The organism is Lonepinella sp. BR2357, from assembly GCF_051851525.1.
Taxonomy (GTDB): Bacteria; Pseudomonadota; Gammaproteobacteria; order Enterobacterales; family Pasteurellaceae; genus Lonepinella.
Genome location: NZ_JBPDVG010000007.1, coordinates 1 through 57671, shown reverse-complemented (window position 1 = coordinate 57671; position 57671 = coordinate 1). Strand labels below are relative to the sequence as shown.

At 38.7% G+C, this 57671-nt stretch carries 52 protein-coding genes and 1 pseudogene (1 of these 53 running past the window's edge); 23 read left to right on the top strand and 30 right to left on the bottom strand.

Annotated features, from left to right (window positions below; genetic code table 11):
- From ftsB to ACTG7L_RS05855, 7 genes are all read left to right on the top strand, one after another.
- Window positions 1-53, top strand: the final stretch of a protein-coding gene (gene ftsB, locus ACTG7L_RS05885; RefSeq protein WP_439240364.1) for a cell division protein FtsB. It extends 226 nt beyond the left edge of the window; the window shows 53 of its 279 coding nt (coding positions 227-279); its start codon lies off the left edge, out of view; its stop codon occupies window positions 51-53.
- Window positions 53-790 (top strand): 2-C-methyl-D-erythritol 4-phosphate cytidylyltransferase, encoded by a 738-nt coding sequence (gene ispD / locus ACTG7L_RS05880; protein ID WP_439327807.1) that lies wholly within the window; start codon window positions 53-55, stop codon window positions 788-790. Before ftsB ends, ispD begins: the two co-directional genes overlap by 1 nt.
- A gap of 145 nt (window positions 791-935) precedes the next feature.
- Window positions 936-1382 (top strand): glycosyltransferase, encoded by a 447-nt coding sequence (locus tag ACTG7L_RS05875; RefSeq protein ID WP_439327806.1) that lies wholly within the window; start codon window positions 936-938, stop codon window positions 1380-1382.
- A complete protein-coding gene (locus ACTG7L_RS05870) occupies window positions 1366-1890 on the top strand; it encodes a glycosyltransferase (RefSeq protein WP_439327805.1) in 525 nt (174 codons plus the stop codon). The genes ACTG7L_RS05875 and ACTG7L_RS05870 overlap by 17 nt, the downstream gene beginning before the upstream one ends.
- A 120-nt stretch (window positions 1891-2010) precedes the next feature.
- Window positions 2011-3222: an ATP-binding protein gene (locus ACTG7L_RS05865; RefSeq protein ID WP_439327804.1), complete on the top strand. Its 1212-nt coding sequence runs from the start codon at window positions 2011-2013 to the stop codon at window positions 3220-3222.
- Between the two features lie 99 nt (window positions 3223-3321).
- The gene (locus ACTG7L_RS05860; protein WP_439327803.1) at window positions 3322-4236 is read left to right on the top strand and encodes a glycosyltransferase family 8 protein; all 915 of its coding nucleotides are present in this window, start codon (window positions 3322-3324) and stop codon (window positions 4234-4236) included.
- Window positions 4237-4337: 101 nt separating this feature from the next.
- Window positions 4338-5273: a glycosyltransferase family 8 protein gene (locus ACTG7L_RS05855; RefSeq protein ID WP_439327802.1), complete on the top strand. Its 936-nt coding sequence runs from the start codon at window positions 4338-4340 to the stop codon at window positions 5271-5273.
- Window positions 5274-5346: 73 nt separating this feature from the next.
- On the opposite strand, the gene ACTG7L_RS05850 is transcribed toward ACTG7L_RS05855, so the two are convergent.
- Both ACTG7L_RS05850 and ACTG7L_RS05845 read right to left on the bottom strand, forming a co-directional pair.
- Window positions 5347-6399 (bottom strand): NAD(P)-dependent alcohol dehydrogenase, encoded by a 1053-nt coding sequence (locus ACTG7L_RS05850; RefSeq protein WP_439327801.1) that lies wholly within the window; start codon window positions 6397-6399, stop codon window positions 5347-5349.
- A gap of 54 nt (window positions 6400-6453) precedes the next feature.
- Window positions 6454-7239, bottom strand: a complete 786-nt coding sequence (locus tag ACTG7L_RS05845) for an HpcH/HpaI aldolase family protein (RefSeq protein ID WP_439327800.1) — start codon at window positions 7237-7239, stop codon at window positions 6454-6456.
- A 519-nt stretch (window positions 7240-7758) separates the two neighbouring features.
- Here ACTG7L_RS05845 and ACTG7L_RS05840 point away from each other — a divergent pair.
- The 3 genes and pseudogenes from ACTG7L_RS05840 to ACTG7L_RS05830 all read left to right on the top strand — a co-directional run.
- A complete protein-coding gene (locus ACTG7L_RS05840; protein ID WP_439327799.1) occupies window positions 7759-9216 on the top strand; it encodes an ATP-dependent nuclease in 1458 nt (485 codons plus the stop codon).
- A 159-nt stretch (window positions 9217-9375) separates the two neighbouring features.
- On the top strand, window positions 9376-9753 hold the full coding sequence (locus ACTG7L_RS05835; protein ID WP_439327798.1) for a hypothetical protein: 378 nt from the start codon (window positions 9376-9378) through the stop codon (window positions 9751-9753).
- Between the two features lie 364 nt (window positions 9754-10117).
- A pseudogene (locus ACTG7L_RS05830) lies at window positions 10118-10282 on the top strand (type I-C CRISPR-associated endonuclease Cas1c); the annotation flags it as partial.
- A gap of 258 nt (window positions 10283-10540) precedes the next feature.
- Here ACTG7L_RS05830 and ACTG7L_RS05825 read toward each other — a convergent pair.
- The 5 genes from ACTG7L_RS05825 to ACTG7L_RS05805 all read right to left on the bottom strand — a co-directional run bounded on the left by ACTG7L_RS05825 (window position 10541) and on the right by ACTG7L_RS05805 (window position 13409).
- On the bottom strand, window positions 10541-10873 hold the full coding sequence (locus ACTG7L_RS05825) for a TetR/AcrR family transcriptional regulator (protein ID WP_439327860.1): 333 nt from the start codon (window positions 10871-10873) through the stop codon (window positions 10541-10543).
- Window positions 10870-11868, bottom strand: coding sequence for an LLM class flavin-dependent oxidoreductase (locus ACTG7L_RS05820; RefSeq protein ID WP_439327797.1), 999 nt, complete (start codon window positions 11866-11868; stop codon window positions 10870-10872). Before ACTG7L_RS05820 ends, ACTG7L_RS05825 begins: the two co-directional genes overlap by 4 nt.
- 32 nt (window positions 11869-11900) lie before the next feature.
- On the bottom strand, window positions 11901-12245 hold the full coding sequence (locus ACTG7L_RS05815) for a hypothetical protein (protein WP_439327796.1): 345 nt from the start codon (window positions 12243-12245) through the stop codon (window positions 11901-11903).
- Between the two features lie 183 nt (window positions 12246-12428).
- On the bottom strand, window positions 12429-12857 hold the full coding sequence (locus ACTG7L_RS05810; RefSeq protein ID WP_439327795.1) for an organic hydroperoxide resistance protein: 429 nt from the start codon (window positions 12855-12857) through the stop codon (window positions 12429-12431).
- A 186-nt stretch (window positions 12858-13043) separates the two neighbouring features.
- Window positions 13044-13409 (bottom strand): winged helix-turn-helix transcriptional regulator, encoded by a 366-nt coding sequence (locus ACTG7L_RS05805; protein WP_439327794.1) that lies wholly within the window; start codon window positions 13407-13409, stop codon window positions 13044-13046.
- A 111-nt stretch (window positions 13410-13520) separates the two neighbouring features.
- Between ACTG7L_RS05805 and ACTG7L_RS05800 the strand changes: the two genes are divergently transcribed.
- Window positions 13521-14072: an NAD(P)H-dependent oxidoreductase gene (locus tag ACTG7L_RS05800; protein ID WP_439327793.1), complete on the top strand. Its 552-nt coding sequence runs from the start codon at window positions 13521-13523 to the stop codon at window positions 14070-14072.
- Between the two features lie 161 nt (window positions 14073-14233).
- Window positions 14234-15109 carry an AraC family transcriptional regulator N-terminal domain-containing protein gene (locus ACTG7L_RS05795; protein WP_439327792.1) on the top strand — a complete coding sequence of 292 codons (876 nt, stop codon included), beginning with the start codon at window positions 14234-14236 and terminating at the stop codon, window positions 15107-15109.
- A gap of 13 nt (window positions 15110-15122) precedes the next feature.
- Here the strand turns inward: ACTG7L_RS05795 and ACTG7L_RS05790 are convergent, their stop codons facing one another.
- From ACTG7L_RS05790 to ispF, 10 genes are all read right to left on the bottom strand, one after another.
- Window positions 15123-15680 carry a glycosyltransferase gene (locus tag ACTG7L_RS05790; RefSeq protein WP_439327791.1) on the bottom strand — a complete coding sequence of 186 codons (558 nt, stop codon included), beginning with the start codon at window positions 15678-15680 and terminating at the stop codon, window positions 15123-15125.
- Window positions 15665-16108 (bottom strand): glycosyltransferase, encoded by a 444-nt coding sequence (locus ACTG7L_RS05785; RefSeq protein WP_439327790.1) that lies wholly within the window; start codon window positions 16106-16108, stop codon window positions 15665-15667. The genes ACTG7L_RS05790 and ACTG7L_RS05785 overlap by 16 nt, the downstream gene beginning before the upstream one ends.
- A 192-nt stretch (window positions 16109-16300) precedes the next feature.
- Window positions 16301-17203 (bottom strand): DMT family transporter, encoded by a 903-nt coding sequence (locus ACTG7L_RS05780; RefSeq protein ID WP_439327789.1) that lies wholly within the window; start codon window positions 17201-17203, stop codon window positions 16301-16303.
- Window positions 17204-17386: 183 nt separating this feature from the next.
- Window positions 17387-19756 (bottom strand): LPS assembly protein LptD, encoded by a 2370-nt coding sequence (gene lptD / locus ACTG7L_RS05775; RefSeq protein WP_439327788.1) that lies wholly within the window; start codon window positions 19754-19756, stop codon window positions 17387-17389.
- 35 nt (window positions 19757-19791) lie between these two features.
- Window positions 19792-21069, bottom strand: a complete 1278-nt coding sequence (nlpD, locus tag ACTG7L_RS05770; protein ID WP_439327787.1) for a murein hydrolase activator NlpD — start codon at window positions 21067-21069, stop codon at window positions 19792-19794.
- 15 nt (window positions 21070-21084) lie between these two features.
- Window positions 21085-21285, bottom strand: a complete 201-nt coding sequence (locus ACTG7L_RS05765) for a hypothetical protein (RefSeq protein WP_439327786.1) — start codon at window positions 21283-21285, stop codon at window positions 21085-21087.
- A 3-nt stretch (window positions 21286-21288) separates the two neighbouring features.
- Complete coding sequence (locus tag ACTG7L_RS05760; protein ID WP_439327785.1) at window positions 21289-21864, bottom strand: YqaA family protein; 576 nt, start codon at window positions 21862-21864, stop codon at window positions 21289-21291.
- Window positions 21865-21900: 36 nt separating this feature from the next.
- Window positions 21901-22641, bottom strand: coding sequence for a 5'/3'-nucleotidase SurE (surE, locus tag ACTG7L_RS05755; protein WP_439327784.1), 741 nt, complete (start codon window positions 22639-22641; stop codon window positions 21901-21903).
- Between the two features lie 15 nt (window positions 22642-22656).
- Window positions 22657-23661: a tRNA pseudouridine(13) synthase TruD gene (gene truD, locus ACTG7L_RS05750; protein ID WP_439327783.1), complete on the bottom strand. Its 1005-nt coding sequence runs from the start codon at window positions 23659-23661 to the stop codon at window positions 22657-22659.
- Complete coding sequence (gene ispF, locus ACTG7L_RS05745; RefSeq protein ID WP_439327782.1) at window positions 23655-24137, bottom strand: 2-C-methyl-D-erythritol 2,4-cyclodiphosphate synthase; 483 nt, start codon at window positions 24135-24137, stop codon at window positions 23655-23657. Before ispF ends, truD begins: the two co-directional genes overlap by 7 nt.
- A gap of 176 nt (window positions 24138-24313) precedes the next feature.
- Here ispF and hslV point away from each other — a divergent pair, with 176 nt between their 5' ends.
- The 5 genes from hslV to ACTG7L_RS05720 all read left to right on the top strand — a co-directional run bounded on the left by hslV (window position 24314) and on the right by ACTG7L_RS05720 (window position 31836).
- Window positions 24314-24835 (top strand): ATP-dependent protease subunit HslV, encoded by a 522-nt coding sequence (gene hslV, locus ACTG7L_RS05740; protein ID WP_439257468.1) that lies wholly within the window; start codon window positions 24314-24316, stop codon window positions 24833-24835.
- Between the two features lie 8 nt (window positions 24836-24843).
- The gene (gene hslU / locus ACTG7L_RS05735; RefSeq protein ID WP_439240644.1) at window positions 24844-26169 is read left to right on the top strand and encodes an HslU--HslV peptidase ATPase subunit; all 1326 of its coding nucleotides are present in this window, start codon (window positions 24844-24846) and stop codon (window positions 26167-26169) included.
- Window positions 26170-26379: 210 nt separating this feature from the next.
- The gene (locus tag ACTG7L_RS05730) at window positions 26380-28953 is read left to right on the top strand and encodes a hypothetical protein (protein ID WP_439327781.1); all 2574 of its coding nucleotides are present in this window, start codon (window positions 26380-26382) and stop codon (window positions 28951-28953) included.
- 74 nt (window positions 28954-29027) lie between these two features.
- A complete protein-coding gene (locus ACTG7L_RS05725) occupies window positions 29028-30455 on the top strand; it encodes a surface lipoprotein assembly modifier (protein WP_439327780.1) in 1428 nt (475 codons plus the stop codon).
- Between the two features lie 166 nt (window positions 30456-30621).
- The gene (locus ACTG7L_RS05720; protein ID WP_439327859.1) at window positions 30622-31836 is read left to right on the top strand and encodes an aromatic amino acid transporter; all 1215 of its coding nucleotides are present in this window, start codon (window positions 30622-30624) and stop codon (window positions 31834-31836) included.
- An 82-nt stretch (window positions 31837-31918) separates the two neighbouring features.
- On the opposite strand, the gene ACTG7L_RS05715 is transcribed toward ACTG7L_RS05720, so the two are convergent.
- The 13 genes from ACTG7L_RS05715 to ACTG7L_RS05655 form a co-directional block, all read right to left on the bottom strand.
- On the bottom strand, window positions 31919-32710 hold the full coding sequence (locus ACTG7L_RS05715; protein WP_439327779.1) for a Cof-type HAD-IIB family hydrolase: 792 nt from the start codon (window positions 32708-32710) through the stop codon (window positions 31919-31921).
- A gap of 92 nt (window positions 32711-32802) precedes the next feature.
- Window positions 32803-33231 carry a F0F1 ATP synthase subunit epsilon gene (locus ACTG7L_RS05710; RefSeq protein WP_439240431.1) on the bottom strand — a complete coding sequence of 143 codons (429 nt, stop codon included), beginning with the start codon at window positions 33229-33231 and terminating at the stop codon, window positions 32803-32805.
- A gap of 36 nt (window positions 33232-33267) precedes the next feature.
- Complete coding sequence (gene atpD, locus ACTG7L_RS05705; protein WP_439240433.1) at window positions 33268-34641, bottom strand: F0F1 ATP synthase subunit beta; 1374 nt, start codon at window positions 34639-34641, stop codon at window positions 33268-33270.
- Window positions 34642-34654: 13 nt separating this feature from the next.
- Window positions 34655-35524: a F0F1 ATP synthase subunit gamma gene (gene atpG / locus ACTG7L_RS05700; protein ID WP_439240435.1), complete on the bottom strand. Its 870-nt coding sequence runs from the start codon at window positions 35522-35524 to the stop codon at window positions 34655-34657.
- A gap of 29 nt (window positions 35525-35553) precedes the next feature.
- Window positions 35554-37095 (bottom strand): F0F1 ATP synthase subunit alpha, encoded by a 1542-nt coding sequence (gene atpA / locus ACTG7L_RS05695; RefSeq protein ID WP_439240438.1) that lies wholly within the window; start codon window positions 37093-37095, stop codon window positions 35554-35556.
- Between the two features lie 15 nt (window positions 37096-37110).
- Window positions 37111-37656 carry a F0F1 ATP synthase subunit delta gene (gene atpH, locus ACTG7L_RS05690; protein ID WP_439240440.1) on the bottom strand — a complete coding sequence of 182 codons (546 nt, stop codon included), beginning with the start codon at window positions 37654-37656 and terminating at the stop codon, window positions 37111-37113.
- Window positions 37657-37669: 13 nt separating this feature from the next.
- Window positions 37670-38140, bottom strand: a complete 471-nt coding sequence (atpF, locus tag ACTG7L_RS05685) for a F0F1 ATP synthase subunit B (protein ID WP_439327778.1) — start codon at window positions 38138-38140, stop codon at window positions 37670-37672.
- Window positions 38141-38213: 73 nt separating this feature from the next.
- Window positions 38214-38468, bottom strand: a complete 255-nt coding sequence (gene atpE, locus ACTG7L_RS05680) for a F0F1 ATP synthase subunit C (protein WP_005599073.1) — start codon at window positions 38466-38468, stop codon at window positions 38214-38216.
- 67 nt (window positions 38469-38535) lie between these two features.
- Window positions 38536-39327 (bottom strand): F0F1 ATP synthase subunit A, encoded by a 792-nt coding sequence (gene atpB, locus ACTG7L_RS05675; protein WP_439240444.1) that lies wholly within the window; start codon window positions 39325-39327, stop codon window positions 38536-38538.
- A gap of 25 nt (window positions 39328-39352) precedes the next feature.
- Window positions 39353-39745, bottom strand: a complete 393-nt coding sequence (locus tag ACTG7L_RS05670) for an ATP synthase subunit I (RefSeq protein ID WP_439240446.1) — start codon at window positions 39743-39745, stop codon at window positions 39353-39355.
- A 232-nt stretch (window positions 39746-39977) separates the two neighbouring features.
- On the bottom strand, window positions 39978-42200 hold the full coding sequence (locus tag ACTG7L_RS05665; protein WP_439327777.1) for a TonB-dependent receptor domain-containing protein: 2223 nt from the start codon (window positions 42198-42200) through the stop codon (window positions 39978-39980).
- Between the two features lie 244 nt (window positions 42201-42444).
- Entirely contained in the window at window positions 42445-44097 is a 1653-nt protein-coding gene (locus ACTG7L_RS05660) for a phospho-sugar mutase (RefSeq protein WP_439327776.1), read from the bottom strand.
- A gap of 50 nt (window positions 44098-44147) precedes the next feature.
- Window positions 44148-45041, bottom strand: coding sequence for a DMT family transporter (locus ACTG7L_RS05655; protein WP_439327775.1), 894 nt, complete (start codon window positions 45039-45041; stop codon window positions 44148-44150).
- 281 nt (window positions 45042-45322) lie between these two features.
- On the opposite strand from ACTG7L_RS05655, the gene ACTG7L_RS05650 reads away from it, so the two are divergent.
- The 6 genes from ACTG7L_RS05650 to ACTG7L_RS05625 all read left to right on the top strand — a co-directional run.
- Window positions 45323-47056, top strand: a complete 1734-nt coding sequence (locus tag ACTG7L_RS05650; protein ID WP_439327774.1) for a ShlB/FhaC/HecB family hemolysin secretion/activation protein — start codon at window positions 45323-45325, stop codon at window positions 47054-47056.
- Window positions 47057-47068: 12 nt separating this feature from the next.
- Window positions 47069-56071, top strand: coding sequence for a two-partner secretion domain-containing protein (locus tag ACTG7L_RS05645; protein WP_439327773.1), 9003 nt, complete (start codon window positions 47069-47071; stop codon window positions 56069-56071).
- Between the two features lie 10 nt (window positions 56072-56081).
- On the top strand, window positions 56082-56456 hold the full coding sequence (locus ACTG7L_RS05640; RefSeq protein WP_439327772.1) for a hypothetical protein: 375 nt from the start codon (window positions 56082-56084) through the stop codon (window positions 56454-56456).
- A 19-nt stretch (window positions 56457-56475) separates the two neighbouring features.
- The gene (locus tag ACTG7L_RS05635; protein ID WP_439327771.1) at window positions 56476-56844 is read left to right on the top strand and encodes a hypothetical protein; all 369 of its coding nucleotides are present in this window, start codon (window positions 56476-56478) and stop codon (window positions 56842-56844) included.
- A gap of 77 nt (window positions 56845-56921) precedes the next feature.
- On the top strand, window positions 56922-57296 hold the full coding sequence (locus ACTG7L_RS05630) for a hypothetical protein (RefSeq protein ID WP_439327770.1): 375 nt from the start codon (window positions 56922-56924) through the stop codon (window positions 57294-57296).
- A 5-nt stretch (window positions 57297-57301) separates the two neighbouring features.
- Window positions 57302-57671: hypothetical protein (locus tag ACTG7L_RS05625; RefSeq protein ID WP_439327769.1), on the top strand; the 370-nt coding region annotated here is incomplete at its 3' end.

Here is a 57671-nt window from a genome sequence, read left to right as displayed (position 1 = left end):
AAATGGTCAAACCTAACGAAACCTTTTATCGCATTGTAAAAGAAAATAAATAATGGCAAAAAATCAACAAAAATTCACCGCACTTTTCGCCTCGTCCCCTCGCCGAATTGTGGCTGTCGTGCCAGCAGCGGGTATTGGCGCTCGCATGCAAGCGGATAAACCCAAACAATATCTGTGTATTCAAGGCAAAACGATTTTAGAACACAGCGTCACCGCCTTGCTCACTCACCCCGCCCAGATTGAACAAGTGATTTTAGCCGTAGCGCCCCATGATCCCTATTTAGCCGATTTGCCTTTTTTAAACGATCCTCGCATTGTTCTGGTTCAAGGTGGCGAAACCCGTGCCGACAGCGTACTCAACGGATTAACGCATATTGTACCAAGCGACAACACATGGGTACTTGTGCATGATGCCGCACGACCTTGTTTAACCCACACAGATATTGATCAATTATTGGCCATCCAAGATCCCAACGGTGCAATTCTGGCCATTCCAGCCGTCGACACCATCAAGCGAGCCACGGCCACACAACAAATTCAACAAACTGAAGACCGCAACCACATTTGGCTTGCCCAGACCCCGCAATTTTTTCCTGTGGATTTATTACGTAAAGCATTACAAACTGCATTACAACAAGGATTAGCCATTACCGATGAGGCCTCCGCCATGGAACTCGCGGAATTTCAACCGCACTTAGTGACTGGCCGAACCGATAATATCAAAGTAACACGTCCTGAAGACTTAGCCTTGGCTGAATTTTATTTATCGCAACATTCTGAAGCGTATTAGAGTGCGGTGAAAAATGACGGATTTTTGACTATCGACTTTTCAGTGGTGAAATATTGCGCTTTGTAGCACCTTTTATTAGAATAAGAATGTCTTATCTTGGCACTTATTAATTTATATAAATTAATATCAACATTGGAAACCTAAAATGAACTTCGTCTTCGCCGCCGACAAAAATTACTTGCCACATTTTGAAACCGTTTTAAAATCGGTAATGTGTTATCATGAAAATGTGCATATCTTTTTATTTATCAACGAACCGCTGGATGAGGAATTTCTCCAACGTATCGGTTACTATATGCAAAAAAGAAACAGCCGATTTTTTTACTATATATTATCGGCAACAGATTTAGCAGGACTTAAAAATAATGGGCATATCACCACCACAACCTATGCTCGCTATTTTATCAACCGCTTATTGCCCCACCAAAAAGATAACCGCTGGTGTTATTTAGATATTGATACTATAGTGAATGGCGACTTGACTCACGTTTTTGATTTAATGCAAAATCCTGCACAGCACAGCACAGCACAGCACAGCAAGCGTATCTTATGGCATAGCTGCTGTCAAGGACGCATTGCTTTGGCAGCCTGAATATTATTTTAATGCTGGCGTACTCTTTTTTAACTCCGATTTATGGCATTTGGACGAGCATATTTTACTCAAAACCACTTTTGACAATCCACAATTCAAACACGGCGATCAGGACGTATTGAACTTACTTATTGGTGATCAGTATTTCTCATTAGATCAAGGTTATAATTACCAACAAGCCTATGCTTTTCCCGATATTATTCAATTTACTCAAGGGAAAAAAACGCAATTTTCGTTTCCGAAAATTATTCACTATACCGACAATTTAAAGCCTTGGAATAAACCGAATCACGCAGGCTTGATTTATAATTTCAAAAATGCTCTGCTCAACAATTATCAAACCCGATATTTATATTTTAGCAATATCCACGATTTTTATGCTTCTTTGCCGTGGAATGAAATTGTGGATATGCCATTAAATTATTTTCAATCAATTGTAAAGCAGTTGTATAAAATGAATTTTGATTATGCCATTCAGGGGAATGCGGAGATTGAGTTGGTGAATTAGGTGATGTTTTTATGGTTATATCTATAAAAAGTTTATGATTTATTAAAGTTTTTATGGTTGAAACCATAAAAACTTTTGTTTATAATGCGGTTTTTATGGTTATACCCCTAAGGATTTGTGATGATTAAACGCCCAAACTACCTTGCCGAATTCAAACCGTTCATAGATAAGCCCCTAATCAAAGTGATTACAGGCTTACGCCGTTCGGGAAAATCTACCGTGCTTAAAATGTTGCAAGATGAATTATTGCAAAAAGGCGTACTGAGCGAACAAATCATTTATCTCAATTTTGAAAGTTTTGCAGTGGCGGAATTAAAAACCGCCGAAAAGCTGTATCAATTTGTGCAAAATAAAATCCAAACTCAGCAAAAATATTATATTTTGCTTGATGAAATCCAAGAAGTAACTGAGTGGGAAAAAGCCATCAATGCCTTTATGGTTGATTTTAATGTGGATTTATATCTCACTGGATCAAATTCACATTTATTATCGTCTGAACTTTCTACTTATTTGGCTGGGCGTTATATTGAAATTCCGATTTCTACCCTTTCTTTTTTAGAATTTTTAGATTTTAAACAGCATTATTCTAGAGAGCAATTTTCCCCATTGCAATATTTTAATGAATATCTCAAAAAAGGCGGTTTTCCTGTGGTGCATACTGCCGATTTTAATGAAGAAACTGCATATAAAATCGTGCAAGATATTTATACTTCGGTGATTTTGCGAGATACCATACAACGGCATAAAATCCGTGATGTGGAATTATTAGAACGTATTATTCGCTATGCTTTTGATAATATCGGCAATACGTTTTCAGGTAAAAATGTGGCGGATTATTTTAAAAGCCAACAACGCAAAGTGGATTTAAACACCGTTTATAATTATTTGAATGCTTTAGAAAGTGCTTTTATTTTACATAAAGTCAGCCGTTTTGATATTCACGGCAAAGAAATTTTAAAAACACAGGAAAAGTTTTATTTAGGCGATATTTCCCTGCTTTATGCCACAATGGGTTTTCGTATCAGTTTAATTGCTGGTATTTTAGAAAATATCATTTTTTTAGAACTTAAACGGCGTGGCTATCAGGTTTATATCGGCAAACTAGGCGATAAAGAAATTGATTTTATCGCTCAAAAACAGCAAGAAAAAATCTATATTCAAGTTTCGTATAAATTAGAAAGTGAACAAACCATACAGCGTGAATTTTCGCCCTTGCAAAGCATCAAGGATCATTACCCTAAATATGTGATTACGATGGACGAATTATTCAATGAAAATATAGACGGCATAAAACATTGTCATATTATGGATTTTTTGCAAATGGCGTGGTGATTTTTTCTTTGCAAAATCCCCCTAAAAAATCACCGCACATTGGCGACATTTACAAAATGGGTTACAATAGCTCATTCATTCACAGCCTATAGGTATTTTATGAACTTTGTTTTTGCCGCCGACAAAAATTACTTACCGCATTTTGAAACCGTATTAAAATCGGTGATGTGTTATCACGAAAATGTCTATATTTTCCTACTGATGAATGAAGCACCACCGACTGAATTTATTGAAAAAATTAACTACTATTTAAACAAAAGAAATAGCAGGCTACTCTATTATGTGCTGAGTGAAAAAGACTTTGCAGGGTTACAAGGCTTGGGGCGGTATAGCAATATGATGTTTGCTCGTTATTTTATTGCTCGCTTATTTCCCCATCAAAAAGATAACCGTTGGTGTTATTTAGATATTGATATTGTGGTCAATGAAAATTTAACCCCTATTTTTGAGTTAATGAATGGTTATGCCATCGCAGCAGTAAAAGAAAAAAGTTTGCCTAATTATCCCGCTTATTTTAATTCTGGCGTCTTGTTTTTTAATTCTGATTTATGGTGGCTTAACGAGCAAACCCTAATTCAAACCACGCAACAAATGCCGAATCTTAGCTTTCCAGATCAAGAAGTATTAAATCACGTTATTCAAGACAACTATTACCCAATTGCTGAAAAATACAATTATCAAATTCGTTTTTTGTATAAAGATATCGCCCAATTTTTAAAAGGTGAACAATCTCAATTTGTATTCCCTGCAATTTTGCATTTTTCGGAAAGTACAAAACCTTGGCATAATCATAATGGAACTTTGCTTTGGAATATCAACTTTGATGATCTTGATGTACACATTCAAACCCATTTGCTTTATGGGCATAATTTATTTGATTTTTACGCCAGTTTAAATTGGGAAATGATTGTGAATTTACCCATTCAATCCTTTAAAACGGTCGCCAAACAGCTATATAAGCAGAATTTTGATTATGCAGCGCAAGGCGTGGCGGAGATTGCGTTACTGGATTAAGCGATAAGTTTAGGGTTATAACCCAAAAAAGTTTTGAATTTTTGAATGTTTTTATGGTTACAACCCTAAAAACTTTTATATAACAATTTGATAGGTGTTTTATGAACTTCGTTTTTGCCGCCGACAATAACTACTTACCCCATTTTGAAACCGTTCTAAAATCGGTGATGTGTTATCACGAAAATGTGAATGTTTTTTTATTTCACAGTGAAGAAATTTCTTCCTATTTTTTAGATAAAATGGTCTATTATCTAAAAAAACGAAATAGCAAATTATTTCACTATTTTCTAAATGAACACACGCTTGCAGGATTACAAGGAAATGGACGTTTTACCAATGCGGCTTATGGTCGTTATTTTGTCAGTCGGCTATTTCCTTATCAAAACGATCATCGCTGGTGTTATTTAGATATTGATATTGTGGTCAATGATAATTTAACCCACGTTTTTGAGCAAATGGAAACATCGCAAAATCAGCCTTATGCTATTGCTGCGGTTGAAGATGCCCTACCTTGGTCGCCTGCACATTATTTTAATTCAGGGGTATTATTTTTTAATTCTGATTTATGGAATTTAGATGAAAATAAGCTCATTCAAACCACGTTAAACAATCCACAATTTAAATATGCCGATCAAGACGCTTTAAATTTGCTGATTGGTGAAAATTATCTTCACCTAACACCAAGCTATAATTACCAATTCCGCCACGCCTATCCTGATATGATTCAGTTTATCAACGGCGAAAAAAATCAATTTGTTTTTCCTAAGATTATTCATTATACGGAAAGTGTGAAACCGTGGCATCGTGGAGATGACAGTATGGTTTTTTGGCTTTTTGATAATCTCACGACAGAAACAGAAAGGTATCAAACCGAGTATCTTCACTTTGCTAATTTACACGATTTTTACGCCAGTTTATCTTGGAATGCAGTGGTTAATATGCCGTTAAATTATTTTAGACCAATGGTGAAACAGTTATATCTACAAAATTTTGATTATGTTGTGAAAGGTAAGGCGGATGTTGAACTCATTGAATAATTTGAAAAAAGGTAGTAAAAAATCACCGCACATTTTTCAACGTGCGGTGATTTTATTTGCCTAATTCTACAAATTACAGTGAATTTTGAATATCAATCACAAAGCGATATTTCACATCACTTTTTAGCATACGCTCATACGCATCGTTAATATCCGCCATATTGATCATTTCCACATCAGACACAATATTATGCTCACCGCAGAAATCTAATAGTTCTTGGGTTTCTTTGATGCCGCCAATCAGCGAGCCTGCAATGGAACGTCTGCCAAAAACCATCGGCACAGTTGATAATTCAGGGTGATTGCCGATAAGTCCAACGAATACCAATGTTCCATCTAGGGCAAGAGTCGGCATATAAGGATTAACATCGTGGCTGTATGGCACGGTATCAATGATTAAATCAAACTGATTTGCTGCCGCTTTCATCTGCTCTTCATCGGTTGAAACGATGATTTGGCTTGCCCCTAAACGCAAGGCATCTTGTGATTTTTCAGGGGATCGCGTGAACAATGCCACTTCCGCACCCAGTGCTTTCGCCAGTTTAATCGCCATATGCCCCAAACCACCCAAGCCGATAACCGCCACTTTTGAGCCTTTGCCCACGTTCCAGTGGCGAAGTGGCGACCAAGTGGTAATCCCTGCACACAACACTGGCGGCACGGCTTTGGCATCTAAATTTTCAGGCACGCTTAACACAAAGGCATCACTCACGATGATTTCTTTGCTATAACCGCCGTAAGTCGGGGTGTGATCGTGGCGATCGTGTCCGCCATAAGTTTGGGTTGAACCTTGTTCGCAGAACTGTTCTAAATCTTGCTGGCAAGGGTTGCAAGTACGACAAGAATCTACTAAACAGCCCACGCCCACTAAGTCGCCCACTTTAAATTTGCTCACGTCCGAGCCAACCGCTTTCACACGTCCCACAATTTCGTGCCCTGGTACAACGGGGAATTGCGACACGCCCCAGTCGTTGCGAGCCATATGTAAATCCGAGTGGCACACGCCAGTATAAAGAATGTCAATTTGCACATCGTCCGCACGCAAAGCACGGCGTGGTACATTAAAAGGAACGAGTGGCTGGTCAGCCGCGATAGCTGCGAAGCCTTTTACAGTGTAAGTCATCATTTTTTCCTGTTTTGTTTAAAAATTAAAGGGATTATAACATTTGTGGATTAAGGCTTATAGCACCGCTTTGTAACTAGCAAGGGTGTTCATCGCCATGGTTTTCAGCAAGCCAGTATCCGCTCCCACGCCTAAGAAACGCACGCCCATATCCGCATATTTTTTCGCCTGTTCAGGGGTTAAAGCAATCGTCCCCACAATCACGCCAAGCTCTTGGATACGCTTAATCATATAATCCATTGCGGCTTCCACTTCGGGGTGAAAAATGTTCAAACCGTGCCCCATATCTACCGCCAAATCAATCGGCCCGAGAAAAATCGCCCCCACGCCTTTGGTTGTGGCAATGGCTTCTAAATTTTCCATTCCCTTTTTGCTTTCAATCTGCAAAATCATCATCGATTCGGCTTCAATGCGATCTTGATAATCCATATACGCCCCAAAACGGCTGGCACGCACGGCAGGTGCACCCATTCCACGATTGCCACGCCCTGGGTAGCTCGCCCAGTACATAATCTGTTCAGCTTCTTCGCCAGTTTCCACTTTTGGGAAGATGATATTTTGCACGCCGCTGTCCATTAACTGCTTGATAATGCCAGAGTTTGCATCAGGCACACGCACCACAGGGGTCATTCCATAAGGGGCAATGGCACGGCACGCATCTAAAATGGTTTGAATAGTATGCGGCCCGTGTTCAGCGTCAATAAATAACCAGTCGTAATCGGTGGTTGCCAACACTTCCGCCACGTCCGCCGATGTGGTTTCAAAGCCCACACCAAATTGTAATTTGCCTGCTTCTACATTATGTTTGAAGCTGTTGTGAAGATAATCTTGTAAAATTGCCATAGTTAAACTCGCTTGTGTTTGTTGATGTGGGTATTGTAAGGGAATGGGGAATTTGGGGGTAGAATGATTGAGTAGGATAGTTGCCTAATTCTCTAAATTTTTCATTTTCAGGCAGTCAAAAGTTTGTTTAAACAAATATTCCGTCTGATAATTCATAAAATGTAAGATAACTTGGTAGATTTGGAAATTCTTAGGTTAGGAAAAGACGAGCATGGTAGTTATAGAAACACGTCAATTATCTATAATGAATTTGGTGGAATAAGATAAGTAATGTGATGATTTCAGATATAGAAACAGATGTTTTTTTGATTCATTGAGAACCAAGTTTTATCATATTTTGCTTAATATAATGTTTAATTGTATACAGAAATCATTGAATTTACAAAAAAGTCCTGTTAAATTATCTATAATAAAAGACTTTTTTAAGTTAATTTGCTGATTTGATTTATATTAGGTCTTTCTTTTTTTAAGTGCTTTTTATACCGAATGCATGTTGTTAAGTAATCTAGGGAGAATATTATGTTTATTAAAAGTCTTTGCTTATCCAATTTTAAGGGATTTATCGGTGATAACCATAAACTCAATTTTAAAATCCCTGATGGTTTGACGGCAGGAAGTGGTTTAAATATCTTTGTTGGAGAGAACAATTCGGGTAAGTCATCTGTTTTTGAAGCTGTAAATTTCTTGAGAAATGGTATAAAAGAAGATGAAGCTTATTTAATAAAAAGTAAATTGGAAGATGGAAGTCAATCAAATAATGCAAGCGTAGAATTGACTTTCTGTGGAAATATTGAAAATGCAATCACTTACTTTGTTCAAACAAATAAGCAAACAGCTTTTACCAATGCGATTACAAATGAAAAAGAATTAAAAGCTAGAAGAAATACAAATTCTTGTAAAAAATTAGAACTATGGGATTCTGTTAATCAGGAATATTCTAATCCAAACGGCATTGATGCTCCTTTTAAGGCTCTTTTTGAAACTAATTTTATCTGGGCAGATACCAATCCTAGTAGTGAAGCGACTTTTGGTTCTACAACTCTTTGTGGAATGTTGTTGAAAGAAATTGCTCAAGCTCATATCAATTCTGATGAGTATAAAGAATTCCAAAGTAGTTTTAACAAGGTTTTTAATAATCCTAAATCGGTATTGCGGAAACAAATAGCCGTTATTGAGCAAAAAGTACAAGATATTTTTACAGAACAATTTGGACAAGCTGAAATTAGGTTTAAGTTTGATGAATTAAAAATTGATTCATTTTTTAAAAACACTTCAATTTTCATCAATGATGGTGTTGATATTCCAATGTCAGAAAAGGGAAATGGGATGCAACGTTCAGTTGCATTGGCATTACTTCAAGTTTATGCTGAAGAATTGGCTCATGATCCAGAAAAAAATCAAACCAAACCTTTTTATCTATTTATTGATGAACCCGAAATTTGCTTACATCCCAAAGGACAAACTAAGTTGTTTAAGGCTTTGCTAGAAATATCTAAGACCAAGCAAGTATTTTTAACGACTCATTCACCTTATTTCTTAGCAACGCCATATTTAAATGAGGTTGGGTTATTTATTTTCAGGAAAAACGGAGTGAATAATGTGGTTGAAAATGCCTCTTTGGATAAAATGTTTCCTTGGAGTCCAACTTGGGGAGAAATCAACTTTAAAGCTTACAAGTTGCCTACTGTTGAATTACATAATGAATTATATGGTGTATTACAGCAAGAAAGTGAATGTTTTTCAGAAAAAGAATTTGAAAATTGGTTAAATGGAAAAGGGGTTTCTTTTGGTAAATCATGGACAAGAGAAAAGGATGGCATGCCAAAAAATCCAATGAATGTAACATTACATACTTTTATTCGTAATCACATTCATCACCCTGAAAATCAGACGATGCAGGCTTACCCATACACTGAAGATGAATTGCAACAATCAATTGAAGAGATGATAAAGCTACTTAAAAAAATTGATATTTAAAAAATGACTAGACAGGAGGTAACAAGAGGTATTGTGGTAAAGGTAAATTCTCCATCTCAATGCGGCAAAGTCTGCTCGCTGCTAGATTTGTGCCAGCTGAAAGTGTTGAAAAAGGATAGGTCGAGACGGTATATTTTAGATTTATTTGGGGAATAATCTATGTCAAATTATGATGATAAAAAGCAGATTGATAATTTCAATAATTGCATTGAAGAATTAAAAAATATAGGTGATGAAATTTTGGCATTAAAAGATGAATTTCAAAATTTAATATTGGATATGTATAATAATATCAATTATGTATCTAAAGTATTTTCAACGAGGCAATTTGAGCAACTTCAAGCAATGTTTGATTTAAATGATAATGAAAGCATTATTCTAATTGCTCGTAGTATGTTTGAAAGATTGGTTTATCTAAGTACTTTTCTTAAAGACAAAGAGTTAATTAATGACTGGATTAATTATGCGGTTGTAATTGATAAAAAGAGATTTGATTTAATGAGGATAAAGAGAAAGCAGAGATTCCTGACAAAGTAAGGAATAGGTTGGAGAGTGAAGAGTGTAAGAAACTTATTGAGAGTTTTAAAAATAAAAAAGGAAATTATTATCCCTCTTGGACAAAAGAGAAACCCATTAAGAAATTTGCAGAAATTGGTGAACTAACTCATTTTTATGAGAATTATTATAGCTTAATGTCTGAATATCATCATTTAGGAACAAAATCTTTTGGGATTCGTTATAAGTGTGCAATTAGATTAGATACAGCTGAAATTAAATTAGAAAGTTTAAATGCTTGGTGCCTAGCTATTTCATCAATTCTAATGTCATTAAAGGTATTAAGTATGCGTACTAATTTATTGCCAAAAATTGAACTTCTTTATGAAAAAATAGCAAATTTACCATTTGCAAAAACAACCTATACATCACCATCCAAGGCAGTTATCTATATAAAAAACAAAAAACTTTGGTGGTGGAGAAAGAGAGTAAATTGCCTGTATATTCTATCTGGCATATGTTTTGTTTCGGCAATGTGTTGATGTTGCTGTGTTTTAAAATAAGGTTTTGCAAAATAGATTAAAAAATCACCGCGCATTATAGTAAAATGTGCAGTAATTTTTTATCTTGTTTTCACCCAATCTACACCCCCAGCAACTGCCAAATATACGCCAATATCTGCTCGTCATTCATCGCAGTTTCCCTAGCGGCAGTTAAGGCATATTGGTTTCTGTTTCGCTGTGCAAAAAATATTGGATTAACGCACCAATACTAATCATCAGTAAATAGGTCTTGGCAAATTTGCCCTTGTGCTTGAGCGGCTTATATTTCATTGATAAATAAGCGATTGACCTGCTTGTCTTTCGTCTGTTTGGGCGTCCAGTTCACGCCACAGTTTAAAGCGTAAAGCTCTTGGGTGTTGTCGCCAATAAGCTAAATAGGCGGCGAACATTTGTTTGACGCATTCGCTGCTGCCGTGCAATTCGGGGTTGATGGCGGCGGTAACGGCTTGTAAAAAATCGTTGGCGATACGTTCGCCGACAAGCTGCCACAGGGTTTCTTTGTCTTTGAAATGGTGATGAATCAACGCCGAAGACACATCTGCCTGCTGGGCGATTTCCCTTGTGGTTGCCCCTTCAAAACTGCGGCGTGCAAATACTATTTCACAATATCCGCCAACAACTCATAGCTCCTATGCTGTTTCGTTTCATCAAAAATATAGCTCACTGCCATTAACTCTTCAAATTCCACTTGCTTGCGGAAGTCTTGCAACTGCTGTTTTACACTGCTCGGACTGCCGACAAATGAACAACTTGTCATCGCTTTCACCGCCTGTTGCTCTTGCCCCATAAATGGCGATTGATGTGCTTGCCAAAAAGCTTGTTCAGATACAAATGGCGGTTGCAGTTGTTGCATATTGCCTGTAACAATGCCACGGAATAACTGGGTTTGGCTGGTTGCTAGGCTTTCGGCTTCTTGATCGGTATCCGCCAAAATCGCATTTGCCCCCACAATCACATAAGGCTTGTCCAACACCGCAGACGGTTTAAATTGTGAGCGATAAATTTCTACTGCCATTTCTAAAAAAAGTGGTGCGAAATGTGAAGCAAAAGCATACGGCAAGCCAAGTTCAGCAGCTAAATAAGCACTTTCAGGGCTAGATCCAAGAATAATCAACGGCATATTTTGCCCGATAGACATATAGGCTTTTACGCTATCATTACGGCTTTCTTCACTAAAATAACGGCGAAGTTCAGCAATATCTTGGGCAAAATCAGGATTGATATTGCCACGTCTTAACGCTGCTGCGGTTCGCATATCCGTTCCGGGTGCGCGTCCTAAGCCGATTTGCACTCGGTTTGGATAGAGTTGCGACAATGTGCCATATTGTTCCGCCACTTGTAACGGTGCGTGGTTCGGCAACATCACCCCACCAGCCCCTACGCTGATTTTTTGTGTATTTGCTAGCGTGTGTTGAATTAAAAGCTGAGTAGAACTGCTCGCCATATTCGGCATATTGTGGTGTTCGGCAATCCAGTAACGTTGAAAATTTAGGCGTTCGGCAAGCTGTGCAAGGCTGGTCATTGAGTCAATGGCTTGGGGAAAAGTTTGCCCTTGACGGATCGGGACGAGATTTAAGATAGATAGGTTGAGCATAGAAAATAATATCCGTGGATTACTTAACATCATTACGATTGACTAATTTGTTGTAATTGTCCCATCGGAATACCAAAAGCATCAGATATAGCTTTTTTTTCAAAGCCATTCTCAAATAAATCTTTAAGTACATCAATAGGATCTGCATCATCATTGCCATATTTATTATCAACGTACTTATAAACTGCATAAGCGTCCATTTTACGTTTTAAGCTTGCATCATATTCAGCTTTTTCTGTATCGGTTAGATTGTCGTATTTAATAACAGAAAAAAATTTTAAAAAAGTTTCTGTTCTAAGAATTTCAGGGATATCAGCAAGATCTTCTACTGTTAATCCAGGGTATTCAGTGAGTATAACTTTATTTTTTTGTCTCATTTTACTGTTCCTTTTATAATTATTGGATAAAATTACAGTTAATTTTATCCGGTTTATAATAAAAATCAAACAAAATCTGTTATTTTTATATCGCTTTTAGATGATTTTGATTTATACCTTTTTAAACCTAGCCCAAAAAAACACCGCACATTTCTGCACGGTAATTTTGCCTAATCCACTAAATTATAGATCAAAAGATTGAATTAAATTAACGTGTAAACGTGTTTCTACGTTGCCACGAATTGCATTTGAATATGGGCAAACTTGGTGTGTACGTTCAATTAACTGACGTGCTTGCTCTTCATTGATCCCAGCCACTTCAATGGTAATATCAATATCTAATGAGAATATGCCGTCTGTTTTTTGACCGATACCAACACCCACTTTGCTTTTTGATGAAGTCGGTTTAATGCCTAATTGTCCAGAAACTAAGTTCATCGCACTGTCAAAGCAAGCCGCATAACCCATTGCAAAAAGCTGTTCTGGGTTTGCCCCTTTTTTGTCTATTTCTTGGAATGATACTAAATCAAAACCAAGTGAACCGTCATCTAACTGTGTACGACCTGAACGACCGCCAACCGCTGTGGCACTGGTGCTGTAAAAAATTTTCATATTGTTACTCCGATAAATTAAAAGGTAAATATCATATTCCGCTGTGGAATGGGTGTATTATAGAGCGTGATAAAAATTTAGGTTAGCCTGTTTCGTTAGATTGTTTGCCTAATTCTATAAACTTGCAAATCCAAGCAAAAAAAGACCGCACATTTTAACAACGTGCGTTTTTACCTAATCCTACAATCACTCCGCCAACATTTCAGGCAAACTCGTTTCCAACCACTCCACCAAAGCTGCCATTTTCTCAAATGCCTGTTCGCCCCAAGCGGTGAGCGTGTATTCAACGTGGGGCGGGACGGTGTCAAAGGATTTACGGATTAACATTCCGTCTTGTTCCAAATTCTGTAAGGTTTGAGCCAACATTCGCTCGCTAATGCCTTGTACTTCACGGCGAAGTTCGCTAAACCGTTTCGTGCCTTGCCCTAGCACCAACATCACCAACAAGCCCCAACGGCTGGTCAAATGCCCCAAAATCACCCGCGATGGGCATTTGTCGCTCAGGACATTACCCCTGCCGTGTTGTTGTAAATAGCGTTGAATATCGTTCATTTTGCACCTGTTTAAAAATTTTCATACTTACTAAAATGTAAGTACTTCCGTTTTGAAAGTGCATTCATTATAATCCATCTTGTTTATTTTTCAACCTTAAAGGACTTCACAATGTCAAACATTCTCATTATTTCAGGTCATCCCGATCTTAATCAATCCGCCGCTAACCGCACCATTTTAAGCGAATTAGAAAAAGCCTTGCCCACTGCCGACATTCGCCATTTAGCCGCTTTGTATCCCAACTATCAGTTTGATGTGGAAGCCGAGCAAGCCGCTTTGTTAAAAGCCGATGTGATTGTGTGGCAGTTCCCCGTTCACTGGTATCACCTGCCTGCGATTTTGCAAAAATGGCTGTCGGACGTGTTCACTTTTGGCTTTGCTTACGGGCCCGCTACGCAATTAGCAGGCAAAAAATTGATTATTTCTTGCACCACCGCAGGGGCGGAAGAAGCCTACCAACACGGCGGTGCACAAAATTACACTATTGAAGAATTAAGCTACGGCTACAAACAAACCGCCGCCTTATGCGGATTAGAATTTGGCGAAATCGTGCATTCAGGCGGAATGTTGTATATTCCCGGTGTAAATACCGAAGACGATTTAAAAGCCGTGCAAGCCAAAGCAGTAAAACACGCCGAGCGTTTAGTGGCGTTGTTGAAATAATTGCAAAAAGACTAAGAAAAAACACCGCACCTTGCCTAATCCTACAAAGTGCGGTGTTTTTTTTGCGAGTTTTAACTTTATGTTGCCTGATTATTTATTACACTTGCCTAATCCCCTAAAACATAGCACAATATCCCAAACCCCACGTTAAGGATTTTAAAATGCTTTCTACTCAAATCATTCAATCCCTACTTGCCATTTGCCCCAAAAATAGCGTTTGGCAAACACCGATAGACGGCTTGTTTTTGCACCATTTAGACAACCCGACCGCTAGCAATGCCTTTCGTCAGCAACCAAGTTTATGTGTAATGTTAATGGGCGAACGCCAGTTGTGTATCGGTGATGAGTGCAGTCGTTTTAATCAAGACAATATGAGCCTTTGCCCTGTTAATACGCCTGTGATGATGACGGTGGAACACGCCACGCCGAATAAGCCCTATTTTGCCTTGTCGCTACAATTTGATTTAGCAATGGTTGCCAAAGTGGCTGGGCAATTAGACTTGCATAATCCGCTAAAAAATACCGTACAACCCAAAGACTTTCTCACCCTATTTAACCCAAATCAAGAACTCATCAACGCCCTAGAACGCTTACTTGCCTTGCTTTATGCCCCAAGTTTTGAACAAAAAATTGCCATTCTCGCCCCACTCTATTTGCAGGAAATTTACTACTATCTGCTCACTAGCCCACAAGGCGAAAAACTGCGAGAACTGTGCCGACAAGGCAGCCACGCCGAGCGTATTAGCAAAGCGACTGCTTGGCTGAATGATCATTTTAGTGAACCGTTGAATATTGCCGGATTAGCCAGTTTATGCGGAATGAGTGAATCAGGGTTTTATCAACATTTTCGCCAAATCACCCAACAAAGCCCCTTGCAATATCAAAAAAATCTGCGTTTAACAGAAGCACAAAACCAAATTAGGCAAGGCAAAAATTCCATTGCCCAAATTGCTTATAACGTGGGTTATGAAAGCCCAAGCCAGTTTAGTCGGGAATATAAAAGGTATTTTGGTAGAGCACCGAGTGGGAAGAGTTAACATTTTTCCCTATTTAATCAACTAATTCAATTTTTGCATCGCCTTGCACTACATAATCAAAATTCAGTTTATAAAACTGTTTTACTATTGGTTGAAAATGGTTTATTGGCATATCCACAATTTCATTCCAAGGCAACATCGCATAAAAATCGTAGATATTAGTAAAATGAAAATAATCAGTTTGGTAATTTTTCAGCAAAATATTATTAAATTTATAAATAGGAACGATATTAGTGCGTCTATGCCAAGGTTTTAAATTATCGGTATAGTGAATGATTTTAGGGAAAATAAATTGTTTCTCTTTGCCTTGTTTAAATTCAATAATATCTGGATAGGCATAACCTTGTTGGTAATTATAGCGTTTATCCAATTGAAGATATTGATTACCAATCAAAAGATTGAGTACATCTTGATCTTTGAATTGAAATTCAGGATTATCCAATGTGGCTTGAATAAAATCATCTGAACTAAAATGCCATAAATCCGAATAGAAAAACAGTACACCAGAATTAAAATAGTGATCAGGTTGCCTAAGTAAAGCATCCTTGACGGCAGCTATGGCGTAAGGCATGCTGTGTGCTGTGCTGTGCTGTGCTGTGCTGTGCTGTGCTGTGCTGTGCTGTGCTGTGCTGCAGGATTTTCCATTAAATCAAAAACATGTGTCAAGTCGCTATTGACAATGGTGTCCACATCCAAATAACACCAGCGATTATCTTTTTGATAAGGAAATAAGCGATCCACAAAATAACGTCCATAGGCAGCATTCGTAAAACGCCCATTGCCTTTTACTCCTGCTAGTTCGTTTTCTGACAAAAGATAATGAAAAAAATGCCCATTTCTTTTTTTTACATAATAGCCAATGCGTTGGCTAAATTCTGTATCAAGCGATTCGTTGTAAAATAAAAAGATATTTACATTTTCGTGATAACAGAGTACCGATTTTAATGCTGTTTCAAAATAGGATAAATAATTGTTATCGGCAGCAAAAACAAAGTTCATTGATGTCCTATTATATAAAGTTAAGAATTAATTGACTAAATTATCTAGCAGTCTCGTTTCTTGCGGTTGCTCATTGTATCCCTACTTAAAAGCAAGTCAGGGAAGTATATTCCTCTTTGTATAGGAATGCAATCTACAAAAAAGATTAAAATGTTTACCACTTTTTTAATGAAAAGTGCGGTCATTTTTTTGTTATTTTTGCGATAACACCAATCCTAATGCTATCAATCCGATACCACACAGATGGTACAAATGCAGACTTTCCCCCAATAGCGATACCGAAAGCAATACACCAAATACTGGCATTAAATGAATAGATAATCCTGAAATCACTGGCCCCACTTTTTGAATTGCCATGCTATATAAAATGTATGCAATCACCGATGGAAATATGCCTACATAGGCTAAACCTAACAAAGTCGAACTGCGCCATACCATCGTTTGCTCGCCTTGTAATTGTTCCCATAAAAATAACGGAAACAAAGAAAGCACGGCAATCATAATCTGCACTCCCATTAACCCTTTTCGGTCAATACTGGTGGGGATATCTTTCATCAATAGGGTGTAAATAGCCCAACAGATCATGGCAGTAAATACAATAATATCTCCCGTATTAAAGGACAGTGCAATAAAATTCGCCCACTGACCTTGTAACACAATCACTAAGACACCAGACAGAGAAATGACCAATCCAATCGCTTGCGACAGTTTGATTTTTTGCCGATAAAACAGCACGCCAATCAACATAATTAACACCGGAATACAGGAATTAAGCAAAATCGCATTGGTGGTTGTGGTGCTGTGTAAGCCTTTGTAAACTAATGAATTAAAGGCTGCCACACCCAAAACTGACACAATGATAATCCGTCTCCAATATTGACAATATTGCACCCAATCTTGTTGCATCGTTTTGAGGATAAAAGGCAACAACACAATTAGCGCAATCACCCAACGACCAAAAGATAGCGTATAAGGCGGAATATCTGCTCGCACTGCTCGCCCCACGGCGAAATTGCCCGCCCAAAATAGAGGAGGGAGTATCAGAAAGGGGAGTAAAGGTAATACTCGCTTAATATTGGAAAAAGAAGATGGCATAAGGATTCCTCTATTATGTTTTGGGCTATTTTACACAAAAGTGCGGTGAAATTTCAGCAAATCAATTCATTTATTATGCTTTAAAATTCACCGCACTTTTTACCTTTATTATGGCTTATTTCGGCATAAAAAAACACCCCATACAATTTGTATGGGGGTGTTGACTGAAAAAATCAGAATAGATTATAAATCAGGGGCTTTAATATAAGGCAACATGCCTTTATCTAACATTCGCACAATACCACTGCGGTGGTCATTACTGCCTAAACCACGTAATTCAAAGGTGACACCAATGCTATGATCGTAAAGGGTATCTTTGTCGTCACTATATTGACGTTTTGTGCTTTCATTCACTAAATAACGGCGAACCCCCACACCCACAGCCCAACAACAGCTGTTGTATTGTACGCCGGCATATTGTTCCACGGGTTTATTTAACGCCACATCATGATAATAACGGCCAACAACAGCCCAATTATCTGCGACTTCCCAAGCAACTACTGCGCCGACTTGTTGAATATCTTGGTGATATTTGTTTACGCTAGACGTCAAGTTCTGATTAATGTATTCCTGACTGGCGTAACGATAATTTAATTGCACTAAATTATTACGCTCAGGGTTATATTCTAAGGTGGAATTTGCTAATGACGTCGCATTTAAACGTGTATCATATTGATAACTGCCTTTCCAATGCCATTTATCATTGAATTTCCAACTGCTTTCTAATGCCCAAGAAGATGAACGCCCTGTGGTACTGTTCTCGGTACTATCGTCAATACGAGAATCATTTAGATAAATAATTTGTCCTAAGGATAAATTAAAGCGTTCTTGCGCATTTTTATCGTAGAAACGGGTGGTTCCCCCCAAGGTAAATTGATTGGCTGAGGCAATTCTATCTAATCCACTATAACGGCGATCACGGAATAGAGAATAATAATCTTGTTGTAACAAGGCTGAATCATAGCCTAAACCTAAATAACTGGAGTTTTGTTTTGAGCCAATATTACTTTGATCTTTGTAAGGTCGATACAAATATTGAACATGTGGCTCAATGGTTTGTGTATAGCCTTTAAATAAGGTTTTTTGGCTCGCTAACACCGTTTGTAAATCGACTTTAACTTGTGGTAACACACGATTCACCGAACTTTGTGTATTCGCATCTACGCCTGTTCCTGCTTTTTGCTGGTAATGAGTGGCATAAAGTTTGGTTTCAATATTTAAACTGCCATAACGATTGGAGAATGGCACATTTAAACTCGGTTCCACATGATAACGCCATGCGGTTGGCATGCTTGAACTGTCATTATCAAAATGCACGGCTTGAGCAAATAATTTGAAATCCGCTAACCCCTTGGCTAGTCCATTTTTATAATAATTAAAATCAATTTGTGGTAACGCTCGGTATGGCCCAATATTCACATCATCAAAGACTTGGAATTGTTTGGCTGAAATGGCAAAATTCCAGTTCGGTTGATAATAGGCCAAACGTACCGTTTGATCGGCATAACCATCCGTACTGCTTCCATACTCGGATTCAAAATCACTGAAATAACGTTTATCACTGACCTTGGTGTAATTCACATTTAATCGCCAGTTATCCCATAATTTTGCATTATGAGCCCAATAAAATAAATGCCGTTTACGGTCATTATCGGCGGTAGCATAATTATCATAACGATCTTTATTTAAATATTCGCCCGCAATTTTGCCTTGTCCTAACACATTTAAATAACGAAATTCACCGTTCATTTGCCAGCCTCGGTGTGACATATATTTTGGCGTAAAGGTCGCATCATAATTGGGGGCAATATTCCAATAAAGCGGTTGAGCATACCAATAACCATCACGGCTCGAACTACCGAAATCTGGAATTAATAAACCTGAACGGCGACGATCACCTAAAGGCAACTGCAAATAAGGGGTATAGAAAATCGGTACACCGGCCACTTTAAAGCGAGCATGCCACATTTCGGCATATTCTTCTTTAACATGTTGCTTCATCTCGCTGGCATCCACTTGCCATGCGTTGTCATCAGGCAAACAAGAAGTAAACGTGGCGTTTTTTAATAAACGATAGCCATCTCGCATTTCAGATGTTTCGGCTGTACCACGCCCTTGACGCCCAACTAACTGATAATTGGCATTCGCAATATCGGTGTCTTTGCTGTTTAAATGCACTTTGGCATCATCACCGTTAATTTTGATTAAATCATCTTTATAATCAAACTGGCCGCGCACATAGGCATAACGCTGTGCATTATCCCCCTCTCCCGATTGAGTCACTTCCACTTCATCTGCTTGTAAATGACGATTACCTTGTTTGAAATCTACCGCACCGCTATAAACCGCTCGGCTTGGATTAACAATATTCGCCTTATCCGCTTCAATATAAACTGGCTGATCATTCGGCTCACCTTGCACAACTTCGCCCGAAATTTGCGGTACACCAGCTAAACAACGCTGACGTAAATCATCAATATTCGCCAAGCTACTGCGACTATAAAGTGCGGTCAAAATTGCGAAAGAAAGTAATGTGTAGTAATTTTTCTTCATGGGCTAACCATTCTGCTTGATTAAAATTATTATTTTTAACGTTTTGGTAAATAACGTGTTGGATCCACAGATTTACCTTTGTAACGAATTTCAAAGTGAAGTTTCACACTGTTAGTGCCAGAACTCCCCATTTTAGCAATTTGTTGTCCCGCTTTCACTTGCTGTTGATCGCTGACCGAAATGCTGTCATTGTGGGCATAAGCACTTAAGAAATCATCATTATGTTTAATAATAATTAAATTACCATAACCACGTAATGCATTACCTGCATACACCACACGCCCAGCGGCGGCGGCATAAATAGCTTGACCTTTTGAACCGCTAATATCAATACCTTTATTTCCGCCGTCTGCATTAGAGAAACCTTGCACCACTTTACCAGTCGTTGGCCATTTCCATGCGATGTTGGATTGAGGGGCAACTGCAGAACTGGTGGAGGCCGCTCCTGCACTAGCGACCACTGTACCAGCGGTTGCTGTACCTGCTACGACGCCCGCAGTGGTTGTTGTCGCTGTGCTTGCTGTCGCTGTCGTTGCTTTAACTGGCCCTGTAACCGCTTGTTCTGCCGATCCTACGGCCGCTTTTACAGGTCCTGTCACGGTGCCATCTGAACCATATTGTGTACCATTTGCCGCTGCGGTATAGCTTACTTCTGGTTGCGTAGTGACGGTCACTTCTTTACATTCTTGCTTGGTTTCTGTGACGGTGCTGGTTGATGATCCATTAGCGGTTTTTAATGTTTGCCCTACGCTTAATTTATAGGGTTCGCTCATTCCATTGAGGCTGGCCAACTCTTTTACGTCCATACCCGCAATATAAGCGATCAAAAACATGGTATCGCCTTTCTTTACGGTATAACTGCTTCCTTTGTAGAAACCTTTATCAATTTTGCTGTAATCTGGTGCGTTAGTTTCACTATTGCGTGGGATTTCTATATTTTGGCTTTGATTACCCGAATTAGCCACCTGTTTCGTCACTTTAACTGGCGTACAAACTGTTTTTGTCGTTGTTACAGGCTGTGCCGTTTGCTGAACTTGCTGTAAACTCGGGGTATTTGTAACAACCGCTGTATTTGCGGTATTAGCATAAGTTCCCGCTTGATTTGCCACTGTTTGAGTCACCACTTGATTATTCATATTCTCTGGCATAGCACTCGGTTGTACCTGTGGTTCCCATGTACTATTGCTGCTCACTGGCTGCATAACGCCCGGTGTCAACTCCCCTGTTGCATTTTCAATAGGCGCATGATTTGAACTTGAGCAAGCGCTCAATAAAAAAGCGGTTAAAGGCAGTAATAAAAATGGTTTAGTCATAATAAAATCTCTTGATTATTTCATATTCGATGGCATTTGGCTTGGCTGAATTTCTGGCATAAAACTACCTCCCTCAACAGCGCCTGTACCAACCACAGGTTGCATAATGCCATCAGGTAACGCATTTGGATCGGCGGTTTTAACTTGCGGCGCTGGCTCGGAAGAACAAGCGGATAAACCACAAAGCATGGCTAAAGTAAATATTATTTTTTTCATTTTTTATCTCAAAATCAAATAGGCAATCACGGCCAATACTACCACCGACCAACCAATCACTTCAATAGAACGGCGTAATTTTGCCGCAAATTTTTCACCTCCCCAAGCGGCTAATTTCGCCACCAACAAAAAGCGGGCAAAACGAGAAATAAAAGCGGTCAGCACAAAAGGAAAAAAGGCCATTTGCAATACACCCGAGGCAATGGTAAAAATCTTATAGGGGATAGGCGAAAAACCCGCCACAAATACCACTAAAATACCCCATTGTTCAAACCATAAAATGGCTTTATCCCACTGGCTTTGATAACCCAATTTAACAATATATTGTTGAACCCAATCAAAGGCATAATAACCCAACGCATATCCAATCATGCCACCTACGACTGAAGCAAGTGCGGTGTAAAATGCGAATGTTAATGCACGTTTGGGTTTCGACATTGACATAGGAATCAACATCACATCCGGCGGAATCGGAAAGAAAATCGCCTCAATAAAACTCACCAAACACAGCCAAAATGTCGCAAAACGATGTCTTGACCATTGCATCGTTTTATCATACATGGCACCAAAAATTTTCAATTTTCTATCCTATTAAAACCACAAATAAAGCCACTATTATTCACTGTCTAGCCAATTTTGTAAAGCGCTGATTGAATGATGTGCAGTCATATCTGGCTGAATTGGCGTCATCGCCACATAGCCTTGTTGCACGGCATAAAAATCCGTTCCCTCGCTTGCGTCATCAGGCAAACCCGCAGGGCCAATCCAATAAATCACTTCATTACGGGGATCTTGTTGTTTAATGATTTCAGCCGCAGATAAGCGATTTCCTAAGCGGCAAACTTGCACACCTTTTAAATCATCATAAAGTACATCTGGCACATTAATATTGATAATTTCACGGCTTTTAAGCAAATTACCATGTAAACGAGGCACTAAATCACATACCACTCTCGCCGCCGTTTCATAATGCTGACGCCCATCTAAGGAAACTGCAATCGCAGGCAATCCTAAATGACGCCCCTCAAAAGCAGCCGCTACCGTGCCTGAATACAGAGTATCATCACCCAAATTGGCGCCCGCATTAATGCCAGACACCACCAAATCAATTTTTCCCGATAAAAATCCATTGAGCGCTAAATGCACGCAGTCCGCTGGTGTGCCGTTAATGCAATAATCGCCATTGTCTAATTTGCGAGGGCGCAATGGCTCCACTAAGGTTAAGGAATTGGAGGCGGCACTGCGATTACGATCGGGCGCCACGATAATCACATTAGCAAATTTGCGCAAATGTGCGGCTAAAATTTGAATGCCCTCGGCATGGTAGCCGTCATCGTTAGATAATAATATATTCATTTTGCTTTCCTATTTTTATTCGGTTAAAACCAATTCTCGCACCAATGCCGTAGCGTAGCTGCCAGATGGTAAATAAAAGGCCAGTTTTAATCCCTCATCGACAAACTGCCAAGACAAATTTTCGGCTTGCATTAACAGGGGACGGCGTGCGGATTTTAAGCGTTCTTGCTGCATTAATTGGTGCAATGCCTGATGCTCTGCCACCACTGCATTTTCTAATTCACAAGCGGATGGTTGGTTGTCACCGATTAACGGTGCGGTTAATAAAATATCCCGATTTTCTAACCGCATTTGTAGCTGATTGAGATCTTCGTTTTCATCTGCCACAAACCAACTGTGTGAACCGCTTAATTGCACAATATCATGTGCTAACACTTGGTGAGCCAATCCCATTTCAATCCGTTTTGACACCACAAGATTAAAAATTTCACTGCGTGCCGCAGATAAATAAAAACTGCGTTTTTTACGATCTTTCACTTGAATTTCCCCTTTTGCCCACGCCATGGCTTGGGTTAAATTATGGCCATCTCGTCCAAAACGTTGTTCCATAAAATAATTGGGAAAGCCCAATATCTGCAAATTTTTTAACCGCACTTTTAGCTCGTCGGTTTCCACTGCATCACGTAGTAAAATCTCAAATTCATTGCCATCTAGGCTACCAATACGAATTTTGCGGTTATGACGAGTCACCGCTAAAATATCTACCCCATCGAGTTTAAATTGATTAAAATCAGGAGTAGGCTTGCCGGGTAATTGGATGCTGAACCATTGTTCTGTCACCGCATGGCGATCTTTTAAACCCGCATAACTCATATTGCGAACGGGCACACCGCAAAAGGCGGCCAATTTTTCGCCCACAAAGAGCGTGTTCGCATTGGTTTTACGGATTTTCACTGCCACAAATTCACCCTCACCTGACATTTCATAGCCTAACCGTTCTTTAACCACAAAATCTGCATATTCTGCCTTTAAAAGTGCGGTTTGTTTTGGGCGAGTTTGTAAATAGGCTAAATCTAACATACTGTTTTTACCAATAACGCCACAGCTTCGCTCGCAATGCCCTCGCCACGTCCAGTAAAACCTAGCTTTTCCGTGGTAGTGGCTTTCACATTCACTTGTTCAATGGTACATTGCAAATCGGCGGCAATCACCGCTCGCATCGCATCAATATGTGGACGCATTTTCGGCGCTTGGGCAATAATGGTGACATCGACATTGCCAATTTTATAGCCCTTTTGCTGCACTTGAGAAAAGGCCTCACGCAACAAAATACGGCTATCAATATCCTTAAATTGCCTATCCGTATCGGGAAATAATTTACCAATATCGCCCAACGCCACAGCCCCCAATAAGGCATCGGTTAACGCATGCAAAGCCACATCGCCGTCGCTGTGCGCAATAAATCCTGTATGATAAGGCACGATGACCCCACCAATCACCAATGGGCGATCTTGCCCAAACGCATGTACATCAAACCCTTGTCCAATTCGGATCATAGTCTTTCCTTTATTCTGTCTATCTGGCTTATGATATCAAATTTTAACGCAATTCACTAAAGTAATATACAAAGATCATGGCAATAAAAAAGTGCGGTATTTTTATTAAACATTGCCTTGAAATCGTCCTATTTAACCCCATTTATACCGTAATTTAGTCTAAAAAGGATCAAAAAATGACAACCATAGTATGTGTACGCAAAGACGGTAAAGTCGCCATTGGTGGGGACGGGCAAGCCACCTTAGGGAATTGCGTCGAGAAAGGCACGGTGCGGAAAGTGCGCCGTTTATATAAAGACAAAGTGGTCACTGGCTTTGCGGGTTCTACTGCGGATGCCTTTATTTTGCGGGATTTATTTGAGAAAAAACTCGAACTCCACCAAGGGCATTTAGTCAAAAGTGCGGTGGAATTAGCCAAAGAATGGCGTACTGAACGATCACTTCGCCGTTTAGAGGCCATGATGATTGTGGCCAACGAAAACGAATTTTTATTAGTTTCAGGCAGTGGTGATGTGATTGAACCTGAATTTGATGTGTTGGCCATTGGATCGGGGGGTAACTATGCGAAATCGGCTGCCTTAGCCCTACTTCGCACAGAGAACCATTTAACCGCCGCCGAAATCGTCAAACAAGCGTTAAATATTGCGGGTGATATTGATATTTACACCAACCACAATCATGTAATCGAAGAAGTATAAGGAAGATAATTATGTCAATGACCCCTCGTGAAATCGTTTCAGAATTAGATGCGCATATTATCGGGCAAAGTGACGCCAAGCGTGCTGTTGCCATTGCCTTGCGTAACCGTTGGCGTCGCATGCAATTACCCGAAGCGCTGCGCCAAGAAGTGACCCCGAAAAATATTTTAATGATCGGCCCAACTGGGGTTGGGAAAACCGAAATCGCTCGCCGTTTAGCCAAACTCGCCAATGCGCCCTTTATTAAAGTCGAGGCCACCAAATTCACCGAAGTTGGCTATGTGGGTAAAGAAGTGGATTCCATTATCCGTGATCTCACCGATATGTCGATGAAATTAGTGCGTCAACAAGCGGTTGAAAAAAATCGAATGAAAGCCCAAGATGCGGCGGAAGATCGCATTTTAGATGTGTTATTGCCTCCCGCTAAAGATCAATGGGGCAATGCCGAAGAAAGCAATAATGACGCTACTCGCCAAATCTTCCGTAAAAAATTACGTGAGGGGCAATTAGATGATCGGGAAATCGAAATTGACGTGTCTCACCCTGTGAGTGTGGAAATCATGACCCCACCGGGTATGGAAGAAATGACCTCACAATTACAATCCTTATTTGAGGGCATGTCGCCAAGCAAAAGCAAAAAACGCAAAATGAAAATCAAAGATGCGTTGAAAGTGATGATCGACGAGGAGGCGGCAAAATTAGTCAATCCTGAAGATTTAAAACAGCAAGCGGTGGAAGCTGTGGAACAGCATGGTATCGTGTTTATTGATGAAATCGACAAAATCTGTAAAAAAGGCGAATACAGTGGCGGTGATGTCTCTCGTGAGGGGGTGCAACGTGACTTGTTGCCGATTATTGAGGGTTCAACGGTCAACACCAAACACGGCATGGTAAAAACCGACCATATTTTATTTATCTGTTCCGGCGCATTCCAAGTAGCCCGCCCATCAGATTTATTACCCGAATTACAAGGTCGTTTACCGATTCGGGTAGAATTAAAATCCCTCACCAAAGAAGATTTTGAGCGTATTTTAACGGAACCCAACGCCTCATTAACACTACAATACCGTGAGCTGATGAAAACCGAAGGGGTAGAGATTGAATTTACCCAAGATGGTATCAGTAAAATTGCTGAATCCGCTTTCCGTGTCAATGAAAAAACCGAAAATATCGGCGCAAGACGCTTGCATACCGTGTTAGAACGCTTAATGGACGGCATTTCCTTTGATGCTAGCGAACGTTCTGGTGAAAAAATCGTGATTGATGAACATTATGTGTCTACCGCATTAAATGATGTAGTGGATAATGAAGATTTGAGCCGGTTTATTTTGTAGTTTGCAAGTTCAACGAAAAAGTGCGGTGTTTTTCACCGCACTTTTTTGCCACCAAATTATCTCTTTATAATTTATTTATTAATATAAAAAAATAGATCTAGATCATAATATGGAATGAAATTGTTAAATATTTTTAGTGATAATTGAATAGTTGTTTTTTTTTTGTACAATCTTGATTGTCTATTATTTAGCTCAATCAATGAGGTTTCTATGAAAAAGATCGTTCAAACAACAGCTCTTTCCTTACTTATTTCTCTTGTTGCCGTCTCTTGTAGTAGTGGTGGCGGTGATGGTAATAATGGAAATAACAACACCACACAAACACCCCAACAAAATCAAGAAAACGAAAAATTAAAAACTCAATTAGCACAAGCTCAACAGGCAACAGAACAAGCAAAAATAGCCCAAGAAAATGCCGAAAAATTAGCTCAGCAAGCCAATATTGCAGAGCAGAAAGCAAAAGAAACGGAAAAAAAAGCAAGAGAAGCGGAAACCTTAGCTTTACAAAAAGAAGCAGAAGCACGAGCTTTAGCCCTTGCTAACGCAAACAATGCTGAACAAGCTCAAAAAGAAGCTGAACATGCACGCCAACAAGCTGAGCTTGCCAATGAAGCTAAAAATCAAGCTCTCGCTCAATTACAACAAGTTCAAGATCAACTTAATCAAGCCAAACAAGCTCAATCTCTTGCAGAACAAGCCTCTCAACAAGCACTAGACGCTAAAGCTAAGGCTGAACAATTAGCTCACCAATCTCAACAAGCTCAAGCTGAAGCAGAAAAACTTGCTCAACAAGCCCATCTTGCTGAACAAAAAGCAAAACAAGCAGAGCAAGAAGCAAAAGAGGCGGAGCAACTAGCTCAACAAAAAGCAAAAGAGGCAGAAAAATTAGCTGAAACCAATGCAACAGCAAAAGTTCAAGCAGAAAAAGAAGCTCAAACAGCAAGAGAACAAGCTGAGCAAGCAAAATTAGCTTTGGAAAAAGCCAACCAAGCTAAAAACGAAGCCTTGGCTCAATCAGGACAATCCAATCTTGCTAAAGAGGAGGCTGAAAAAGCCGTTCAACAAGCAAAATTAGCTGAACAAAAAGCCAAAGAAGCAGAACAATTGGCTCAACAAAAAGCTCAAGAAGCTCAAAAATTAGCGGATATAAATGCCGCAGCTAAAGCCCAGGCAGAGAAAGAAGCACAAACTGCACGAGAACAAGCGGAGCAAGCTAAGGCAGCCCAAGTAGAAGCAGAGAAATTAGCTCAACAAGCGAAACTGGCTGAACAAAAAGGCAAAGAAGCAGAGCAATTGGCTAAACAACAAGCTCAAGAGGCTCAAAAACAAGCACAATCCAGTGCTTTAGCCAAAGAGCAAGCAGAGAAAAATGCACAAATTGCAACAGCACAAGCAGAACAAGCGAAAGCTGATTTGGAAAAAGCGAAACAAGCGTTAAATTCAGCTAATGCTGAAAAAGCCAAAATTCAAACTGAATTAACTTCGGCTCAACAAAAGATGAGTCAATTAACACAAGAAAAAACACAATTGCAAACGCAGTTAAATAAAGCATTAAGTGATATTAATGCCAAAGATAGTGAAATTGCTACATTGCGTAAAAAACTTGCGGAGAAAGAACAAGCCTTGGCAACCGCACAAGCTGAATTAGCCAAAGCAAACCAAGCTAAACTTGCTGCTGAAGAAAAAGCTAACGCCTTAGAAAAAGCTGAACAAGAACGCTTAGCCGCAGAACAAAAAGCAAGAGAGCAAGCAGAGCAAGCTCAACGAGAAGCAGAAGAAGCTCAACGTCAAAAAGAACTGGCGGAACATCAGGCAGAGTTAGAAAAAAATTATCCGTCTGATCCGAAAGCATGGCGTTATTTTAGTAAAACAGAAGATCTTGCTCATCCGAATGTAGTAGTGAGTGGATTGCCTGTGAAACCAAAAGAATATAAAGATTCATATGGGAATTGGGATTCTTATAAAGCCTCTGGTTCCGCTATTTCATTTAACGATAATGATAAAATTTATATTGATGAAGATACAACGAAACTAACAGCTTTAGGGTATAAAGCTAAAGAAATGGGAAAATATGTTGTAAAACCTGCTTATTACAATGTAAATGATAAGGATCAACAATATTCTAGTTATGCTGTTTTCACATCTTCTTTTGGTCAAACTAATTTATTGTCTAGAGATGAATCACATATTATTTATAAATCACATGGTGTATATATAGCTCAGCCAACAAAAGCTAATGCAGATATTGTTAATTCTCATATTACTGCAACATATAAAGGCAATGCTATTGGGACAATACCAGAATATGTTTATGATGATACATCCCCTCTAAAAGGATATGTTAGAAGAAGTAATTATATTGCAAATTTTAGTCTTATCGCTGATTTTGATAAAAATAAAGTATTAGGTTATGTGATTAATGCTAAATCTATTGATACACAAAAAGAATTAGAACATGCCAATATCTATCTGACACTAAATGGTGATATAAAAGTAGATAAAAATAACAATTTAATTATGAGTGGAAATGTAGATGATAAAAGTAGTTATAAGTCTTATAATAAAACTAATTATGGTAATAATTCTTATGTAAGTTATAGAATTAAACCAAATGATGAGGTGGGACAATATACTAAATTTGAAGGGGTATTTAGTGGACCTAATGCAGAGGAAGTTGTTGGACGAATGGAAGAACCTGGAATATCCCATACAGGAGGCGTCGGTGAAGCTGCTATGTCTTTCGGTGGTAAAAGAATAGAGAATAAGGAAACTACCAATAAATAATCATACTAAAACCCACATAAGATTTATAGTCTTTTGTGGGTTTTCTTTTTCGCCGTTTACAATGAGATAACTCAATGAAAAATAGACTATTACCCTGTACTCTTTTATATATAATTAGCCCTTTACTCTGGGCAGAAAGTGAGCCTAAAGATCTCAATATTCAAGTAGCCACACCAAAACTGGCACAAACCCGATTAGCACAATCCCTTTCGCCAGTTGAAACAGAGGAGAAAATCCAAGCAGTAAGCGAAGCAGATTTATTGGCAAATCCTGAATTGGCTCGCCGTTTGCTCAATCAAGTGATTTCCAATAATCAACTGGAGCTGGTCCCCGAATTGCTAATAATATATCGCAAAACACCTGAACCTGATCAAATATTGATTGATTATGCCTATGCGGTAATTTTGCAATCAGAGCGAAAATTTTCTTTATCGATCAGCCTATTACGAAATATTATAGCTAAAAATCCCAATTATTTGCCGGTACGTTTTCGGTTGGCTCAAGTGTTGTTTGAAGATAGACAAGATGAAGCGGCTGCGGATCAGTTTCGCAAGATTCAGGGGGAAAATCCGCCTGATTATATTACTAAAATGATCGAGCAATATTTATCTGCTATTCAACAACGAGGTGGTTGGCGAGTAAATTTTGGAGCGAATTATTTGCGTGAAAGCAATGTCAATAGTGCTTCTTCTTCGCCTGTCATTCGGGTTGGCAATGTAGTGTTTAGCAAAGATCCTGACTCCTTGCCACAAAAAGCTCATGGGGTGAGTTATCATCTCAATCTTGAGAAAACGTGGAATATTGCAGGATCACATTATGTCTTGTTGGAAAATGATTTTTACGACAAAAATTATTGGGATAATCATCCTTATGATGATATTAATAACCGTTCCGCCCTTGGCTATCAATATCAAAATGCACAAAGCCGTTTTTCTCTCACTCCTTTTTATGAAAGACGCTGGGTTGGTGGACATCGTTATAATAAAGGCTATGGCTTACGCCTAGAGTTTGACCATTGGATCAATGCAAAATGGCAAATTTCCTTAGCTAGTGAATGGGAAAAATTACGCTATCGCCCAGATAATATTCGATTAAATGGTAATACTTGGCTAGAATCGGCAACCTTGGTTTATTTGCTCAATGCGAAAACTTATTTTTATGTGGGTGTGGATTATTTACGAGAAAATACCCTAGATCGTAGCCTAAGTTCAAACCGCTATACAGGGCGATTAGGTTGGGGGCAAGAATGGTGGGCAGGTATTTCTAGCCGTTTGCAAGTGAGTTACGGCAAGCGAGATTTTTTAGATAAAAATGGGATATTTCAACAACAACGGCAAGATAAAGAGTTGAATATTAATGCAACCTTATGGCATAGAAATCTACATTTTTGGGGGATTACCCCAAAAATCAGCTATCACCATCAACGTATTAATTCCAATTTAACTGATTTATATCAAAGCCGAAAAAATAGATTCTATCTGTTGTTTGAAAAAACATTTTAGATATTTATTTCTCACGAAAAAGTGCAGTGTTTTTCACCGCACTTTTTTTGCTTTTGCCTTTCACTTTATTTCCCACATTTTCTATATGCTTATTTTGTATAAACATTTTATTTACAATAGGCTTTTGCTATACTAAAAAGCCTATAAAAACAAAAGGAACATCATGATGAATAAAACGCTCGGCAGTACCTTACTGGTTTCTGGCACCATGATTGGTGCAGGCATGTTGGCCATGCCATTAACTTCCGCGGGTATCGGTTTTACCTTTACCTTTGTATTATTAGGGATATTATGGTTTCTACTCACATATAGTGCGTTATTGTTTGTCGAAATTTACCAAACCGCCGAACCCGACGCCGGTATTGGAACCTTGTCCGCTCAGTATTTTGGTAAAGCGGGACGAGTTATTTCTACGGCGATTTTAATGATTTTCCTCTATGCGTTATTAGCCGCTTATGTCACTGGCGGGGGGAATATTTTAGCTTCTCTTCTTACACAAATCAGTGATAGCGAAACCACGTCGAAAATATCCATTGTGCTATTTACTCTCATTTTTGGAGCGTTTGTTGTTATTGGCACCCGAAGTGTTGATGTAATTAACCGCTTACTTTTTTATATTATGGTCGCTGCATTAGTGTTTGTACTCGTGTTAATGTCGCCGAAAATAAGCGTCGATAACTTAATGGCCATGCCCATTGATAATGCCTTATTAATTTCTGCTAGCCCCGTATTTTTCACGGCTTTTGGTTTTCACGGCTCTATTCCTAGCTTAAATGCCTATTTAGGTGGAAATGTTAAATCCTTGCGAATCGCTATTTTAACCGGTTCTTTTATCACGCTGGTGATTTATATTTTATGGCAACTTTCCACCCATGGGGTGTTAAGTCAGTCTTTATTCTTAGATATTTTGCAAAAAGACCCCACCTTAAATGGCTTGGTCACCGCCACAAAAGAAATAACCGGCAGTCAGGCCATAAGTAACACGGTTAAAATCTTTTCTGCATTGGCATTAATTACGTCTTTCCTTGGGGTCTCTTTAGGGTTGTTTGACTGTATTCACGATTTACTCAAACGCACTTTACATCGTTCAGCAGGGCGTGTTATGTTGGGTCTACTCACATTTTTACCCCCGATGTTATTTGCGTTATTTTATCCACAAGGCTTTATTTTAGCCTTAAGCTATGCCGGTCAAATGTTCGCCTTTTACGCGGTTGTTCTACCTGCCATATTAACGTGGAAAGCTCGCCAAAAATACCCGAATTTACCCTATCGTGTGTTTGGCGGAAATATACTGTTAATTATTGTTTCCCTGTTGGGCGTGATCATTACCTCTATACCGTTCCTTATTCAAGCGGGATTATTGCCAAAAGTCGTTGGGTGAAAGTAGTGGTTTAAACGTCGTGGAATAAAATTGTGCGGTGAAAAATATTTATTTTTTCACCGCACTTTATTGTATTTGAATGCTAATCTATTATAGGAAACTGCGATTCCAACACCAACGCAATCCCATCTTCATTATTATTCGCTGTCACTTGCTTGGCGACCTGTTTGATTTCATCCGGTGAATTGCCCATGGCCACACTTAATCCTGCATATTGCAACATATCCAAATCATTAAAATTGTCGCCAAAAGCAATGATTTGCTCGGCTGTAACGTTAAGTTGGTTTTCCATAAATTGAATCGCTTTGGCTTTGGTGGCGGCTTTGTTCATCATTTCAAGGTATTCCGGTTTGGAACAATGAATACTTAAGTGCGGGAAATTTTGCTTAAGTTTTTGTTCTAATCGTTGAATCTTTTCGGCGTCGCCCATTACCAAAATTTTATGTACCTCAGTTAAATCTTTTGGTGCCAATTCTGCTTGTAAACCCGTAATTTGGCTTTCTTGCAGTGTCCAAGGGTTGCTTAAATCGTTGCTAAACCAGTTTAGCCAAGCATAATGATTAATGGATAAATCGGTATAATCCGCTAAAATTTGATTAAGTAATCTCAGATCATTTTGCTCAATAAGTACGCTATAAAGTGCGGTTAAATTTTTATCTAAAATTAATGCGCCGCTATAACAAATCATGGCTTGCTCGGTTTGTAATTGATGAATGTAAGGCGTGATGGCATAGGGTGGGCGTGCGGAAACTGGAATAAAAGGAATACCTTGCTTTATTACGGCTTTAATTGCCTGTTCTGTTCTTGGGGTGATTTGATGTTGGTCATTTAATAAAGTACCATCAATGTCACTGAAAACGGCGTGGTATAACATGGCGACTCCTTTGTTATTAATGCTATTTTAATTTACCATTTTTTGAAAAAAAGAAAACCGCCCTAAGGCGGTTTTTCATATCATCTTAACAATTAACGACCATTTTTCGTTAATTTTTCCGTTAATTCGTAAGCACGTAATTTGGCAAGTTCTTGCGATAACTTAGCGACCATTAATTCATGGTTGGCATCTCCAGATTTTGCCACAATATTTTCTTCTGCTTTGCGTTTCGCATTCAAGATACGATCTTGGTCTAACTCATCACCACGAATAGCGACATCCGCTAACACAGTAACGATATTAGGTTGGACTTCTAAAAATCCCCCAGACACATAGATAACATCTTCGCTATCATTTTCTAGGGTGAATTTTACAATCCCGGGTTTAATCGCTGTCATTAAAGGAGTGTGATTGGCTAAAATCCCTAATTCCCCCTCAATCCCACTTGCTTGAACGCTTTTTACCGCACCTTCGAAGATTTTTTTCTCCGCACTCACGATAATTAAGTTAAATGTTGCCATTTTGATCTCCTTCAATCTGGTAATCAGTTGAAGTGATTACATATTTTTCGCTTTTTCAACAACTTCATCGATTGAACCCACCATATAGAACGCTTGTTCTGGAATATGGTCGTATTCACCGTCAAGAATACCTTTGAAGCCACGAATGGTATCTTTTAATGACACATATTTACCAGGTGAACCGGTAAATACTTCCGCTACGAAGAAAGGTTGTGATAAGAAACGTTCGATTTTACGTGCACGTGCTACCACTAATTTATCATCTTCGGAAAGTTCGTCCATACCCAAAATGGCAATGATGTCTTTCAATTCTTTGTAACGTTGTAAGATACCTTGCACGCCACGAGCCACGTTGTAGTGTTCTTCACCGACCACTAATGGATCTAATTGGCGAGAAGTAGAATCTAATGGGTCAACCGCAGGGTAAATACCTAAAGAGGCAATATTACGGCTTAATACCACGGTAGAGTCTAAGTGAGCGAACGTAGTTGCTGGCGATGGGTCAGTTAAGTCATCGGCTGGTACATACACCGCTTGCACAGAGGTGATAGACCCTGTTTTGGTAGAAGTAATACGTTCTTGCAACACACCCATTTCTTCCGCCAAGGTTGGTTGGTAACCTACCGCTGATGGCATACGGCCTAACAACGCTGATACTTCTGTCCCTGCAAGGGTATAACGATAGATGTTATCCACGAAGAATAACACATCACGTCCTTCATCACGGAATTTTTCCGCCATGGTTAAACCGGTTAATGCCACACGCAGACGGTTGCCTGGTGGCTCATTCATTTGTCCGTAAACCAAGGATACTTTATCCAATACGTTAGATTCGGTCATTTCGTGGTAGAAGTCGTTACCCTCACGAGTCCGTTCACCCACACCGGCGAATACAGAGTAACCTGAGTGTTCAATCGCAATATTACGGATTAATTCCATCATATTCACGGTTTTACCTACACCCGCACCACCGAATAAACCCACTTTACCACCCTTAGCGAATGGACAAATTAAGTCGATAACCTTGATCCCTGTTTCTAACAATTCTGTACTGTTAGATTGGTCTTCGTAACTTGGTGCCGCACGGTGGATGGCCCAGTTTTCTTCCGCACCAATGTCACCTTTTTCATCAATCGGCTCACCCAGCACGTTCATAATACGTCCTAAGGTTTTCACGCCCACTGGCACAGAAATTGGGTGACCTGTGTTTTCTACTTTTAAACCACGTTTTAAACCATCAGATGAACCGAGAGCGATACAACGTACCACGCCGCCACCTAATTGTTGTTGTACTTCAAGGGTTAAACCTGATTCCACTTTTAAGGCATCATAAACCTTTGGTACGCCGTCTTGTGGGAATTCAACGTCAATTACCGCACCGATAATTTGTACAATTTTTCCTGCTGACATTACCTGTTCTCCATTAAATCGCTGCTGCACCAGCAACAATTTCATTTAATTCATTTGTGATACTTGCTTGGCGAGCTTTGTTATACACCAACTGCAAGTCATTGATTAAATTCCCTGCATTGTCTGTTGCTGCTTTCATTGCTACCATTCGAGCCGCTTGTTCTGAAGCTAAATTATCAACCACTGCTTGATATACTTGAGATTCTAAATAACGCACCAATAAGCTATCTAATAGCACTTTTGGATCGGGTTCGTAAATATAATCCCAAACATTTTGTCTTTCGCCTAATTTATCAGTTTCTAATTCTGGTAATGGCACAAGCTGTTGGTAAACTGGTTTTTGCGACATGGTATTAACAAACTTATTGTAGGCAATATAAATAGCATCAAGTTCGCCATTACGGTAAGCATCAATCATACCGTTTACCACCCCCAATAAATCTTCTAATACAGGGTTATCGCCCAAACCAGAATGTTGTCCTCGCACTTTCAACCCAAGAGAACGGAAAAAGCCAATCCCTTTTGAGCCGATTAAACCAAGCTCAACGGTCACGCCTTTTTCTTTCCATTGTTTGATTTCGTTAAGTGCGGTCTTAAATAAATTAATATTTAAGCCACCGCACATACCACGATCAGTTGAAATCACAAGGATACCGACTTTCTTAATGTCACGCTGACTTAAGAAAGGGTGTTTATAACCAACGGTTGCTTTAGACACGTGACTGATAACATTTCTAATGGTTTCAGAATAAGGGCGAGATGCTGCCATCCGATCTTGCGTTTTACGCATTTTCGATGTGGCGACCATTTCCATTGCCTTGGTAATTTTTTGTGTACTTTGTACACTGGCAATTTTGGTTTTTATCTCTTTTCCACCAGCCATGTTAATTCTCCGTTTCCGTCTTTAAGCTATTACCACGCATTATTTGCTTTGAAACTATCTAAAATGCCTTTTAACTGGTCTTTAATTTCATCATTATAGTTGCCTGATTTATTCAACTCTTGCATAAAGTCGGCATATTGACGATGAGCATAATCTAAAAGTGCGGTTTCAAAACTGGCAATTTTATTGAGTTCCACATCTTCTAAATAACCAAATTCAACGGCAAATAACACTAATGCTTGTTCCGCTACGCTTAACGGTGCATATTGTTTTTGTTTCAATAATTCAGTGACTTTTTCACCGTGGGATAATTGTTTACGAGTAGCATCATCTAAATCTGATGCAAACTGTGCAAACGCCGCTAATTCACGGTATTGTGCTAGTGCGGTACGAATACCCCCAGCCAATTTTTTCACCACTTTGGTTTGTGCTGCACCACCCACACGAGAAACCGAAATACCTGGGTTGACCGCAGGGCGAATACCTGAGTTAAACAAGTTAGATTCTAAGAAAATCTGACCATCGGTAATGGAAATCACGTTAGTTGGTACGAACGCTGACACGTCCCCTGCTTGGGTTTCAATGATAGGAAGTGCGGTTAAAGAACCGGTTTTTCCTTTTACTTCGCCTTTAGTGAAACGTTCTACATAATCGGCATTAACACGAGATGCACGCTCTAATAAACGGCTGTGCAAATAGAACACATCACCCGGATAGGCTTCACGACCCGGTGGACGACGAAGTAATAACGAAATTTGACGATAGGCGACCGCTTGTTTGGATAAATCATCATAGATGATTAACGCATCTTCACCGCGATCACGGAAATATTCCCCCATGGCACAACCCGCATAAGGGGCTAAATATTGTAACGCCGCAGATTCTGAAGCGGATGCAACCACCACGATAGTGTTAGCTAACGCACCATGTTCTTCTAATTTACGCACTACGTTAGCAATGGTTGATGCTTTTTGACCAATGGCCACATAGATACATTTAATACCAGAATCACGTTGGTTAATGATCGCATCAATGGCTAAGGCGGTTTTACCTGTTTGACGGTCGCCGATAATCAACTCACGTTGACCACGACCGATTGGTACCATGGAGTCCACCGCTTTATAACCGGTTTGAACAGGTTGATCCACGGATTGGCGGTCGATAACACCCGGTGCAATCACTTCTACTGGTGAGAAACCGTCATTTTCGATTTCACCTTTACCATCAATCGGTTCACCTAAGGTGTTGACCACACGGCCTAATAAACCACGACCTACGGGTACTTCAAGGATACGGCCAGTACATTGCACTTCCACGCCTTCGGCTAAATCCGCATAAGGCCCCATCACCACCGCACCAACGGAATCACGTTCCAAGTTTAATGCCATCGCAAAACGGTTATCAGGTAAGGCAATCATCTCACCTTGCATTACATCACTTAAACCGTGAATACGGATAATCCCATCACTCACGGAAACGATTGTCCCAGTGTTGCGAGCCTCGCTAACCACATCAAATTGGGCAATACGTTTTTTAATCAATTCACTAATTTCTGTTGAATTTAGTTGCATTTTGAATTCCTCTTATCATTGCAATTCGTTAGCTAAACGATCTAGCTGACCACGACTTGAACCGTCAATCACAAAATCGTCAGTACGAATGATAACCCCTGCAATCAGTGAGCTATCCACACTGCAATTTAATTTCACTTTACGAGCCAGTCTTTTTTCCATTGCGGCGACAATTTTTTGTTGTTGCGTTGCACTTAATGGTTGAGCCGAAATGGCTTGAACTTCCGTGGTTGCATTATGTTCTTCCACATAATGTTGAAATTCATCAAATACGGCTGGAAGTGCCGTTAATCGCTTATTTTCAGCCATTAACCGAATCAGATTTTGCCCATATTGATCAAGTTGTTCGCCACAAATTGAAATCACCGTATCAGCCACTTTTTTGGCAGAAAAAGAACTGCTTAAAAAAGATTGCACCTGTTCATTTTCAGCCACCTGTGCCGCAAAACCGAGCATTTCTGCCCATTTTTGCACCGCACTTTTATCGGTCGCTGACTGTTCAACGGCAAAATCAAATGCTGCTTTGGCATAAGGGCGAGCTATCGTAGTTAATTCTGACATAAGCTCAACCTTCCTATAATTCTGCAACTAACTTATCAATAATGTCACTGTTGGCCGCTTCATCAATGGTACGACCCACAATTTTCTCTGCACCTGCAATCGCAAGTGAAGCCACTTTCACACGTAATTCTTCTTGCACACGTTTACGTTCAGATTCAACTTCTGCATAACCTTGTTCAATAATTTTGGCTTTCAAAGTTTCCGCTTCTGCTTTCACTTCTTCTAGCACTTCATTACGGCGTTTATTGGCTAAATCGATAATTTCTTGTGCTTGTAATTTTGCTTTAGAAATTTCTTCTTCCGCTAATACTTTCGTATCGGCTTGCTCTTTTTTAGCCGCTTCGGCAGACGCTAACGCATTAGCAATATTCGCCTGACGATCTTCAATCGCTTTAATGAGCGGTGGCCAAACATATTTCATGCAGAACATCACAAAAAGTGCGAACGCAATAAGTTGACCAATTAATGTTGCATTTAAATTCACAACGCCCTCCTACAAAAAAGTCGGTTACGTTATTTCGTCAAAATCCGAAATAACCCTAAATTTCAAGCCCGACTTATTTTAATAAATCAATGAACGGGTTTGCGAAGATGAAAAGTAATGAAATACCCACAGCAATCATTGCGATCGCATCTAAAAGACCGGCAACGATAAACATTTTCGTTTGTAAGCTGCTGGCTAATTCAGGCTGACGAGCAGAAGATTCTAAGAATTTACCGCCTAAAATCGCAAAGCCAATAGCTGTACCTAGTGCAGCAAAGGCTAATAAGATTGATGCACCAATGATTGTTGCTGTAATTACAGATTCCATAATGTTCTCCATTAAAAGATTGATAAATAAGCCCGAGGGCTAGGTTAAGTTAAAAAGAAATTTCCGTTTAATGATCCGCTTTATTATAAGCAATACTCAAATAAACAATCGTTAACATCATAAAGATGAATGCTTGTAAAGTAATCACCAATATATGAAAAATCGCCCACACTAAATGTAATGGGATGCCTAATGCTTGTAAGGCAAAATTATCTGCCATATACATCACGGCAATCAAAATAAAGATCAATTCACCGGCATACATGTTACCAAACAAACGGAAAGCTAAAGAAATCGGTTTAGCTAATAAGGTAACGGTTTCAAGAATAAAGTTAACCGGAATAAATGCCCAATGATTGAAAGGGTGGAGTGTATATTCCTTGACTAACCCATTGAAACCTTTTGATTTCACAGTATAAAATAGGATTAAACAGAATACACAAATTGACATCCCCAAAGTGGCACTAATATCTGCAGTGGGTACAGCACGTAAATGATGAACACCGACTAAATTAGCAAACTGCGGTAGAAAATCCACTGGAATTAAGTCAATGGCATTCATGATGAATACCCAACAGAAAATGGTTAAGGCGAGTGGGGCAATGGCATTACGTGGGCCATGAAAATTATCTTTGACTAAACCGTCCACCCACTCAATCACAATTTCCACAAAACATTGTAGTTTACCCGGCACGCCTGTGGTAGCTTTTTTCGCAACTTTTGAAAAAACAAACAGGAAAATCGCACCCGAAATAAGTGAGAAAAGCAGCGTATCTAAATGCACCGCCCAAAAACCGTCCCCAGATGAAAGGAAACTTAAATGGTGACTAATATAATCAGCAGTAGTTAAATTTGACATATCAATAAAACCTTTCTGTAAATGATCAATGACGTTGTTTAAATATATTCAAAACCAAAGGCAGCAGACTATTTAAGAGAATAGCCACAAAAAAGCCGACAAAAAAAGTAAACTGATTATTGGTTATTAAATACTTGATTGATATAACGATTAAAAGCATAACAAACAAGAATTTTATGGCTTCAAGGCTATAAAATAAGGTTGTTTTTATGGGTTTGTTGTTGTTTTTGGCATAAGATAACGCCAAAAACATCACCACAAAACTGGGTATCAAAACAACCAAATAGCCGAAACTAAATGCGTAAGCCATCGGTTTATCAAAATAACATAACAGCAAAAAAGCAATAATAAGCACGGTTAATTCTGCAATATATACTTTTTTATACAAATTTTGAGCTTGTTGTAACACAGCCGACATTATTTACGCCCAGTAAAGTCTAAAAAATATTCAAACAGACAAACGCCTGAAAGCTCCTGAATTATCACCTATAAAGGCTTTTATTGCAATCAATTACGCAGTAAAAATCGGACAAGATCAAAATTTTGTTAGATTGATCACAGTTTTTTATCCAGATTGTGTTTTTTTAAAACAAAATCCCATCTCGCTATTTAAGCAAAATGGGATTAGAGTCAGTTAAATAATAAGCTAATTAAAATTCATAACGTAATCCAACGTTGAAATTTCGACCTGATGCGGTATAACGATCAGCATTAGTGGCATCAATCCCAATCGGTGGGCTACCTGCTGTACTGCCGTCTTTCAACAAGGCAAGATAAGAAATATCGTTCCAGTTCCAATATTTTTTATCAAACAAGTTGTTTACATTTGCCGTTAAGGTTAAGTCTTTTACAGGTTTCCAATAAACACCCAAATCAAATACGGAATAACCACCTGTTGGATTATACATCGCATTCACAATGTCCTTATCTGATTTAGCACGGTTATATGTCCAAGTTAAATCTGCCCCAAATTGTTCACTATCATAACCTAAACCTAATTTTGTTTTCATTGGTTGAATACTGTTAATCGGGGTTTTTACACCATTATTAGTGGCTTTACCACGAGCATAGGCTACCCCTGCTGTGCTATAAAAATCACCGTAGAAATGCCATTTCGCTTCCGCTGTTAAACCATAAATTTTCGCTTTATCTAAATTTTGATATTGCATAAATTGGGTATAACCTGATAATTGAGTTGTTAAATCTTGCCAATCAATAAAGTTTTTATAGCGATTGTAATAACCTGAAACACGGTATGTTAAACTTTCCGTATTACCTTTAAAACCCAGTTCAAAATTGTCCGCTGTTTCAGATTTCAAGTTTGGATTTCCTACCACTGCCACTTCATAGGTTCGTACACCGACATTAGGAATATAATAACTTCCTGTTTCACCAAAAGAAGAGGTTAATTGTTGAGTAGATGGCGTTTTTACCCCTCGAGAATATTGGAAAAATGGGGTAAATTCAGGTGCAACCAACCATTCAATTCCCAATTTAGGGGTAAATTTAGTTTCATGTTGTTTTGTAACAGCAACATCTCTTGATCCTGCTTGCACATAATCACCAGCCATTGATGGGTTCACTCGATAATGAACCACACCAACATGTGGCGTAATCAACACATTTCCTAAACTAATTTGATCTTCCAAATAAGCGATAAATTTATCCTGTTTTGCGTCTGCACTTGGTTTTTCATTGGCTACACCACCATAAGCAGGACGATCTAAGTATAAGTAATTGCTTATATCATAATGCGTATAACTCACACCATAACGTAATAATTGTGGTACAGAAGAATTAATTACACTGGTTAAATCCGAACTCAATCCCCATGTTTTGACTTTATTTTCCGATGTTTCATGACGATAATTGGTGGCAGACTGACGTAAACGCTCATTCTCCGTACGTGCATTTTGGAAATAAACGTGCGTATCTGCACTTTGAATAAATCCGTCTTGGCTGTTATAACGATGCCCTAAAGAAAAACGGTGACGTTTCACTTTATCGGTACTATCCCCTGATGTTTGAATACCTGTTCCACGGTCAATACTAGCCCCTGTTTTAGAGAGTAAATCTGTTTCGGTCTTTTTAGATTGGCTTTCAAAGGCAAATTTCAACTGGTTTTTATCATCTAGCTGATAATTGTGTTTAGTTAAAATATAAACATTGTGTGTTTTAGCTGGATCAGCTTCGGTTCTTGTTGTACCAATTCCCCCTACATCACCCTGATTTTCATTTTCATGACCTTTACGCAAAGTGGTCATTACCATACCTTGATAATGCCCAGCCGCTACTGCTCCGCCCAATGAGCCATAAATACCATTATTTCGGCTGTCATAACCTGTGGCGACAAACCCACCAGCATTTCTGCCTTTCAATAAATCAGTGGGTTCAAGGGTTGTAAAGTTCACACTACTGGAAAGACTACGTTCTGATCCCACATAACTTACTTCTGCACTTTTTAATGCGGTAGGTTCAATATAATCCCCACGGCCAAATTCCATACCATAGGAAATAAAATGTTTCGCTTCTTGTGCTTCAGGCAATTCAATACCGTCAATGGTATTTTCCACACGGTTATCTTGTAAACCACGCACATTAATACCATTATTACCTGAACGAGTACTTTGTAAATCCGTCACGCTCACATCAAGGGATTGAGCAAACACATCCTTAATATTTTGAGCTTGTTTGCGTTGAATTTGTTGTTGAGAAATTTTTCCTTGCGTGTTTGTTTCTACTTGTTCTGCGACGGTTATTTGATCTAACTGTGTGGTTTGTGCATAAACAATTGAACTGAGTCCAGTTGCCACTAAACTGGTCACAAAAAGAGCAAGTGGCTTTTTGTTAAAAAGATGTTGTGTTTTCATCATAATACTTCCATTTTGTTAATTTATAATAGAAATTATTTTTATTTAATTTAAGTCAAAAGTAAAGGGAAAAATGGAGTGAAAAGAGGAAATGGAGTAAAATTAAACAAAGTGCGGTATTTTTTAACAATATTTTGCGGTTTGAATTGGTTGTTACTTATGAAGTATTGCTAAATAGGGAATATAAAGTATTAAGCGACATAACCCATAAATATTATGTCGCTTATTCTTTTAAGCCATCAACAATCTAACAATCTTGCCCACCATACTTATCATCACGCAACATGGCACGCACGGCGTTATCAAAATCTTTTAACACCTGATCTGCATTTTCTGCATCAACACCTTTGGCATCTAAATAGAATTTGATTTTTGGTTCGGTACCTGATGGACGAACAATTAAGCGACTGCCGTTATCTTGAATAAAGACTAAAATATCACTTTGGCGTTCGGTTTTTAGGTGGTCGATAAATTGAACAACCGCATGTCCGCCAATTTCACTTGGTGGATTTTGGCGAAGTGCGGTCATTAATTCGCCGATTTTGCTTAAATAGCTGACACGAATAGAAATTTGACCACTGACATAGGCACCAAATTCTTGGGTGAATTCTGCGATATAATCAGCAAGGGTTTTGCCTTGTTGTTTTAAATAGCAAATGAGATCAAGGAACACAATAGCCGCAGAAATACCGTCTTTATCACGCACTTTATCGGGGTCAACTAAATAGCCTATGGCTTCTTCAAAACCGAATAATAAGCCTTGTACTTTGCCAATATATTTGAACCCTGTTAAGGTTTCTTCCGATTGGAAACCGTATTTTTTCGCAATTTCTGCTAACGCTGGCGATGAGACTAAAGAACAAGCTAGAACGCCTTGTTTTCCTTGATTTTGCTGGGCTAAATACCAACCCAATAAACAACCGATCACATTACCATGCAAGGCTTTCCAGTTACCTTGAGCATCAGGCATTGCCACAGCTAAGCGGTCTGCGTCTGGGTCGTTAGCTAAAATAAATTCGGCATTTTTCGCTTTGGCTAATTTAAAGGCTAAATCTAATGCCCCTTTTTCTTCGGGGTTAGGGAAATTCACCGTTGGGAATGCGCCATCGGGTTGAATTTGTTCAGTGACTAAATGGGGTTGTGGTAAGCCTGCTTTGCTTAGGGTTTTGCTTAACACTTCATAACCCACACCGTGCATCGCCGTGTAAACATAGTTAATCTCGGCTTTTGGCTGTTTGGCTAGGCTTGCGGTTTTTTCAATATAAGCGTTGACAACGTCATCATCTAATACAATGTAATCTTGGCTGCGTGGTAAATCTTGAATATTGCCAAGGGCGACTTCATCAATTAAGGCAGCAATTTGTTTATCAGCAGGTGAAACAATTTGACCCCCACCATTTGCTTTACCTAAATACACTTTATAGCCATTATCTTCTGGTGGATTATGACTGGCAGTCACCATTACACCTGCGGTGGTGTCAAAATGTTGGATAGCGTAGGCTAACACTGGGGTTGGCAATTTACGCGGTAATAAATAGGTTTTAATTCCTGCACCTGCCATGATTTCAGCTGTATCTTTAGCGAACACATCCGAATTTTTTCGACCGTCATAACCTAAAACGATGGAGGGCTTTTCATCATAACCTTGAATAAATTTGGCTAAACCGCCAGCAGCTTGAGCCACGAGAACACGGTTCATACCCATTGAGCCGGCTTGTAAACGGCCACGTAAGCCTGCTGTGCCAAATTGCAAACGGCCGTCAAAACGAGCGTTAAGTTCATCTGTGGTAGCCTTATCACCAGCTTGTGCTTGTTCAATTAATTGCGTTAATTCTGCTTTGGTTTCAGCGTCAGGATCTTGTGCTAACCAGTTTTGTGCAAGATTAAAAATTGTTGTCATAGTATCTCCTTATTTTTATTAAAATAATCATTAACATGGTTGTTAATTATTTAGCCTATCTTTTTCAAGGCTAAAATACAACCTAAAATCACGATTATTCCGCCCATTCCTTGATATAGATTAATCTTTTCACCCAAAGTGAAATAGCCAATAACTGAGGTGGAAAGGGGAATGATTAATTGAATAATATTAAACACCACCACCCCTTGTTTTTGTACGATATAAAATGCCATTAACATGCCTGTCAGCATGCCATAAATCCCAGCCAAACTTAAGCCAATTAATAGCCCTTTATTGACCTGTTGCAGTTGTTCAATGCTATTGGTATGAATGGCAAGCATAAGATAAAGTAATCCTGAAAGGGTGGCGGTGGAGGCACTAATCACAATAGCGTGCAATTTTCTTGCCACCTGTTTTACCAACAAATTTTGAATAGATTGAATAAAAATAGCGGTGGCTAAAAACAGTGAACCGAGTAGAAAATCGCTGTTTTGTGCATTTTTATTACTATAAAAAACAAAGATTAGCGAACCTATAATCGCTATCAGACTGCCGACATAAAAGCGTTTTTGTTTAGCTCGTTGGCGTTCATCTTGAAAGAAAATGGCCGCCATAATAATGGCTAATGGCATCGCTAAAATACCAAAAATACTGCCAGCTAAAGCGGAGGTGTATTTTAGTCCATTAATAAAAAAATACATATTACCCGTCATAAATACCGCTAATAGCAATAGACTGACAATAATCTTCGGCTCTACCCATATTTTTTTCAGTTCTTGTCTAAATTTTACCAAACAAATCAATACGAAAAATAATCCACCTGATAAGAATCTGACGGCATTATTATTTAAGGTTTCAAAATGAATGCTCATAAACCGCATAATGGGGAAACCAAAGCCCATTAGAATAATATAAGCAAGGCGTGTAAATTGTTCGTTGTTCATGGTTCGCTAAAAGGGAAAAATCTTCGTGTCGATCATGTCGTAAAATCTTTGAAAAATAAAGAAAGAAATAGTAAAAATGAGAGATAGTTCACAGTTTTTTTCGCATTGTCTCTCATTTTCAACAAGAACCTCGAGACAATAACAAAATTTGTGTCAACGTCTATTTCTAAGCTCACAAATCAACTGGCATTTTTATTAAGAAAAATCAAACTTGCATACTTGACAGTCCTCGTCACCTTGATATACATTACCCCTATCCCCTCTTGTTTTAAGGCATTTTTATGTTAACGTACAATAGAAAATGGCTTTTCTTCATTCTTACGTTTTTCTTTTCTCACCCTATTTATGCACAACAAGAAACGATTCAGCAGATTGAACAACAAAATGAACAGCGGCAACAAGCACGCCAAAAACAATTAGATTCAGCCTTACAATCTCAGCCAGACATAAAATTTGATACATCCACTCAACGCCTAAGTTTACCGCCAACAGAATCCCCTTGTTTTCCCATTCAAAAAATTGCCTTAACTGACTATGCTCATGAAAATCAGGCTTCACAATTTTCATCTCTTTTAACCGATAGCTTACAAGAACTCAATTTAACCTTGCCCTATTGTTTTGGGGGTAATGGGCTGAGTATCTTGATGAAAACCATGCAAAATAAACTGATTGAAAAAGGGTTGGTGACCACCAGAGTCATTGCGGAAGAACAAGATTTGAACCAAGGGGAGTTGAAACTTACGGTTATCTTAGGTAGGTTGAATAATATTCTGGTAGAAGACAGCTCAGATTTTCCTACCGCACGTTTTACCGCTTTGTCCGCTTTCACCGCCATGGCCATAGATAAAGGGGATATCTTAAATGTGCGAGATATTGAGCAATCCCTAGAAAATCTAAAACGCATTCCCACTGCTGATGCTAACATAGAGATTTTGCCTGCAAACACTGGGGATGTGGGATATAGTGATTTAAAAATTTCTTATGCTCAATCTTTTCCATTCCGTTTAACATTAGGGTTGGATGATGGCGGTTCTAAAAGCACAGGGAAATATCAGGGGTCAGCTACTTTATCGGTGGATAATTTGCTGACCGCTAACGATTTATTTTATTCTAGTTTTACTCGTTCCATTCCCACCGACAATGATGAAAAAGGCACTCGCCAAACGTCTAATTTCAGTTTGCACTATTCCATTCCTTTTGGCTATTGGCTACTCAGTTTTAACAGTTCCTATAACCACTATCGTCAACAAGTGTTTGGTTATGCAGAAAATTATCTTTACTCTGGTCAAAGTCGTCAGCAAAAATTGACCCTGTCTTATCTTCTACATCGTGATGCTCAGCGTAAAACCACATTGAGTGGTAGTTTATGGGCGAGACAATCCAATTCATTCATTGATGATGAAGAAATTGATGTACAACGTCGGCGTACGGCCGGTTGGGAAGTAGGCATTAAACATCGAGAATATTTGGGGCAATCCACATTCGATATTGGATTATCCTTTAAACGTGGTACCGGTGCTTGGCAAGCGTTAGCTGCACCAGAAGAATTATTTAATGAAGGCACTTCTCACCCTAAAATTATATTAGCCAATGCCACATTAACCGTACCTTTTTCTCTTTTTGACCAAATCTGGCAATATCAAGGAGAATTTAATGGTCAATGGAATAAAACCCCGCTCACATCACAAGATAGATTTAGCATTGGTGGACGTTATTCCGTGCGAGGTTTTGATGGTGAATTGACCTTATCGGGCAACCGTGGTTGGTCGATTCGCAATGATGTTTCATGGTTAGCCAGTGCTAAAATTCAGCCTTATCTTGGTGTAGATTATGGCAAAGTTTATCAACAAATTGATGACAATGTAGGCAATGCGTTGACAGGTGCGGTATTGGGATTGCGTGGGCAAATCTTCGGGGTAAATTACGATGCTTTTGTCGGTCGTCCAATTGATAAACCTGCTCATTTTCGTACATCTAATGGGGTGGCTGGGTTTAACCTAAGCTATCAATTCTAGGGGAAAATGGATATGAACAAACACTGTTATCGCGTTATTTTTAATAAAGCCAAACAATGTTTAGTGGTGGTTTCTGAATTAGCCAAATCCGCTCGTGCCAATACAAAAACATCTTGTCAAAGTGCGGTGCATTTTTCTCCAGTTTTCGCCACATTAAAGATATTGTCTTTCAGTGTATGTTGTGCCTTAGGTTTAGTCAGTTTGAGCGGTAGTGCGTTAGCCGATACGCTGATTATCAAAGCCGACCCAACCGCCCCCAAACAACAAAAACCTATCATGCTTTCCACGGCAAATGGATTGCCACAAGTCAATATTCAAACCCCTAATGATAAAGGGCTGTCTCATAATAAATACCGCCAATTTGATGTCAGTGAAAAAGGAGCGATTCTTAACAATAGCCGAAAAAATACCGCCACCCAATTAGCCGGACAAATCACCGCCAATCTCTATTTAGCTAAAGGCGAGGCAAAGGTCATTTTAAATGAAGTCAATTCTAATAAAGCCTCACAGTTAAAAGGTTATGTAGAAGTGGCTGGCAAAAAAGCGGAAGTGATTATTGCCAACCCATCGGGTTTATATTGTGAAGGCTGCGGATTTATTAACACAGATAAAACCACCTTGACCACCGGTAAACCGCATATTGTCAATGGAGAACTCGACCATTTTGTGGTCGAAAAGGGCAAAGTGACAGTCACCGGACAAGGGCTTGATAACAGCCGAGTTGATTACACGGACATTATTGCCAAACAAAGCCAAATTAACGCCGGTATTTGGAGCAAGAAAAAAGTTAATGTAGTGACAGGGAAAAATAAGGTTCACTATGCCAATCCCAGCCAATCTGACCAACCTTTACAAATTATTAGCACAAAAAACACCGCACTTTCCCATGATGAACAGGCTCAATCCCCTTATTATACGGTGGATGTTAGTCAACTGGGTGGTATGTATGCCGAGAAAATTTACTTAGTCGGCACCGAGCAAGGATTAGGGGTACGCAACGCAGGGCATATAGGTGCATCCAGTGAAAATGTGCAAATTAATGCACAAGGCAAAGTGATTAACACTGGATATATCACCGCACCAGATAAGGTTACTGTGCAATCTAATCAAAATATCGAAAACACAGGCAGAATAGAAACCAAGCAAGGAAAAATTACACTTAAATCTAACCAATCCATTAAACAAAATGGTGAACTGATTGCACGTAACCAACAAATTCAATTAACCGCTAAGAAACAGATTAGCCAACAAGGCAACACGCTTGCCCACGATAATGTTAGTTACCAAGCCCAACAGGTGAACACCACACAGAATGCCTTGATTGCTTCAGGGGTTAACTTTGTTGAAACAGATAAGGGCGAACAACGCACCATTGCCCCACAAACCGCACAGGGTAAAAATATCCTAATTCAAGCCAGTGAAAAAGCCAGTTTACAAGGAAAACATCTTGCTCCAAATAAAATAACAGTGACCGCCAATCAGGTCGAGTTAAACCATAGCCAAAATAGTGCCTATCAAATAGATATTCAAGCAAAAACAGGTGATATTCAGGCCAATCATGCCAAATTAACCGCATCTGAAACGCTATCTCTCAGCACCCCTAAACACTTATCAACCCAATATGCACAACTTAGTGCAAAACATATTCAATCCAACCAAGCCAACTTAAACGCAAGCCATGCCATCTGGCAACAAAGCGGAGAAGAGACATTTAATTTACGTGGCAAGCAGCTCAATACAGCGGGGGCAATATTCCAAAGTGCGGGCAAAATCAAGCTCAATGCAGATGAAATCAACTATCGTCAAGGCAGTTGGATTGCCGGCAAGGGGATTGAGGTTAATACCACTGGCAAAGTAGATGGCAGTCAAGGTCAACTGTTAGCCAAAGAAAATATTCACATCCACAGTGGTGAATTCATTAATGACCAAGGCTTAATGTATAGCGAAAGCCATATTGACATTGACACCCAAAGCCAGCGTTTAAGCAATCAGCATACCACTGGGGAAAACCAAGGCATTGTGGCATTAGGTGGCTTGCGGATTAATTCGGGAACGTTGGATAACCAAGACGGTAAGTTAGCAAGTCGGGATAATCAGCTTATTAATACTGCCGATATTAACAATGCACAAGGACATATTCAGACAGAAAGTGCGTTGAAAGTACAAGGCAAAAATCTTAATAATGATCTCGGGGTTATTCAAAGTAAAAAAGACCTAACCATACAAGCACGTTCATTATTAAATAATCAAGGCAATATCTCTACAGATAAAAACATGCGTCTTAATATTGAAGATAAAATTCAACAAACACAGGGTTTAATGCATGCCGATAATCTGCGTTTGCAAACTAATGATCTACATAATGTTGAACAAAGTGAAATTAGTGCTAACACATTAAATATTCAAGCAAAAACCTTGAATAACACTAAAAGTAAATTGGTCGCTAATCATAATGCCAACCTCCAAACACAAGGGGGAATTGAGAACCAACAAGGTATTATTGCTTCTTTGCTTAGTGAGCTTTCTATTGATAGCCATCAATCTGATCTCAATAACCATAACGGCACGGTTTATGCCAATAATTTGCTCTTGCAAACAGGTGCACTCAATAATCGTAATGGATTAGTGCAGGCGAATAGTGCGGAAATAAATACCCATCAACAAAAATTTGATAACCAAAATACGAAAACGGCACAAAATAATAAAGGTCTTATTGTTAATAATCTGACATTATTAACTCGTGAATTGGATAATCAAAACGGAAACTTGATGAGTCAGAATCTGAAAGGTGAAAGTGCGTTATTCAATAATCAGAATGGTACGGTTATTGTCAGTGAGAATGCCGAAATCAGTAACGATAAATTAACTAACCAACAAGGCGAATTATTGGTTAAACAAGATGCCAAAATTAAGACAAAAAATCTCAACAATCAACAAGGTATCATGGTTTCAACACAAGGTAATCTTATCGCCATAGCGAATACGGTGAATAATACTGAAGGGACGATAAATGCAAGAAACACATTATTGATTACCAGTAAAACCTTATCTAACCATAAAGGTCAATTAGCTAGCCATAATATATTAACGCTTTCTACTCAGGCACAACCATTAGATAATCAACAGGGTAAAATCAGCAGTGCTAATGAATTAACCATTAACACAAAACAACTCAATAACCAAGGGGGTATTCTTGGTGCAAAAAATGCAGAGATTACTGCTTCACAAATTCAGAATAACGCAGTCAGTGATATTGGATCGCTTATTTATGCAACAGAGAATTTAACCCTTAACAGCACACATATTGAAAATCAACAAACCAAAACCAATGTAGCTATTCCAACGCAAGGTATACAAGCTAACTCACTTTATCTTAATGCTCATACTGTCAATAACCAACAAGGCGGTATTTATAGCAATCATCAAGCTACACTCAACATAGCGGAGAGCTTAGTAAATCAACAAGGTGAATTGCTTGCAAATAATCAACTGACAATTTCTCATGGTGGCAATCTCATGGTGAATAACCAAAATGGGACAATTCAAGCCACCGATATTACATTAAATGCAAAAGGTTTAACTGACGAAGGCACAATCAAAACGGCTGGTAATTTAACGATTAATTTAGTGGATAGCCTTGCTTTACATCGTGCTTTTGAGGTGGGAAAAGATTTATCTTTGACAACCTCGGGTAACTTTACTAACTATGTAAATTTGTTATCTGGCAATAAAGCAACCATTACTGCACAAAATATCAATAATACTAAAAATGCTGAAATTTCTGCCACAGAAACGAGCTTGAAAACCAACAATATAACAAACCGAGGCTTAATTAATGGTGATAATACCTTGATTAACGGCACCAATCTCACCAATATTGGCACAGGCAAAATCTATGGTTCACATTTAGCCATTCAGGCGAAAACACTTAATAATCAGGCAGAATCAATAGATAACCAAACTTCATCAGCGACCATTGCGGCAAGGGAAAGACTTGATCTTGGCGTGGATACGTTAATCAATAAAGACAGCTCTTTCATTTTTTCTTCTGGGGATGGCTATATTGGTCAAACATTGGATCAGAATAATCATGCTGTTGGTGTTGCAAATCTTATTAAAAATGAAAGTGCAACGATTGAATTTTTAGGCAATGGCACTATAAATGCCAAGGAAATAAAAAATCAAGACACCAAAGTCAATATTCGCATTCGAGAAGAACAGGAACAATTTGATTTATATGGTAAAGAAGATCGTCAAACTTATAAAGTAACGGAATGGTATCGTATCGGTGTAGATGGAACTTTTGATCCGAATAATGGACAACGTCATAAGTCTGCTACTTTTTATTTTTATGATACCAATAAAGAAAAAATTGATTCATCTAAGGGCGATTTTTGGCAAAGAAAAGTCTTTACACGCACAAGTTATATTCCTGAAGTGCATGATGAAGCACCTGCAAAAATATTGATTGGGGGAAGCCTACATTTAAATAGTGATTATACGTTGAATCAATATAGTCAGTTGCTTGTGGGCAAACAGTTCTATTTTAATCAACAAGAGGTTGATGCACCAAGTCATCAAATTAATCATCAAGGTTTGCTCATTAATGAAGATTTAACAGCAACGTTAAACATGAAAGATGACGGTTTCTTTATTCGGTATTATCAAGATAGATATAAAACAAGCTGGCATGAACATCGTCGCTATTTCTTAGATGAAAAAATTAAAGAATCAGTACCACAACCGTTACCTAAAAAAGTGTCATTTAATCTCGTATTAAATACGATTGGTTCAGCTGTTCCTACGTCAAATATTACTGTGCAATCGGTGAATAAACAGGAAAAAGTTGCTTTATCACCGATAGCAAATATCAGTCAAGATATTCCCAACATTACATCTGTATCAGTGAACATAACAGAGCATAAAAATGATATTGTTCATTCTGGTCAGGTTATTGTTCAATTACCTGAAAAAATAGCAATAAGTAATGCAACGGATCACTCTGCTTTACCTGTTATCAAAACGCATTTAGTCAATGTAACTTTACCGACAGCTAGCTTATACCAAATTAACCCCACAGCTCCGAAAGGTTATGTGGTTGAAACTGATCCTAAATTTACTGATCGTAATCAATGGTTAAGCAGTGATTATATGTTTAATCAACTCCGTTATGATCACAGTAAAACCCAAAAACGCTTAGGTGACGGTTATTATGAACAACGTTTAATTAACGAGCAAATCAACCAACTGACAGGTCGTCGTTATTTAACTGGTTTTAATAATGATATGGAACAATATAAAGCCTTAATGAACGCAGGGGTAAAATATGCCAAAGACTTTAATTTATCTGTGGGCGTTGGATTAACCGCCAAACAAATGTCAGAATTAACCACAGATATGGTGTGGTTGGTCAACAAAGAAGTTACACTAAAAAATGGAGAAAAAATCACCGCACTTGTGCCACAGGTTTATTTGGTCGCCAGTGATGCAGATATTGATAGCCGAGGTGCGGTAATTTCTGCGAACAATATTTTGGCGAATGTGGATGAATTACAAAATACCGGCACCATTGCAGGACGAGACTTAACCCATATTCAATCCAATCATCTCAAAAATCAAGGGGTAATTTTAGGCGACAGTGTAGATTTATCCGCCAATCAAACGCTGATTAATCTGGGTGGAAAAATAGAAGCTGCATCAAATTTAACACTTTATGCAGGCAAAACACTGGAACTGGCTAGCACTACAAACAGTGCAGAAAGCACTAACCCAAATTTTGCACGTACAGAGTTAGACCAACTCAGCCAAGTGAAAGTCACAGGCAAAGGCGGACAGCTTAATCTGCTAAGTGACGGCAATATCACGGTAAAAGCCTCACAACTCGAAAGCAACGGCAGTCTTTATGCCAATGCAAAAAATGGATTAACGATAACCACCTTAAACACCGTAAACAAAGAACATTACAACGCCGATGACAATAATTACTACCGCCTAGACCAACAAGGCGAAATCGGTTCAAGTTTACAAGCCAAAGATAACCTTACACTCATTGGCAAACAACAAGTCGATATAAGACAAGCGGAAATCAATAGTGAACAAGGCAATGTGGTTATCGGTTCACAGGGAGAAGTGAATATCCATGCAGGCAAGCAACAAGAACAAGTGGCGAGTGCAGTAAAAAGCAGTCACAAGGGATTGTTGAGCAAAACAACGGAAATAAAACGGCATTATCACAATATCAGCCAAGTTGAATCTAGCGATATCAGTGGTGAAAATGTGTCTATTTTCTCTGAAAATAAAAGCGTCAATATCAACGGCTCCAATGTTGTCGCCAATCAGAGTTTACAGATTCAAGCGAAAAATGGCGTAAATATCACCGCAGATAGCAACCGCTATTATGAAGAAAATTATCACCAAAAAACCAAATCAGGCTTAATGAGTTCAGGCGGAATTGGGTTTACCGTTGGGAAAAAACAAGAAGATGTTGACACCGATAACACACAATACAGTGCGGTGGGCAGTCAAGTTGGTAGTCTGCATGGCAACACTCAAATCATCACGGATGGCAGCTATCAACAATCAGGCTCAATCGTCACATCCAAAGACGGTGATGTATTGATTATGGCAAAAAACGCCAATATCACAGGGGTAGAAAGCGATTACGAAAGCAACTATAAATACCAAATGAAACAAAGTGGGTTAACGGTAGCAGTAAATATTCCAGCTTTACTAGCCTTGCAAAGTGCCATTTCTACGGTGAAATCAATAAAAACCGTTGGGCAAAGCAAAGATAACCGAATTAATGCGTTAGCGGCAGCGAATGTGGGTTTTGGTGCAGTAAGAACCTATGAACAGGGAAAGGATTTATATAAAAATCTACAAGAAAACGGCATGGATGGCTTAAAACAGGATATCAGTGTTTCCATTACCTATGGCAAACAAAAGAACACGCAAACCCAACATGCTGAGGGGAATAAAGTTGAAAAAAGCCAAGTGAATGCAGGGGGCGAAGTGAATATTGTAACCACTGGAAAAAATGAAAATCTAGTTATTATTGGTTCTGATGTCAGTGGCAATCAAGGTACCCATCTCCAAAGCAACGGTAACATCAACATACTGGCCGCCAATGAAAATCACCTTGAACGCAGCAAAAACAAAGCCAGTGGTTGGAATGCAGGTGTCGCAGTGAGTTATGGACAAAGTGGATTTTCATTTGGTGTAACAGCTGGTGGCAAGATAGCCAAAGGTTATGGCAATGGCGATAGTAAGGCTTGGGTGAATAGCTATGTAGGTAGTCAAAATAGCCAAACAACCATTGATAGCCAAAAAGACACCAATATTAAAAGTTCACAAGTTGCAGGCAAACAAATTACCGTCAATGCAGAGAATCTAAATATTGAGAGTTTACAAGATACAGCAACTTACAAGGGCAAGCAAGAAAGTGCAAGTGGGCAAGTGACTGTGGGTTATGGTGTGTCTGCGAGTGCTAGTTATAGCCAATCCAAAATCAACTCAAATTATGCCAGCGTAAATCAGCAAGCTGGGATTTTTGCTGGGGATGATGGATTTAAGGTGAATGTAGCCAACCACACGAACTTAACTGGTGCCTTAATCACTTCCACTGAAAGTGCGGAGGAAAATAGCAGAAATTCTTTTAGTACAGGGGCATTGAGTTATTCAGATATTGAAAATCATGCAGATTATAAGGGGTCGGCATTTGGTGTAAGTGGTTCAGTCGCCATGAATTTTGACACCCCATTTGGAAGCAAAGGCACGCCACAAAGCAAAAAACAAGCGGTGAATGAAAAAGGCGAAAAACTTTATACAGATGCCAGTGGGAAAGAAACCACCGAAGCGAAAACGAATGGTAAGAAAAATGATGCGGTTTTGGCGAAAGGTTGGGATTCTTTAACTGGTGATATTAGCTTCGGTGTTGGTATGGATAAGGATAACCAAAGTAGTGTGACCAACTCAGGCATTGGCACATCAAATATTGCGATTACAGATACAGAGAAACAAAAAGAACTCACATCATATACCGCAGAAGAAATAATGGAAAAAATAAAAACGACAGTACGAACAGATAATGCTCAGCAAAGTTCAGGGAAACTGGAGAATAAGTTTAATAAAGATAAAGTGTTAAATGAAATTCAATATCAAGTTAAACAAACAGCTGAATTTACGAATAATGCTCAAGAAATGGCAGACAATGTTATTGACTATTATCAAGAACCTAAACGAAAAGAGCTTCGTCAAGCTATTTTAGATTATCAAAATGCTAAAATTGATGATAAAGAAAAATATCAAGAAAAAATTGATGAAGCGATTAAGGATATTTATTGGTTAGAACATCTTCGCACGGGATTAAATTTAGCGACAGGCGTGGTGACTGGAGCACCAAAGGTTATGACCGCGAAATCACTACTAGCGACTTTAAATATTGAAGCAAGAAGAGAAACACTTAAAAATTCACTTTTGGCCCCACCTATTGAAGATAAGAATGGCATGTTAAGCAATGTTGCTTATGGCAGTGGTGCTTTTGATGGAATTAAACTAGGTGGCGTAAGAATGGATTATGGCATTATTTGTGGTGAAGGTAATAGCCGTTGTGAAACAAATAGTGATGGTTCGTTGAAAGTGAATGAACGGGGAAATTATGTTTTTAAAGAAAATAATAAATATTCCAGCTTAACTGATTTATTCAATGATAAGCCAGTGACGGAAAAATTATATGGAATAACAGGAGGACATCAAGGTATTGCTGGAACTATGTTTGGAATACCTTACAGTATAGGTTCTGTTTTTGATAAAGCAGTAGAATATTATGCAGGTATTCACGATCTTAATGGACAAGTATTTTTCTATGATAAACAAGGTAACGGTCATTATACATCTCAAGTAGAGCAGAATCGAGCTAATAGAGTGGCTGTTTACGCAGTAGGATATGTAACTCCTATTGTTGCAGGGCAAGCCTTACCCAATGAAGTATTTGAATTATTATTCGGATTTAGATAGGAGATAAAAAATGAGATTTTTATTTGTATATTTTTCTATTTTTGTTCTAACTGGATGTGGCATAACAATTGACGGATGTACATATCATATGACTTATACGCCCTGTGATGGTGAGCAGTTTCCTCGTGTTGCCTTTTATCAGAAAAAAGATACTGTCGGGCGTACTAATGCTGAAATAAGATGGAATGATGCTAAACATTGTGGAGCAGATTATAGAGAACCCTATTTATTTTCTGACTATAGATATAAAAGCAAATTATTTGACTATAAATCTGAAATTAAACATTTTGATAACTGTATGAGTAAATTGGGATATATTAAATTAACAGTGGAAGAGTGCGGAAGAATGAATTCAGTTTCTGATAAGAAAAAATGTAATATGTGAAAGTTATAGGAACGCATATATGGAAAAGTTTATTTTATTTTTCTGTATTTTTCTTTCTGCTTGTTTATATAGACATGAAAATGGTTGCACAATAACTTGGCAAACCGCTAGTTGTGATGGAAAGGAATTTCCTCCAATATCGTTTTATCAAAAGAAAGAGACAATAGGTCACACTAATACCGAACAAAGATGGAAAGATATTGGTAAATGTGGTGTTAAATATGGTGATATATATCTTTTTTCTGGTCAACGGAAACATAAGAATGACCCTGTAGATCATGATATGGTTACTCGATTGCATAATTGTGTGGAAAAACAGGGGTATATTTATATAACTGATTGTGGAAGAATGAACTCTGTTACGGATAAGAAAGTATGTAATATGTAACTATTACTTATTGAAGAGATAATATCTACCCAATGAAGTATTTGAATTATTATTTGGATTTAGATAGGAGATAAAAAATGAAATTTTTATTTGTATATTTTTCTATTTTTGTTCTAACTGGATGCGGTATAACAATTGACGGATGTACATATCATGCTATTTATACCGACTGTGATGGAGAACGATTTCCTTATATTGCTTTTTACCAGAAAAAAGATACTATCGGGCATACTAATTCTGAAATTAGATGGCATGATGCAAAAAATTGTGGTGGAGATTATAGGAAAAAGAATATATTTTCTGCTAGTAGGTTTCAAAATAAAGATTTTGATTATGAACTTGCAATAAATAATTTTGATCATTGTATGAGTAAATTGGGGTATATTAAGCTAACCATTGAAGATTGCGGAAGAATGAATTCAGTTTCTGATAAGAAGAAGTGTAATATGTGAATATTATGAACCAAGAAATCACCCTCGAAAATGGCGAAAAAATCACCGCACTTGTGCCACAGGTTTATTTGGTTGCCAGTGATGCAGATATTGATAGCCGAGGTGCGGTAATTTCTGCGAACAATATTTTGGCGAATGTGGATGAACTACAAAATACTGGCACCATTGCAGGACGAGATTTAACCCATATTCAATCCAATCATCTCAAAAATCAAGGAGTGATTTTAGGCGACAGCGTAGATTTATCCACCAATCAAACCCTGATTAATCTGGGAGGAAAAATAGAAGCCGCATCAAATTTAACACTTTATGCAGGCAAAACACTGGAACTGGCTAGCACTACAAACAGTGCAGAAAGCACTAACCCAAATTTTG

Excerpts from the sequence above, each read along its gene's own strand:
- ACTG7L_RS05875 (WP_439327806.1), top strand. The coding sequence starts at position 936 with ATGAACTTCGTCTTCGCCGCCGACAAAAATTACTTGCCACATTTTGAA.
- atpD (WP_439240433.1), bottom strand. The coding sequence starts at position 34,641 with ATGTCAGCAGGAAAAATTGTACAAATTATCGGTGCGGTAATTGACGTT.
- ACTG7L_RS05720 (WP_439327859.1), top strand. The coding sequence starts at position 30,622 with ATGAATAAAACGCTCGGCAGTACCTTACTGGTTTCTGGCACCATGATT.
- ACTG7L_RS05655 (WP_439327775.1), bottom strand. The coding sequence starts at position 45,041 with ATGAACAACGAACAATTTACACGCCTTGCTTATATTATTCTAATGGGC.
- ACTG7L_RS05815 (WP_439327796.1), bottom strand. The coding sequence starts at position 12,245 with ATGAGACAAAAAAATAAAGTTATACTCACTGAATACCCTGGATTAACA.
- ispD (WP_439327807.1), top strand. The coding sequence starts at position 53 with ATGGCAAAAAATCAACAAAAATTCACCGCACTTTTCGCCTCGTCCCCT.
- ACTG7L_RS05845 (WP_439327800.1), bottom strand. The coding sequence starts at position 7,239 with ATGGCAATTTTACAAGATTATCTTCACAACAGCTTCAAACATAATGTA.
- ACTG7L_RS05840 (WP_439327799.1), top strand. The coding sequence starts at position 7,759 with ATGTTTATTAAAAGTCTTTGCTTATCCAATTTTAAGGGATTTATCGGT.
- ACTG7L_RS05805 (WP_439327794.1), bottom strand. The coding sequence starts at position 13,409 with ATGAACGATATTCAACGCTATTTACAACAACACGGCAGGGGTAATGTC.
- ACTG7L_RS05850 (WP_439327801.1), bottom strand. The coding sequence starts at position 6,399 with ATGATGACTTACACTGTAAAAGGCTTCGCAGCTATCGCGGCTGACCAG.
- ACTG7L_RS05820 (WP_439327797.1), bottom strand. The coding sequence starts at position 11,868 with ATGCTCAACCTATCTATCTTAAATCTCGTCCCGATCCGTCAAGGGCAA.
- ACTG7L_RS05640 (WP_439327772.1), top strand. The coding sequence starts at position 56,082 with ATGAGATTTTTATTTGTATATTTTTCTATTTTTGTTCTAACTGGATGT.
- ispF (WP_439327782.1), bottom strand. The coding sequence starts at position 24,137 with ATGATCCGAATTGGACAAGGGTTTGATGTACATGCGTTTGGGCAAGAT.
- ACTG7L_RS05765 (WP_439327786.1), bottom strand. The coding sequence starts at position 21,285 with ATGAAAAAAATAATATTTACTTTAGCCATGCTTTGTGGTTTATCCGCT.
- ACTG7L_RS05635 (WP_439327771.1), top strand. The coding sequence starts at position 56,476 with ATGGAAAAGTTTATTTTATTTTTCTGTATTTTTCTTTCTGCTTGTTTA.
- atpE (WP_005599073.1), bottom strand. The coding sequence starts at position 38,468 with ATGGAATCTGTAATTACAGCAACAATCATTGGTGCATCAATCTTATTA.
- atpA (WP_439240438.1), bottom strand. The coding sequence starts at position 37,095 with ATGCAACTAAATTCAACAGAAATTAGTGAATTGATTAAAAAACGTATT.
- ACTG7L_RS05855 (WP_439327802.1), top strand. The coding sequence starts at position 4,338 with ATGAACTTCGTTTTTGCCGCCGACAATAACTACTTACCCCATTTTGAA.
- ACTG7L_RS05835 (WP_439327798.1), top strand. The coding sequence starts at position 9,376 with ATGTCAAATTATGATGATAAAAAGCAGATTGATAATTTCAATAATTGC.
- ACTG7L_RS05650 (WP_439327774.1), top strand. The coding sequence starts at position 45,323 with ATGTTAACGTACAATAGAAAATGGCTTTTCTTCATTCTTACGTTTTTC.
- nlpD (WP_439327787.1), bottom strand. The coding sequence starts at position 21,069 with ATGACTAAACCATTTTTATTACTGCCTTTAACCGCTTTTTTATTGAGC.
- ACTG7L_RS05730 (WP_439327781.1), top strand. The coding sequence starts at position 26,380 with ATGAAAAAGATCGTTCAAACAACAGCTCTTTCCTTACTTATTTCTCTT.
- ACTG7L_RS05630 (WP_439327770.1), top strand. The coding sequence starts at position 56,922 with ATGAAATTTTTATTTGTATATTTTTCTATTTTTGTTCTAACTGGATGC.
- lptD (WP_439327788.1), bottom strand. The coding sequence starts at position 19,756 with ATGAAGAAAAATTACTACACATTACTTTCTTTCGCAATTTTGACCGCA.
- ACTG7L_RS05725 (WP_439327780.1), top strand. The coding sequence starts at position 29,028 with ATGAAAAATAGACTATTACCCTGTACTCTTTTATATATAATTAGCCCT.
- ACTG7L_RS05785 (WP_439327790.1), bottom strand. The coding sequence starts at position 16,108 with ATGAACTTTGTTTTTGCTGCCGATAACAATTATTTATCCTATTTTGAA.
- ACTG7L_RS05660 (WP_439327776.1), bottom strand. The coding sequence starts at position 44,097 with ATGACAACAATTTTTAATCTTGCACAAAACTGGTTAGCACAAGATCCT.
- ACTG7L_RS05865 (WP_439327804.1), top strand. The coding sequence starts at position 2,011 with ATGATTAAACGCCCAAACTACCTTGCCGAATTCAAACCGTTCATAGAT.
- truD (WP_439327783.1), bottom strand. The coding sequence starts at position 23,661 with ATGTTAGATTTAGCCTATTTACAAACTCGCCCAAAACAAACCGCACTT.
- ACTG7L_RS05810 (WP_439327795.1), bottom strand. The coding sequence starts at position 12,857 with ATGAAAATTTTTTACAGCACCAGTGCCACAGCGGTTGGCGGTCGTTCA.
- ACTG7L_RS05860 (WP_439327803.1), top strand. The coding sequence starts at position 3,322 with ATGAACTTTGTTTTTGCCGCCGACAAAAATTACTTACCGCATTTTGAA.
- ACTG7L_RS05795 (WP_439327792.1), top strand. The coding sequence starts at position 14,234 with ATGCTTTCTACTCAAATCATTCAATCCCTACTTGCCATTTGCCCCAAA.
- ACTG7L_RS05790 (WP_439327791.1), bottom strand. The coding sequence starts at position 15,680 with ATGCCTTACGCCATAGCTGCCGTCAAGGATGCTTTACTTAGGCAACCT.
- ACTG7L_RS05780 (WP_439327789.1), bottom strand. The coding sequence starts at position 17,203 with ATGCCATCTTCTTTTTCCAATATTAAGCGAGTATTACCTTTACTCCCC.
- atpG (WP_439240435.1), bottom strand. The coding sequence starts at position 35,524 with ATGGCTGGTGGAAAAGAGATAAAAACCAAAATTGCCAGTGTACAAAGT.
- hslV (WP_439257468.1), top strand. The coding sequence starts at position 24,314 with ATGACAACCATAGTATGTGTACGCAAAGACGGTAAAGTCGCCATTGGT.
- ACTG7L_RS05715 (WP_439327779.1), bottom strand. The coding sequence starts at position 32,710 with ATGTTATACCACGCCGTTTTCAGTGACATTGATGGTACTTTATTAAAT.
- surE (WP_439327784.1), bottom strand. The coding sequence starts at position 22,641 with ATGAATATATTATTATCTAACGATGACGGCTACCATGCCGAGGGCATT.
- ACTG7L_RS05645 (WP_439327773.1), top strand. The coding sequence starts at position 47,069 with ATGAACAAACACTGTTATCGCGTTATTTTTAATAAAGCCAAACAATGT.
- ACTG7L_RS05710 (WP_439240431.1), bottom strand. The coding sequence starts at position 33,231 with ATGGCAACATTTAACTTAATTATCGTGAGTGCGGAGAAAAAAATCTTC.
- atpH (WP_439240440.1), bottom strand. The coding sequence starts at position 37,656 with ATGTCAGAATTAACTACGATAGCTCGCCCTTATGCCAAAGCAGCATTT.
- ACTG7L_RS05670 (WP_439240446.1), bottom strand. The coding sequence starts at position 39,745 with ATGTCGGCTGTGTTACAACAAGCTCAAAATTTGTATAAAAAAGTATAT.
- atpB (WP_439240444.1), bottom strand. The coding sequence starts at position 39,327 with ATGTCAAATTTAACTACTGCTGATTATATTAGTCACCATTTAAGTTTC.
- ACTG7L_RS05665 (WP_439327777.1), bottom strand. The coding sequence starts at position 42,200 with ATGATGAAAACACAACATCTTTTTAACAAAAAGCCACTTGCTCTTTTT.
- ACTG7L_RS05800 (WP_439327793.1), top strand. The coding sequence starts at position 13,521 with ATGTCAAACATTCTCATTATTTCAGGTCATCCCGATCTTAATCAATCC.